Annotated in this window: 46 protein-coding genes and 1 riboswitch; of the genes, 41 read left to right on the top strand and 5 right to left on the bottom strand. The window is 34.2% G+C overall.

Going from position 1 to position 41,007, the window contains the following annotated elements; all coding sequences use genetic code 11:
* Positions 1-291: 291 nt before the first annotated feature.
* Complete coding sequence (locus tag CD155_RS13290; protein ID WP_103212942.1) at positions 292-1,671, top strand: hypothetical protein; 1,380 nt, start codon at positions 292-294, stop codon at positions 1,669-1,671.
* 13 nt (positions 1,672-1,684) lie between these two features.
* Complete coding sequence (locus CD155_RS07170) at positions 1,685-1,984, top strand: hypothetical protein (protein WP_103212943.1); 300 nt, start codon at positions 1,685-1,687, stop codon at positions 1,982-1,984.
* A 115-nt stretch (positions 1,985-2,099) separates the two neighbouring features.
* On the opposite strand, the gene CD155_RS07175 is transcribed toward CD155_RS07170, so the two are convergent.
* Entirely contained in the window at positions 2,100-2,621 is a 522-nt protein-coding gene (locus CD155_RS07175) for a DUF2529 domain-containing protein (protein ID WP_103212944.1), read from the bottom strand.
* A gap of 220 nt (positions 2,622-2,841) precedes the next feature.
* Here CD155_RS07175 and fdaB point away from each other — a divergent pair, with 220 nt between their 5' ends.
* From fdaB to fabZ, 27 genes are all read left to right on the top strand, one after another.
* Positions 2,842-3,702 (top strand): class IIb fructose-bisphosphate aldolase FdaB, encoded by an 861-nt coding sequence (gene fdaB, locus CD155_RS07180; protein WP_037541862.1) that lies wholly within the window; start codon positions 2,842-2,844, stop codon positions 3,700-3,702.
* 375 nt (positions 3,703-4,077) lie between these two features.
* Positions 4,078-5,337 carry a UDP-N-acetylglucosamine 1-carboxyvinyltransferase gene (gene murA / locus CD155_RS07185; protein ID WP_070872395.1) on the top strand — a complete coding sequence of 420 codons (1,260 nt, stop codon included), beginning with the start codon at positions 4,078-4,080 and terminating at the stop codon, positions 5,335-5,337.
* An 89-nt stretch (positions 5,338-5,426) separates the two neighbouring features.
* Complete coding sequence (locus CD155_RS07190) at positions 5,427-5,759, top strand: winged helix-turn-helix transcriptional regulator (RefSeq protein ID WP_002445593.1); 333 nt, start codon at positions 5,427-5,429, stop codon at positions 5,757-5,759.
* A 203-nt stretch (positions 5,760-5,962) separates the two neighbouring features.
* Positions 5,963-7,390, top strand: a complete 1,428-nt coding sequence (locus CD155_RS07195; RefSeq protein ID WP_103212945.1) for an aldehyde dehydrogenase family protein — start codon at positions 5,963-5,965, stop codon at positions 7,388-7,390.
* 308 nt (positions 7,391-7,698) lie between these two features.
* Positions 7,699-9,015, top strand: a complete 1,317-nt coding sequence (gene rho / locus CD155_RS07200) for a transcription termination factor Rho (protein ID WP_002445589.1) — start codon at positions 7,699-7,701, stop codon at positions 9,013-9,015.
* A 117-nt stretch (positions 9,016-9,132) separates the two neighbouring features.
* Positions 9,133-9,390: a type B 50S ribosomal protein L31 gene (locus tag CD155_RS07205; RefSeq protein ID WP_002435494.1), complete on the top strand. Its 258-nt coding sequence runs from the start codon at positions 9,133-9,135 to the stop codon at positions 9,388-9,390.
* Positions 9,391-9,618: 228 nt separating this feature from the next.
* Positions 9,619-10,218 (top strand): thymidine kinase, encoded by a 600-nt coding sequence (locus CD155_RS07210; RefSeq protein ID WP_103212946.1) that lies wholly within the window; start codon positions 9,619-9,621, stop codon positions 10,216-10,218.
* Entirely contained in the window at positions 10,218-11,294 is a 1,077-nt protein-coding gene (gene prfA, locus CD155_RS07215; RefSeq protein ID WP_070872397.1) for a peptide chain release factor 1, read from the top strand. Before CD155_RS07210 ends, prfA begins: the two co-directional genes overlap by 1 nt.
* Positions 11,281-12,117 (top strand): peptide chain release factor N(5)-glutamine methyltransferase, encoded by an 837-nt coding sequence (gene prmC / locus CD155_RS07220; protein ID WP_103212947.1) that lies wholly within the window; start codon positions 11,281-11,283, stop codon positions 12,115-12,117. The genes prfA and prmC overlap by 14 nt, the downstream gene beginning before the upstream one ends.
* A gap of 193 nt (positions 12,118-12,310) precedes the next feature.
* On the top strand, positions 12,311-13,354 hold the full coding sequence (locus tag CD155_RS07225) for an L-threonylcarbamoyladenylate synthase (protein WP_103212948.1): 1,044 nt from the start codon (positions 12,311-12,313) through the stop codon (positions 13,352-13,354).
* Positions 13,351-13,770 (top strand): low molecular weight protein arginine phosphatase, encoded by a 420-nt coding sequence (locus CD155_RS07230; RefSeq protein ID WP_002445583.1) that lies wholly within the window; start codon positions 13,351-13,353, stop codon positions 13,768-13,770. The genes CD155_RS07225 and CD155_RS07230 overlap by 4 nt, the downstream gene beginning before the upstream one ends.
* Positions 13,771-13,873: 103 nt before the next feature.
* Positions 13,874-14,398 (top strand): TIGR01440 family protein, encoded by a 525-nt coding sequence (locus CD155_RS07235; RefSeq protein ID WP_002445581.1) that lies wholly within the window; start codon positions 13,874-13,876, stop codon positions 14,396-14,398.
* A 24-nt stretch (positions 14,399-14,422) separates the two neighbouring features.
* Positions 14,423-15,661 (top strand): serine hydroxymethyltransferase, encoded by a 1,239-nt coding sequence (gene glyA, locus CD155_RS07240; protein ID WP_070830004.1) that lies wholly within the window; start codon positions 14,423-14,425, stop codon positions 15,659-15,661.
* Between the two features lie 28 nt (positions 15,662-15,689).
* Positions 15,690-16,319, top strand: a complete 630-nt coding sequence (gene upp / locus CD155_RS07245; RefSeq protein WP_037541861.1) for a uracil phosphoribosyltransferase — start codon at positions 15,690-15,692, stop codon at positions 16,317-16,319.
* 36 nt (positions 16,320-16,355) lie between these two features.
* Positions 16,356-17,474 (top strand): non-hydrolyzing UDP-N-acetylglucosamine 2-epimerase, encoded by a 1,119-nt coding sequence (wecB, locus tag CD155_RS07250; protein ID WP_172605866.1) that lies wholly within the window; start codon positions 16,356-16,358, stop codon positions 17,472-17,474.
* Positions 17,475-17,641: 167 nt separating this feature from the next.
* The gene (locus CD155_RS07255) at positions 17,642-17,992 is read left to right on the top strand and encodes an ATP synthase subunit I (RefSeq protein ID WP_037541860.1); all 351 of its coding nucleotides are present in this window, start codon (positions 17,642-17,644) and stop codon (positions 17,990-17,992) included.
* Positions 17,993-18,018: 26 nt separating this feature from the next.
* On the top strand, positions 18,019-18,747 hold the full coding sequence (gene atpB / locus CD155_RS07260) for a F0F1 ATP synthase subunit A (RefSeq protein ID WP_103212950.1): 729 nt from the start codon (positions 18,019-18,021) through the stop codon (positions 18,745-18,747).
* 44 nt (positions 18,748-18,791) lie between these two features.
* Positions 18,792-19,004, top strand: a complete 213-nt coding sequence (atpE, locus tag CD155_RS07265) for a F0F1 ATP synthase subunit C (RefSeq protein ID WP_001048816.1) — start codon at positions 18,792-18,794, stop codon at positions 19,002-19,004.
* A gap of 96 nt (positions 19,005-19,100) precedes the next feature.
* A complete protein-coding gene (locus CD155_RS07270; protein ID WP_002445575.1) occupies positions 19,101-19,616 on the top strand; it encodes a F0F1 ATP synthase subunit B in 516 nt (171 codons plus the stop codon).
* A complete protein-coding gene (locus CD155_RS07275) occupies positions 19,616-20,155 on the top strand; it encodes a F0F1 ATP synthase subunit delta (RefSeq protein WP_103212951.1) in 540 nt (179 codons plus the stop codon). The genes CD155_RS07270 and CD155_RS07275 overlap by 1 nt, the downstream gene beginning before the upstream one ends.
* A 22-nt stretch (positions 20,156-20,177) precedes the next feature.
* Entirely contained in the window at positions 20,178-21,689 is a 1,512-nt protein-coding gene (gene atpA / locus CD155_RS07280) for a F0F1 ATP synthase subunit alpha (RefSeq protein WP_002445571.1), read from the top strand.
* Between the two features lie 111 nt (positions 21,690-21,800).
* Complete coding sequence (gene atpG, locus CD155_RS07285; RefSeq protein WP_070830008.1) at positions 21,801-22,667, top strand: ATP synthase F1 subunit gamma; 867 nt, start codon at positions 21,801-21,803, stop codon at positions 22,665-22,667.
* A 21-nt stretch (positions 22,668-22,688) separates the two neighbouring features.
* Positions 22,689-24,101: a F0F1 ATP synthase subunit beta gene (gene atpD / locus CD155_RS07290; RefSeq protein WP_002445568.1), complete on the top strand. Its 1,413-nt coding sequence runs from the start codon at positions 22,689-22,691 to the stop codon at positions 24,099-24,101.
* Positions 24,102-24,120: 19 nt separating this feature from the next.
* A complete protein-coding gene (locus CD155_RS07295; RefSeq protein WP_002445567.1) occupies positions 24,121-24,525 on the top strand; it encodes a F0F1 ATP synthase subunit epsilon in 405 nt (134 codons plus the stop codon).
* 150 nt (positions 24,526-24,675) lie between these two features.
* On the top strand, positions 24,676-24,909 hold the full coding sequence (locus tag CD155_RS07300) for a DUF1146 family protein (protein ID WP_037541859.1): 234 nt from the start codon (positions 24,676-24,678) through the stop codon (positions 24,907-24,909).
* A gap of 109 nt (positions 24,910-25,018) precedes the next feature.
* A complete protein-coding gene (murA, locus tag CD155_RS07305) occupies positions 25,019-26,284 on the top strand; it encodes a UDP-N-acetylglucosamine 1-carboxyvinyltransferase (protein WP_103212952.1) in 1,266 nt (421 codons plus the stop codon).
* A 41-nt stretch (positions 26,285-26,325) separates the two neighbouring features.
* Positions 26,326-26,763, top strand: a complete 438-nt coding sequence (gene fabZ, locus CD155_RS07310; protein WP_002445561.1) for a 3-hydroxyacyl-ACP dehydratase FabZ — start codon at positions 26,326-26,328, stop codon at positions 26,761-26,763.
* Between the two features lie 56 nt (positions 26,764-26,819).
* Here the strand turns inward: fabZ and CD155_RS07315 are convergent, their stop codons facing one another.
* Positions 26,820-27,263: a YwpF-like family protein gene (locus CD155_RS07315; protein WP_037541858.1), complete on the bottom strand. Its 444-nt coding sequence runs from the start codon at positions 27,261-27,263 to the stop codon at positions 26,820-26,822.
* A 192-nt stretch (positions 27,264-27,455) separates the two neighbouring features.
* On the opposite strand from CD155_RS07315, the gene CD155_RS07320 reads away from it, so the two are divergent.
* From CD155_RS07320 to yidC, 7 genes are all read left to right on the top strand, one after another.
* Positions 27,456-27,851, top strand: coding sequence for a single-stranded DNA-binding protein (locus CD155_RS07320; protein ID WP_070872415.1), 396 nt, complete (start codon positions 27,456-27,458; stop codon positions 27,849-27,851).
* 391 nt (positions 27,852-28,242) lie between these two features.
* On the top strand, positions 28,243-28,965 hold the full coding sequence (locus tag CD155_RS07325; protein WP_103212953.1) for a transglycosylase family protein: 723 nt from the start codon (positions 28,243-28,245) through the stop codon (positions 28,963-28,965).
* 124 nt (positions 28,966-29,089) lie between these two features.
* Positions 29,090-29,188, top strand: a riboswitch (TPP riboswitch).
* Positions 29,189-29,264: 76 nt separating this feature from the next.
* The gene (tenA, locus tag CD155_RS07330; RefSeq protein ID WP_103212954.1) at positions 29,265-29,954 is read left to right on the top strand and encodes a thiaminase II; all 690 of its coding nucleotides are present in this window, start codon (positions 29,265-29,267) and stop codon (positions 29,952-29,954) included.
* Complete coding sequence (gene thiD / locus CD155_RS07335) at positions 29,947-30,768, top strand: bifunctional hydroxymethylpyrimidine kinase/phosphomethylpyrimidine kinase (protein ID WP_070830010.1); 822 nt, start codon at positions 29,947-29,949, stop codon at positions 30,766-30,768. Before tenA ends, thiD begins: the two co-directional genes overlap by 8 nt.
* Positions 30,761-31,555 carry a hydroxyethylthiazole kinase gene (thiM, locus tag CD155_RS07340; protein WP_103212955.1) on the top strand — a complete coding sequence of 265 codons (795 nt, stop codon included), beginning with the start codon at positions 30,761-30,763 and terminating at the stop codon, positions 31,553-31,555. Before thiD ends, thiM begins: the two co-directional genes overlap by 8 nt.
* On the top strand, positions 31,556-32,194 hold the full coding sequence (gene thiE, locus CD155_RS07345) for a thiamine phosphate synthase (protein ID WP_070830012.1): 639 nt from the start codon (positions 31,556-31,558) through the stop codon (positions 32,192-32,194).
* A gap of 88 nt (positions 32,195-32,282) precedes the next feature.
* Positions 32,283-33,152: a membrane protein insertase YidC gene (gene yidC / locus CD155_RS07350; RefSeq protein ID WP_044466357.1), complete on the top strand. Its 870-nt coding sequence runs from the start codon at positions 32,283-32,285 to the stop codon at positions 33,150-33,152.
* A 66-nt stretch (positions 33,153-33,218) separates the two neighbouring features.
* Here yidC and CD155_RS07355 read toward each other — a convergent pair whose 3' ends face one another.
* Positions 33,219-33,869: an HD domain-containing protein gene (locus CD155_RS07355; RefSeq protein WP_103212956.1), complete on the bottom strand. Its 651-nt coding sequence runs from the start codon at positions 33,867-33,869 to the stop codon at positions 33,219-33,221.
* A gap of 59 nt (positions 33,870-33,928) precedes the next feature.
* Positions 33,929-35,413 (bottom strand): cardiolipin synthase, encoded by a 1,485-nt coding sequence (gene cls, locus CD155_RS07360; protein ID WP_103212957.1) that lies wholly within the window; start codon positions 35,411-35,413, stop codon positions 33,929-33,931.
* 171 nt (positions 35,414-35,584) lie between these two features.
* On the opposite strand from cls, the gene csoR reads away from it, so the two are divergent.
* The 3 genes from csoR (at position 35,585) to CD155_RS07375 (ending at position 36,371) form a co-directional block, all read left to right on the top strand.
* The gene (gene csoR / locus CD155_RS07365) at positions 35,585-35,878 is read left to right on the top strand and encodes a copper-sensing transcriptional repressor CsoR (RefSeq protein WP_037541856.1); all 294 of its coding nucleotides are present in this window, start codon (positions 35,585-35,587) and stop codon (positions 35,876-35,878) included.
* A gap of 13 nt (positions 35,879-35,891) precedes the next feature.
* Positions 35,892-36,098 (top strand): putative copper chaperone CsoZ, encoded by a 207-nt coding sequence (csoZ, locus tag CD155_RS07370; protein ID WP_002445544.1) that lies wholly within the window; start codon positions 35,892-35,894, stop codon positions 36,096-36,098.
* Positions 36,099-36,233: 135 nt separating this feature from the next.
* The gene (locus tag CD155_RS07375; protein WP_002445543.1) at positions 36,234-36,371 is read left to right on the top strand and encodes an Lmo0850 family protein; all 138 of its coding nucleotides are present in this window, start codon (positions 36,234-36,236) and stop codon (positions 36,369-36,371) included.
* A gap of 56 nt (positions 36,372-36,427) precedes the next feature.
* Here CD155_RS07375 and CD155_RS07380 read toward each other — a convergent pair whose 3' ends face one another.
* Positions 36,428-37,639 (bottom strand): FtsW/RodA/SpoVE family cell cycle protein, encoded by a 1,212-nt coding sequence (locus CD155_RS07380; RefSeq protein ID WP_002445542.1) that lies wholly within the window; start codon positions 37,637-37,639, stop codon positions 36,428-36,430.
* Between the two features lie 646 nt (positions 37,640-38,285).
* Here CD155_RS07380 and CD155_RS07385 point away from each other — a divergent pair.
* Both CD155_RS07385 and CD155_RS07390 read left to right on the top strand, forming a co-directional pair.
* On the top strand, positions 38,286-39,356 hold the full coding sequence (locus CD155_RS07385) for a D-alanine--D-alanine ligase (protein WP_037541855.1): 1,071 nt from the start codon (positions 38,286-38,288) through the stop codon (positions 39,354-39,356).
* Between the two features lie 15 nt (positions 39,357-39,371).
* On the top strand, positions 39,372-40,727 hold the full coding sequence (locus tag CD155_RS07390; protein WP_103212958.1) for a UDP-N-acetylmuramoyl-tripeptide--D-alanyl-D-alanine ligase: 1,356 nt from the start codon (positions 39,372-39,374) through the stop codon (positions 40,725-40,727).
* Positions 40,728-41,007: the final 280 nt, after the last annotated feature.

Below are 41,007 nucleotides of genomic sequence, written 5' to 3' on the forward strand. Positions count from 1 at the left end.
TTGAACTTTGATATAGTGCTCTCTCTTAATTTCATGAGATATGTAGAAAGATAATATTATTAATGCTAAAATTAATATTATTAAAATGTTGACTTTTTTCATTTAATTCACTTCCGATAGAAAAGGTTGGTTTATATGAATAATACAGATAAAACTTCATAAAAATTCGCTGATTACTCATACAAAGATGGAGAAATTGGTGATAAATTATTTGCTTCGAAACAAAAATACAAAATTATCGAAAAACGAGACGATAAACAAAATGGTTTCCGTGCTTATGCTTTTGCTCCAGTGAAAAATGGTAAAACTGATACAAATCATATAGTTATTGGTTATGCTGGTACCGATCCTTTAAGTATTCATGATATATTTACAGACGCTCAACTTCGAATTCATCATAACACAAAAAAACCTAAAATTAATAATTATTATAAAAATTTAAATCATACTACAATCAATAAAAGCTACAATGACTTTTCTGATGATAATGATATTGTTAATAGTACCTATAATGTGACTAAAGAAGCTTTAAAAAATAGTTTTAGTTTGCAGAATACTTTAAATTCACCAAATTTATTAAAACGTAAGTTTCCAATTACAAATGCATATGATTCCTCAATAATGGTACCTACTCAAATGGCAGAAGGTGTTGCTTTTACTAAAGCGGTAAAAGAGAAATATCCTAATAGTCATATAACCGGTGCTGCACATAGTTTAGGCTCAGTACATGCTCAAATCAATACAGTATTTGGCAATATAGAAGGAGCCACTACGTTTGGTGCTCCAAATGTAAATGAAACGTTTTCTAAGAATTATCAAAATAAAATTGATTCCCGTCAATTTGAACAAACCGTTAGAAATATAGGTCATCCAGATGACATGATTAATAATTTGACATTTGGAAGGGACCGAATCGGCTCAAATATCATCGCCTTTCCTCATATCAATAAAGGATTATTTATACCATTTTTAGATCAACATTCTATTGCTAATTATGATGATTTTGTTAAAGGTGGTAACATTCATGAAATGACAAAATCTGAGTTAGCTCAATACAGAAAAGCACAAAAATTAAGTTTAACGTATAAAACGTTTGGCATCCCCATGAGTTACAATGATTATATCCAAATTATGAATAAGAAAGTCAAAGATGACAAAGACTCTACTACTAAGAGTAAAAATAAATCGAAAAGTTCCTTTTCTAAAAGCGTCAGTGCCTTTTCTGATAGTATGGTTAGGATTGGACTCGGCGGTATCGGTGGTAATGGTAAAAAAATAAAAATCCACTCTGATAAGGTAAGGAATATTGCTAATCAACTTAGAGAAAAAATCAATATATATGATAAGTTACTAAGTAAATTAGAAGAATATCAAAGAGATACAACACGTGAAGCGCGACAAATTTTAAATAGGTATGAAAGGGAATTATTAGCAGGTTCTCACGAATTTATTAGTCCTAGTGAGTTAGAAGATTATATGGAGATGCTCGCTAAAGGCGGTTCTGCTGCGAACTTAAGATTTTATGATAATGGATTAATGGAAGATGTGATGCAAGACATCAAACAAAATCAAAAAAGCTTAATGCAATTTGCCGAAAAACTCGATGAAGCTACAGATCAATTTGAAGATAAAGATAAAGAAGAGAGTGATATATTCGGTTTATTTAGTTAAAGGAGATGAAAAAATGAGTTCTGATAAATCTAAAAAAATGTTCAAAGAAAAAGAAAGACTTAGAGAATTAAAGGAAAGAATGCGTGCCGAAACACAAGATATGGTACTTGATGCTAAGTCACGCGTCAAAAGAGAAGAAAGGCTTATTGAGGAAATGCTTCATGAGATTAATCAAGCAGGTCAAGGTATTGAAGAAGCTTTTGAGGGTGAAGCTAGCGAAGCTGCAATTAAAAGTATTGATAAAATCAAACAAAAAAATAAGACGTTAGACACAAACTTTCACTCGCTTTTGAACACATTTAAAATCTATTGATTATTTTTAAATGTTTCTGATATTAAAACAAAAAAATACTAGAAAAGTAGGGAAGGAGACATACTACTATGTATCTATAGCCCACTATCTTAGTTATTATGTTTTAAATTGCAATTTATAATTCTAAATCTCGTGTCATTTCTATCATTTGCGTATAGATTTCATAATATATGTAATTGAATGCCATTGGATGAGGTTGAACAATTTTATCGTAATCCTCAGTATAAACAATAGGTCTAGGTGTAGATAAATTCACATAATGCATCAGATGCTCCGGAAAATCATCACGCTTAGGATTGTTACATACCAATACGAAATCAACATCTAAGTCAATTAAACGTTGAACATCTTTTTCTACTTCTTCAGTATAAAATGGCGAAAATAAGAATACTCGATCAGTCGAATCTATCTCTTCAAATGAATTTAAGTGCTCAAGAGAACGGCTTGAATCAAGCTTTTCCTCACTATCTAACACAAATGCTTCATAAAATTTTAAATCGCCATATCCTTTTATGTATACATAGCCTTCGCCTCCGATAGCTTGTATTAAACATTGTGCTGCCATTTGAATATCTAATGCTTGTTTTTCGAGTCTATTAAATATGCCTGTCAATTGTGTATTAAGAATTTTTGACATGATGTTCCTCCATTCTTTTCATTAAAATATTGTAAATAATACGAGTAGGTTATGCAATATATGAGTAATTGTAATCTTGTATGCGTTTGCAATTGTTGAAAGGTTAAGGATTGTGAAAATTATTAATTTTAAATAAAGTATTCGCATGCATTCACTATGTATTTTTGATATAATGATGTTGAAAAAATACGTGCACAGATGCACTCAAGGAGGAACTTTCATGCCTTTAGTTTCAATGAAAGAAATGTTAATTGATGCGAAAGAAAATGGTTATGCAGTTGGTCAATACAACTTAAATAACCTTGAGTTTACACAAGCTATTTTAGAAGCGTCACAAGAAGAAAATGCACCAGTAATCTTAGGTGTTTCTGAAGGTGCTGCTCGTTATATGAGTGGTTTCTATACAGTAGTTAAAATGGTTGAGGGATTAATTCATGATTTAAATATTACTGTTCCAGTGGCGATTCATTTAGATCATGGTTCAAGTTTCGAAAAATGTAAAGAAGCAATTGACGCTGGATTCACTTCAGTTATGATTGATGCTTCTCACAGCCCATTCGAAGAAAATGTTGAAATCACATCTAAAGTAGTTGAATACGCACATGAAAGAGGCGTTTCTGTAGAAGCTGAATTAGGTACAGTTGGGGGACAAGAAGATGACGTTGTTGCTGACGGCGTAATCTATGCAGATCCTAAAGAATGTCAAGAATTAGTTGAAAAAACTGGTATCGATACTTTAGCACCTGCATTAGGTTCAGTTCATGGACCATACAAAGGTGAACCTAAATTAGGCTTCAAAGAAATGGAAGAAATTGGTGCTTCTACTGGATTACCATTAGTATTACACGGTGGTACAGGTATCCCAACTAAAGACATTCAAAAAGCAATTCCTTACGGTACTGCGAAAATTAATGTAAACACTGAAAACCAAATTGCTTCAGCTAAGGCTGTTCGTGATGTATTAAATAACGATAAAGATGTTTACGACCCACGTAAATATTTAGGACCAGCACGTGAAGCAATTAAAGAAACTGTAAAAGGTAAAATTAAAGAATTCGGTACATCTAACCGCGCTAAATAATTTTATATCATATCGCTCTAAGGCCATTGAAACGATGCTTTCAATGGTCTTTTTTATGCTATACTAAAATCAGAAATTCAATTATAAATATACACTTCACACGTTTAAACAGATATTAATTAAAATGAAACAATATTTATTTCATACATATACACAATTTTAACGATTAAATTATTGTAGAAGAGGTAATAATTTAATATCGATGTAAACTTGAATTAAGTAGAACACGAATTAATGACGTTAAGTATAATAATTTTTCAAATAAATCATTTTCTGTAGCTAAGAATTGAAGTATTTTACAAACAAAGTAAAATTATTTTATAATGCTAATAATGTGAAATTTTAAAAAAGAAGGAAACAAAGGAGACAAATCGTATGGTTCAAGAGGTAATAAAAATAAGAGGTGGACAAACACTAAAAGGAGAAGTAGAAATTAGTGGTGCGAAAAATAGCGCTGTTGCTATTATCCCCGCAACTTTATTAGCTCAAGGACATGTAAAGTTGGATGGTCTTCCTCAAATCTCTGATGTCAAAACTTTAGTGAGTTTGTTAGAAGATTTGAATATTAAAACGAAATTAAATGGTAAAGAATTAGAAGTAGATACTACTGAAATAGAAAATGCACCTTTACCTAACAATAAAGTTGAGTCGCTTCGTGCTTCATACTATATGATGGGCGCAATGCTTGGACGCTTCAAAAAGTGTGTAATTGGTTTACCAGGAGGATGTCCATTAGGGCCTCGTCCAATAGACCAACATATTAAAGGGTTTAAAGCATTAGGCGCAGAAATAGATGAATCGAGTGACACATCTATGAAGATAGAAGCTAAAGAATTAAAGGGAGCTAATATTTTCTTAGATATGGTCAGTGTAGGTGCTACGATTAATATTATGCTTGCAGCAGTTCATGCTAAAGGTCAAACTATCATTGAAAATGCCGCTAAAGAACCTGAAGTTGTAGATGTTGCAAATTTCTTAATGAGTATGGGAGCTAATATTAAAGGTGCAGGTACTACTACAATAAAAATTACAGGCGTTGAAACATTGAATGGTACAGAATACCAAATCATCCCTGATAGAATTGAAGCGGGTTCATATATGTGTATGGCTGCTGCAATGGGTGAAGAAGTGACATTAAATAACATCGTACCTAAGCATGTAGAAGCTTTAACGGTAAAATTAAGAGAACTTGGTGTCGACATTCAAATTGAAGACGAGAAAGCAATTATTCGCAAACAAGCGCCATATAAGAATGTAGATATTAAAACTTTAGTTTATCCAGGTTTTGCAACGGATCTTCAACAACCAATTACACCTCTATTATTTATGACGAACGGTCCTTCTTTTGTAACGGATACGATTTATCCAGCAAGATTTAAACATGTGGAAGAACTCAAACATATGGGTGCTAATATTTATTCTGATGAAGGCACTGCAACAATTAAACCATCTCACTTAAAGGGTGCAGAAGTTTATGCAAGTGACCTTCGTGCAGGCGCATGCTTAATTACTGCTGGTTTAATTGCTGAAGGTGTAACTACTATTTTCAACGTAAAACATATTTATAGAGGGTATACAAATATCGTTGAACACTTGAAATCACTCGGTGCAGATATTTGGACTGAAGAAATTTAAGATTTTGTGATATACTATTTATACTAATAATTGGGAGACAAAAGATACATGCCTACAATTATGAGCATATTTAATATGAGGTGAGGCAAATGGAAATCTGTCCATATCTTGAAGAAACCTTCAAAATTGTCGGTCGGAGTTGGAATGGACTTATTATAAACTATTTATCTAGATGTGAAAGTCATTCTGCTCACTTTTCCGATATGAAAAGAGATTTAAAAACAATTACTCCTAGAGCTTTAAGTTTAAAATTAACTGACTTAGGAGAATGGAATCTTGTTGAAAAGAAAATTATTTCTTCAAGTCCTATAGAAATTGTGTATGAATTGACTGATAAAGGACATGCATTAGCAGAAGCATTGAAGCCTATGGAAGAATGGGCACAAAAATATGTCGAATTAGAAACAAATGCTTCAAAATAAATCTAAGTAAATATTTAGTCAGAAATTGCTTACAGAGTTCAACTTTGTAGGCAATTTTTTTGTGCAATAAAGGGCATTTCGTTTATAGTTACTAAACGGAAAATAAATAACGCTCAATTTATTTCCAATTATATTGATGTTTAAAGTAGGCTTTCAAAGGATATTTAATATATATAACTATTTCGAAGGAGTGAATATTGAATATGAGAAATTTCACTAAACAATATATTAACGGCGAATGGGTTGATAGTGCGAGTGGCGAAACAATAGACGTAATCAATCCTGCAACTGAAGAAGTGATGGGTTCTGTAGCAAAAGGTAATGCAGATGACGTCAATAAAGCAGTAGAAGCTGCTGATAGCGTTTATGTACAATTCCGTCATAGCTCTGTTGAAGAGAGAAGAGATTTACTAGATAGAATTGTAAAAGAGTATGAAAATAGAAAAGAAGATATCATTGAAGCAATTACTGATGAACTTGGTTCACCATTATCCGTTTCTGAAAATGTACATTACCAAATGGGATTAGATCATTTTACAGCTGCAAGAGATGCGCTAGATAACTTTGAATTTGAAGAACAACGTGGTGATGACTTAGTAGTTAAAGAAGCAATCGGGGTAGCTGGATTAGTAACACCATGGAACTTCCCAACTAACCAAACATCATTGAAATTAGCTGCAGCATTTGCGGCAGGTAGTCCAGTCGTGTTAAAACCTTCTGAAGAAACACCATTTGCGGCAATTATCTTAGCTGAAATCTTCGACAAAGTTGGTGTGCCTAAAGGTGTATTCAACTTAGTAAATGGTGATGGTGAAGGTGTAGGTAATCCATTAAGTGAACATCCTAAAGTAAGAATGATGTCATTTACTGGTTCTGGCCCTACAGGTTCTAAAATTATGGAAAAAGCAGCAAAAGATTTCAAAAAAGTATCTCTTGAATTAGGTGGTAAATCACCTTACATCGTATTAGATGATGTTGATATTCAAGAAGCTGCTAAAGCGACAACTGGCAAGGTTGTCAACAATACTGGACAAGTTTGTACTGCAGGTACACGTGTACTAGTTCCTGAAAGCATTAAAGAAGATTTCTTAACTGCAGTGAAAGAACAATTTAGTCAAGTTAAAGTTGGTAATCCTAGAGAAGAAGGCACACAAGTTGGTCCAATTATTAGTAAAAAACAATTCGACCAAGTTCAAGATTATATTGATAAAGGTGTTAACGAAGGTGCTGAACTCTTCTACGGTGGTCCTGGCAAACCAGAAGGATTAGATCAAGGTTACTTCGCTCGTCCAACTATTTTCACCAATGTGGACAATCAAATGACTATTGCTCAAGAAGAAATCTTTGGTCCTGTAATGTCTGTAATCACTTATAATGATTTAGATGAAGCCATTGAAATTGCGAATGATACTAAATATGGTTTAGCCGGATACGTTATCGGTAAAGATCAAGACACATTACGCAAAGTAGCACGCTCAGTAGAAGCAGGTACAATTGAAATCAATGAAGCTGGCAGAAAACCAGACCTACCATTTGGTGGCTATAAACAATCAGGTTTAGGTCGCGAATGGGGCGATTATGGTATTGAAGAATTCTTAGAAGTTAAATCAATTGCTGGATATTTTAAATAATTGAATAAATAGATTAAATCTTGCAATTAAACGATGCACGGAACTATTTTAGTTCCGTGTTTTGTTTTTATTGTTATATTTTCTAAATTCATTTTGTAATTAAAATGAAAATTTGCTATAGTTATTCTAGTATTTAGAAGGTTAAGACACATATGAACGTGAAAAAGTAGTTAACTTTGCTTTGTTTTTATAAAAGTTAAAAAAGTTTTCGCAAGGTTATATTTTGAAACTTTTCATCAAAACCTACTAAAAACGTTTAATATGTCAGAGCCTCGCAACATAAAAAATAACGAAATGGGTGCAAGTCTATGCCTGAAAGAGAACGAACGTCTCCTCAGTATGAATCTTTCCACGAACTTTACAAGAACAATACTACTAAAGAGCTCACTCAAAAAGCCAAATCTTTAAAATTGACGAATTATAGTAAATTAAATAAAAAAGAATTAGTTTTAGCCATCATGGAAGCTCAAATGGAGAAAGATGGCAATTACTACATGGAAGGTATCTTGGATGATATACAACAAGATGGATATGGTTTCCTTAGAACAGTCAACTATTCTAAAGGTGAGAAAGATATTTATATTTCTGCCAGCCAAATTCGACGTTTTGAAATTAAACGTGGCGATAAAGTAACTGGTAAAGTCCGTAAGCCTAAAGACAATGAGAAATATTATGGATTACTCCAAGTTGACTTTGTTAATGATCAGAATGCAGAAGAAGTAAAAAAACGTCCTCACTTCCAAGCGTTAACACCTCTATATCCTGAAGAAAGAATCTTATTAGAAACAGCTCCAACTAATTATTCTACTCGTATTATGGATTTAGTGACGCCGATTGGTTTAGGTCAACGTGGGTTAATCGTAGCTCCGCCTAAAGCTGGTAAAACAAGTTTATTAAAAGAAATTGCAAATGCGATTGCAGCGAATAAACCAGAAGCAAAACTCTTTATTTTACTTGTAGGCGAGCGTCCAGAAGAAGTGACAGATATTGAAAGATCTGTTGAATCTGCGGAAGTTGTACATTCTACATTCGATGAGCCGCCAGAACATCACGTTAAAGTAGCTGAATTATTACTAGAGCGTGCCAAGCGTTTGGTTGAAATTGGTGAAGATGTCATCATCTTAATGGATTCAATTACACGTTTAGCTCGTGCATACAACCTTGTTATACCACCAAGTGGTCGAACGTTATCTGGTGGTTTAGATCCAGCGTCTCTTCATAAACCGAAAGCCTTTTTCGGTGCAGCGAGAAATATTGAAGCAGGGGGAAGCTTAACTATTTTAGCTACAGCACTTGTTGAAACTGGATCAAGAATGGATGATATGATTTACGAAGAATTCAAAGGTACAGGAAACATGGAACTTCATCTTGATCGTAAATTATCAGAACGTAGAATATTCCCAGCCATTGATATTGGTAGAAGTTCTACGCGTAAAGAAGAATTACTTATTTCGAAAGCCGAACTCGATTCATTATGGCAATTACGTAATTTATTTACAGACTCTACTGATTTTACAGAACGCTTCATCCGAAAATTAAAACGCTCGAAAAATAATAAAGAATTTTTCACTCAATTACAAAAATCAGCCGAAGAAAGCACGAAAACAGGTAAGCCAATTATCTAACGAATATTGATAAAGGGTTGCGTTTTAAATTGATTCCTATTATAATTACACAGTATTGGGTAAAAAACTCACAAATAACTCTGTTCCAGATGGTTCAGGGCAAAGGAGCTGAAAGAAATGAAACAAGGAATTCATCCTGAATACCACAAAGTTATCTTTTTAGATACAACTACAAACTTTAAATTCTTAAGTGGTTCTACTAAAACATCTTCAGAAACTATGGAATGGGAAGATGGAAATGAATACCCAGTTATTCGTTTAGACGTATCTTCTGATTCACATCCATTCTATACTGGCCGTCAAAAATTCGCTGCTGCGGATGGTCGTGTGGAACGCTTCAACAAAAAGTTTGGTTTCAAATCAAACAACAACTAATTTTGAATTTCAACTGTCTACGTATCCATTATTATGGGATTGTAGACAGTTTTTTTATTTTGGATAATTTCGTTACAATAAATGAGGGTTGAGAGTTAAGTTCCTAAATTGTTTGTAATAAGTGAGTATCATTGCTTAATTTAGAATAATACTTTGAAAATGCATTTAACTACATAAAAAATATGATATAATTAAGCGATTATGTTTTGAAAAAAGGTGGAACTCTCAATGTATGAAACGTACCATTCCGGATGGATTGAAACTATTACTGGAAGTATGTTTAGTGGTAAATCCGAGGAGTTAATACGTCGATTAAGACGTGGGATTTATGCGAAACAGAAAGTAGTCGTGTTCAAACCGGCAATTGATGATCGTTACCATAAAGAAAAGGTCGTCTCCCATGATGGTAATGAGATTGAAGCGATAAATATTTCTACGGCTAGAGAAATTTTAAATCAAGATTTAAACAATGTAGATGTTATCGGTATAGATGAAGTGCAATTCTTTGATGATGAGATTGTCAATATAGCAGAACAACTTGCTGAAAATGGTCATAGAGTTGTTGTAGCAGGTCTTGATATGGATTTTAGGGGAGAACCATTTGAACCTATGCCAAAGTTATTAGCGGTAAGTGAACAGGTAACTAAACTGCAAGCGGTATGTGCCGTTTGTGGCTCACCATCAAGCCGTACGCAACGATTAATCAATGGTGAACCAGCTAAAATTGATGATCCTATTATATTAGTTGGTGCGAATGAAAGTTACGAACCACGTTGTAGAGCGCATCATATTGTGGCTCCAAGTGAAAATGAGAAGGAGGAAATGTAGTGTTTGATCAATTAGATATAGTTGAAGAGCGATATGAACAATTAAATGAAATGTTAAGTGACCCTGATGTTGTCAATGATTCAGATAAATTAAGAAAGTATTCTAAAGAACAAGCAGATTTACAGAAAACGGTAGATGTTTATCGTAGTTATAAATCGAAAAAAGAAGAATTAGAAGATATCGAAGAAATGTTAAGAGAAACTTCTGATAAAGAAGAAGTAGAGATGCTTAAAGAAGAAAGTGCTGCATTAAAAAATGAATTACCAGAAATGGAAGAAGAACTGAAAATTTTATTAATACCTAAAGATCCAAATGATGAAAAAGACGTTATCGTTGAGATTCGTGCTGCTGCTGGAGGAGATGAGGCAGCCATTTTTGCCGGAGATTTAATGAGAATGTACTCTAAATATGCCGAAGCAAATGGCTTTAAGACTGAAATAGTCGAAGCATCAGAAAGTGATCATGGTGGTTATAAAGAAATCAGTTTTTCAGTATCTGGTAGTGGTGCATATAGTAAATTGAAATTTGAAAATGGGGCACATCGTGTGCAACGTGTACCAGAAACAGAATCAGGTGGTCGTATTCATACATCTACTGCTACAGTAGCAGTTCTACCTGAAGTAGAGGATGTTGAAATTGAAATACGCAATGAAGACTTGAAAATTGATACGTATCGTTCAAGTGGTGCGGGTGGTCAGCACGTCAATACAACTGACTCAGCTGTCCGTATTACTCACTTACCAACGGGTGTAATTGCGACATCTTCTGAGAAATCTCAAATTCAAAACCGTGAAAAAGCAATGAAAGTGTTGAAAGCACGTTTATATGATATGAAATTACAAGAAGAGCAACAAAAATATGCATCTCAAAGAAAGTCGGCAGTAGGGACAGGGGACCGTTCTGAACGTATTAGAACTTATAATTACCCACAAAGTCGTGTGACTGACCACCGTATTGGTTTAACACTGCAAAAGCTCGGCCAAATCATGGAAGGACATTTAGATGAGATTATCGACGCGCTCACACTTTCTGAACAAACTGAGAAATTGAAAGAATTAAATAATGGTGAATTATAGAGAAAAGCTTGAAGAAGCTATCCAACTCACTTTAGATAAAGGATATGAACAAAGTAGAGCAGAATGGTTATTCTTAGATGTTTTTCAATGGTCTAGGACAGATTATCTTATTCATAGTCAAGAATTAATGTCACAGGCTGATATTTCGAAATTTGATTTAGCGCTACATAGAATGTTGAAAGGAGAACCGATTCAATATATTGTAGGTTTTCAATCATTTTATGGATATAAGTATAAAGTTGATGCCAACTGTCTTATCCCACGTCCGGAAACTGAAGAAGTAATGCTTCATTTTCTTAAATTATGTCGTAATAAAGATGGTGTAGTAGATATAGGAACAGGTAGTGGTGCAATTGCTATCACTCTGAAATTGCTTCGCCCTGATTTAGATGTCTACGCTACAGATTTATATGAAGATACTTTAAATGTGGCTAGAAACAATGCGGACACCCATCAACAAGATATTCACTTTCTTCAAGGAAATGCGTTAAAGCCATTAATTGAGAAGGGGATTAAAGTGGATGGCTTAATTTCGAATCCTCCTTATATTGATGAAGCGGAATCTAAAGACATGGATGATACGGTACTTCAATTTGAACCTCACCATGCACTTTTTGCTGAAAATAAAGGCTATGCTATTTACGAGGACATCTTAAAAGATTTACCACAAGTAATGAATGAAAATGGACATGTTGTTTTTGAAATTGGTTATAATCAAGGTGAAAAATTGAAGTCAATCGTGACAACAATGTATCCAAACAAAAACGTAGAAGTGATACGAGACATTAATGGGCACCAGCGTATCGTATCTATTAAATGGTAGTTCAACTTTCAATTGTTAAGTGTATATTTAATCGTGGTTTCAATAAATAAAAAATGTTTAACCATATGTTGTGTTACTAATATAATGATTATAAATATAAGATGGGTGGGACTTTAAATTCAACAAACGACTAACTGAATTAAGTTCCACTCTTTTTTCCGTACATGATATAAATTAGAAAGAGGTGAAGAAAATGGAAACTCACATTTGGGATGTTCGGGCCTTTAAAGATAACTTACATCAATATCCATATATAAATGATATTAAAGATACCGTGATTAAAGGTGGATTAGTAGCGATTCCAACGGAGACGGTATATGGGTTAGGTGCAAATGCAAAAGATGAAGAAGCAGTGAAAAAGATTTATGAAGCTAAGGGTCGACCTTCTGACAATCCTTTAATTGTTCATGTGCATCATAGAAAACAACTGGATAAATTTGTTGAACATATTGATGAACGTGTTTCAAAACTAATGGAAGCATTTTGGCCTGGGCCTATTTCCTTTATTTTACCGCTTAAATCAGGTTATTTATGTGAAACAGTAACGGGGGGATTGAATTCCATTGCTGTTCGTATGCCTAGTCATAAAATAGGAAGAGCGTTACTTCAAGTTATAGATGAACCCATTGCTGCACCAAGTGCTAACTTAAGTGGTCGCCCATCACCTACGACATTTGACCATGTGTTTCATGACTTAAATCATAAAATTGACGGTATTGTAAACGGTGATCAAAGTGAAGAAGGACTCGAAAGTACAGTTCTTGATTGCACGCAGTTTCCATTTCGCATTGCACGTCCAGGCTCAGTAACGAAAGAGATGATTGAGAAAGTCTTACCAGAAAGTGTGCAAGATATTCATTTTACTGAAAATGAAAAGCCTATTGCGCCAGGTATGAAATATAAACATTATTCGCCAGATACTCCTCTTACAATTATTGAAAATTTAAATCATAAAATTGATAATAATGAGAAATGGAAAGATACTGCTTTTATTTTTCCTGAAAGTATGAAATCTTTACTACCGGAAAGTGCACAGTTCATTTCTTTATGTAAGAATGCTCAAGATATTAAAACTGCTAACCACAATTTATATAGCATCTTGCATTCAATAGATCGCTCTAGTGACATTCAACGTGCTTTTATTTTCGGATTTGAAAAAAAGGATCAATCTGAGGCAATTATGAATAGAATGCTCAAAGCAGCAGGTAATGAAATAATTAAAGGTGATACGCTATGAAAATCATATTTGTATGTACAGGAAATACATGTCGTAGTCCATTGGCAGAAAGTATTGCTAAAAAGTTATTGCCAAATGATGATATTCAATCACGTGGATTATTTGCGATGGATGGACAAGCTATTTCAGAAGCATCGTTACAACTTATTCATGATCATCATTTGCCTGAACCTACGAATGCCCAACAGTTAGGCATAGATGATTTAGAAGCGGATTTAATTTTAACGATGTCTAAATCTCATAAAGAATTGATTATGGCACAATATGGTCAGCATTCAAATGTTTATACACTCAATGAATACGTCAATGTTAATGGTGAAATTGCAGATCCTTATGGGGCTCCTGCAGAAGTATATGAACAAACGTATCACAAGATTTACGATTTAGTTAAGAAAATGAAAACCACTCGGGATTAAATTATATATAATTAGTATATGTTAGGCTTTAAATAAGTTATAATTAGGGAGTATAGCAAGTTTGCTATGTTCCTTTTTATTTTATACAAAGGGGTGGGTTCAAATGCGTGATTTACAAAAACTGCTTGACGAACTAAAAGATATGTCGTTCTTTAAGAAAGGCGAATTGTGTATCATTGGATGTTCAACTTCAGAAGTGATTGGCGAAAAAATTGGTTCAGTGGGATCAATGGATATTGCTAAAGAAATTTTTGAAGCATTGAAACAAATTGAAAAGGATACAGGCGTGTCGTTTGTCTTTCAAGGATGTGAACATATCAATAGGGCGATTACAATGGAAAGCACAAATTTCAACCCACTGACTATGGAAGAAGTTACTGTTGTTCCAGATGTACATGCAGGTGGAAGTTTATCCACTTATGCTTATCAACATATGAAAGATCCAATTGTAGTAGAACATATTACTGTTCCAAAAGGTATAGATATTGGTCAAACATTAATTGGTATGCATATTAAACATGTTTGTGTTCCAGTTAGAACAAGTGTTAAACAAGTTGGAGAAGCTATCGTTACCATAGCAACATCAAGACCTAAGAAAATTGGTGGCGAACGTGCTAAATATCATTAATATTAAGGAAGAAGGGGATTTTTTATGTCTTATATCGAAAAACAGGATAAAGTTATTTTTGAAGCAATTCAAAAGGAGTACAACCGTCAAAACGGAAATATTGAATTAATTGCATCTGAGAATTTTGTATCTGAAGCTGTTATGGAAGCACAAGGCTCAGTTTTAACAAATAAATATGCAGAAGGATATCCTGGTCGCCGTTACTATGGTGGTTGTGAGTATGTAGATGTAACTGAAACTGTTGCAATCGACCGTGCTAAAGCATTATTTGGTGCTGAACATGTAAATGTGCAACCTCATTCAGGTTCTCAAGCCAATATGGCTGTATATCTAGTAGCCATTGAAATGGGAGATACTGTTTTAGGAATGAACTTAAGTCATGGAGGTCATTTAACACATGGCTCACCAGTGAATTTCAGTGGTAAATTCTATAATTTCGTTGAATATGGTGTAGATAAAGAAACTGAACGTATTAATTATGACGAAGTACGTCGATTAGCTTTAGAACATAAACCAAAATTAATTGTCGCTGGAGCTTCTGCATATTCAAGAACGATTGACTTCAAAAAGTTTAAAGAGATTGCGGACGAAGTTGGCGCTAAATTAATGGTAGATATGGCACATATTGCTGGATTAGTAGCAGCTGGTTTACATCCTAACCCTGTGGAATATGCTGATTTTGTTACGACTACGACACATAAAACTTTACGTGGACCTCGTGGGGGTATGATTTTATGTAAAGAAGAGTATAAGAAAGACATAGATAAGACAATCTTCCCTGGCATTCAAGGTGGACCTTTAGAACACGTAATTGCTGCTAAAGCCGTAGCATTTGGAGAAGCATTGCATAGCGACTTTAAAGTTTATCAACAACAAGTCATTAAAAATGCTCAAGCTTTGTCTAAAACTTTAATAGATGAAGGGTTTAGAGTTGTCTCAGGTGGCACAGATAACCATTTAGTAGCTGTTGATGTTAAAGGTTCTATTAATATTACTGGTAAAGTAGCAGAAGAAACACTTGATAAAGTAGGCATTACTTGTAATAAGAATACGATTCCATTTGATCAAGAAAAGCCATTTGTTACAAGTGGTATTAGACTTGGAACACCTGCAGCAACAACACGTGGTTTCGATGAATCAGCATTTGAGGAAGTAGCAAGAATCATTAGCTTAGCTTTAAAACATACAGATGATGAAGCTAAACTCAATGAAGCTAAAGAAAGAGTACACGCCCTTACTTCAAAATATCCACTATATGAATAATAGATAAACACATTGGAGGAATATGAAAATGAGTAAAGTACATGTTTTTGATCATCCGTTAATTCAACACAAATTAAGCTATATTAGAGACGCTCATACTGGTACGAAAGAATTCAGAGAGCTTGTAGATGAAGTAGGCATGTTGATGGCTTATGAAGTAACTAGAGATTTAGAGTTACAAGATGTTGAAATTCAAACACCTGTAACCAAAATGACAGCTAAGCGCTTAGCAGGTAAAAAATTGGCTGTTGTACCTATTTTGAGAGCAGGTTTAGGAATGACTGATGGCGTATTAAGCTTAGTTCCTGCTGCAAGAGTAGGGCATATTGGCTTGTACAGAGACCCAGAAACACTTAAAGCTGTAGAGTACTTTGCCAAATTACCTCAAGATATCGATGAGAGACAAATTATTGTTGTTGATCCAATGTTAGCAACAGGCGCTTCAGCTATAGAAGCCATTTCATCATTAAAACAACGTGGTGCGAAAAGTATTCGTTTTATGTGCTTAATCGCTGCACCCGAAGGTGTTGAAAAGATGCAAGAAGCACATCCTGATGTTGACATTTATATCGCAGCACTTGATGAAAAGCTAAATGATAAAGCATACATTACACCTGGTTTAGGTGATGCTGGTGATAGATTGTTTGGTACTAAATAATAGATTCGGAGATAGATATTTTTGAAGAAAAAAATTATGACCATTTTCGGAACAAGACCTGAAGCTATTAAGATGGCACCACTTGTAAAAGCATTAGAAAAAGATCCTGAGTTGGAGCCTATAGTTGTTGTTACAGCACAACATAGAGCAATGCTTGATTCAGTTTTGAAGACGTTTAATATCGTTCCTCATTATGATTTAAATATCATGAAAACAGGGCAAACATTGTCTGGTATTACATCGAAATCGATGGTTCAACTTGAGGACATAATTAAATCTGAAGTGCCAGATATGGTTCTTGTACACGGTGATACAGTCACTACATTCTCAGGAGCACTTGCTGCATTTTATAATCAAACACCAATCGCTCATGTTGAAGCTGGTTTAAGAAGTTACGATAAGTATTCTCCATTTCCTGAGGAGATGAACAGACAAATGGTTGGGGTAATGGCAGACTTGCATTTTGCCCCAACTCTTAATGCAGCAACGAATTTAATTAATGAAGGTAAGGCTTCTGACAAAGTAGTTGTCACAGGTAATACAGCTATTGATGCAATGGATTATACAATTGATGATCAGTATACATCTCAAATTATTGATAAACATAGAAATAAAAAGTTTATTCTACTTACTGCACACAGAAGAGAAAATATTGGTCAACCAATGAAAAATGTGTTTAAAGCAGTGAAAAGGTTAATTGAAGATTACGATGATTTAGCTTTAGTATATCCAGTACACATGAATCCTAAAGTAAGAGAATTAGCTGAAACATACTTAGGCAATCATGAACGTATAGAACTCATTGAACCGTTAGATGTTGTTGATTTTCATAATTTTGCGAAACATGCATATCTTATTATGACAGATTCAGGTGGTATTCAAGAAGAAGCGCCATCATTGCATAAACCAGTCCTTGTGCTTAGAGAGACGACTGAACGACCTGAGGGGGTAGAGGCAGGCACCTTGAAAGTTGTGGGTACCGATGAGCAACAAGTTTATAACACAACGAAACAATTATTAGATAATGATATTGTTTATAACAAAATGAGCCATGCAATGAATCCATATGGAGACGGCAAAGCTAGTTTAAGAATTGTGGAGCATATCAAATTCTACTTTGGCTTATTAGATAAAAAACCTAATCATTTTAAATAACGAAAAAATTGCATTGATATATTTTGTGAATATTTTGTGACGAAAATGTCTTAAAATTTAACAAGACTTTGAATGGAATTGACACCGTACAATAGCCTGTATTATCATTTAGATTGTATGAGTGGAACGGTTTACATGATTGGTATAAGACACTCGGAGGCATATAAATGAGTCGATTCTACATCATTTTCAAACAATATATCCAATATTATCTCTATCTCTTGATAATACTTGGGATATTGTATCTAATTGTACCCCACCCTTTTATTTTAGGTTTATTGATAGGTGCATGTGGTTCTTTGGTTAATACATACATCTTTGAAAGCTATTTGGCAAAGGCTAAAGAGAAAGATGCTATACATATATCAACGGGCAATATTTGGAGATATTTAGTAGCAATCATTGCGTGTTTGTTATGGTTTTTCTTTAAGGATCACATCAATATCATAGGTGTATTAATTGGTTTAATGATTTCTTATATTGTAATCATATTGCGCCCTCTACTTAAAAGGGAGTAAAAATTTAATATGAAAGAGGTGAGTTTATGGATCACAAATCCCCACTCGTCAGTTGGAACGTGTTTGGATTCGATATCGTCTTTGACATGGCCAGTGTTATGATGGTAGTTATTACAGCGATTTTGGTTTTCATCATAGCTATAATATGTACACGTAATCTTAAAAAACGACCAACTGGAAAGCAAAACTTCATTGAATGGGTATTTGATTTTGTAAGAGGTATCATTGAAAGTAACATGGCTTGGAAAAAAGGTGGCCACTTCCACTTCTTAGCAGTGACATTAATTCTGTTCATCTTTGTAGCCAATATGCTTGGTTTACCATTCGCTATTGTTACTAACAATCATTATCTGTGGTGGAAATCACCGACAGCTGATGCAACGGTAACTCTTACTTTATCTACAACTATGATTTTACTAACGCATTTTTATGGTATTAAAATGCGTGGACCTAAAGCATATGCAGCTGGATACTTTAAACCTTTCTGGCCACTTGCAATCATTAATGTATTTGAAGAATTTACATCTACATTAACGTTAGGTTTACGACTTTATGGGAATATCTTTGCTGGTGAATTACTACTAAGTTTACTAGCAGGATTAATTTTCGAACAACCAGCATGGGGTTGGATTATTAGTATTCCAGGTTTAATCGTTTGGCAAGCTTTCTCAATCTTTGTTGGCACAATCCAAGCGTATATCTTCATTATGCTTTCAATGGTTTACATGTCACATAAAGTGGCAGATGGACACTAAATTAATTTAATAATTATATACAATTCTTAGGAGGAAAATTTATTATGAATTTAATCGCAGCGGCAATCGCAATTGGTTTATCAGCATTAGGTGCAGGTATCGGTAACGGTCTTATCGTATCTAGAACAGTTGAAGGTGTAGCACGTCAACCAGAAGCACGTGGTCAATTAATGGGTATCATGTTCATTGGTGTTGGTTTAGTTGAGGCTTTACCTATCATCGGTGTTGTAATTGCGTTCATGACATTTGCTGGATAAGACATATTAAGGCGAAGTCTGTTACAAGACTATCGCCGTTCGTTTTGTTTTTTTATAGCTTAGTGATTATATCGACGAAAGGAGTGTCATGAGCCCGTGACTGCAACAGCTAATACATTCGTTCTAGGTGCAGGTGTACAATGGGGAACAATGCTTGTAACTATAGCCACATTCGTAGTACTACTTGCACTATTAAAGAAATTTGCTTGGGGTCCATTAAAAGAAGTAATGGACAAACGTGAGCGTGATATCAATAAAGATATCGACGATGCTGAACAAGCTAAAGTTAACGCTCAAAAACTTGAAGAAGAAAATAGAAAGACACTTAAAGAGACTCAAGATGAAGTTCAAAAAATCTTAGACGATGCTAAGATTCAAGCTCGTAAGCAACATGAAGAAATTATTCATGAAGCAAACGTAAGAGCTAACGGCATGATTGAAACTGCTCAAAGTGAAATTAACAGTCAAAAAGAACGTGCGCTTGCTGATATCAACAATCAAGTATCTGAACTATCAGTATTAATCGCATCTAAAGTTCTTAGAAAAGAAATTTCAGAGCAAGATCAAAAAGCATTAGTTGAAAAGTATTTAAAAGAGGCAGGGGATAAATAATGGTAAAGGTAGCAAAAAAATATGCCAAAGCATTATTTGATGTCTCTAACGATACAAATCAATTATATGTAGTATATGAAGATTTAGAAACGATTAGTCATTCATCTTTTGACTACATTAAAAGTTTAAAAGCGATTGATAGTAACCCTTCATTAACAGCAAATGAACGTAAAACGTTCGTTAATGAGGTTTATAGCGGTGCAAATGAATATGTTGTTAACACGCTAAAAGTTTTAGCAGATAACCGTCATTTATCATGTATTGAAGATGTATTTAGAGCTTTTCAAAGCTTATATAATGCACACTACAATCAAGACTTTGCAATTGTAGAGTCAACTTATGAATTAAGTGAAGATGAATTATCAAGAATCGAACAATTAATTAAGAATCAAACACATTTATCTAGAGTAATTGTAAGCACTAAAATCAATCCAGATTTAATCGGTGGATTTAGAGTGAAGGTCGGTACAACTGTGATGGACGGTAGTGTTAAAAATGACCTTGTTCAATTACAAAGAAAATTTGAAAGAGCTAACTAATATTTAAAGAGGAGTGACATAGATGGCCATAAAAGCTGAAGAAATCAGTGCATTACTTCGCTCACAGATTGAAAATTATGAGTCTGAAATGTCCGTAACTGATGTCGGTACTGTACTTCAAATTGGTGATGGTATTGCATTAATTCACGGATTAAACGACGTTATGGCTGGTGAGCTAGTAGAATTCCACAACGGCGTGCTAGGTTTAGCGCAAAACCTTGAAGAGTCTAATGTTGGTGTGGTTATTTTAGGACCATACAACGAAATTAGTGAAGGTGACGAAGTTAAACGTACAGGTCGTATTATGGAAGTACCAGTAGGAGACGAATTAATCGGAAGAGTCGTTAATCCACTTGGTCAACCTATTGATGGGCAAGGTCCTATTAATTCAACTAAAACACGTCCAGTTGAGAAAAAAGCAACTGGTGTTATGGATCGTAAATCAGTTGATCAACCATTACAAACTGGTATTAAAGCAATCGATGCATTAGTACCAATTGGTCGCGGTCAACGTGAGTTAATTATCGGTGACCGTCAAACTGGTAAAACAACTGTTGCTATCGACTCAATTCTTAACCAAAAAGACCAAGATACGATTTGTATCTATGTTGCAATTGGTCAAAAAGATTCAACAGTTCGTGCAAATGTAGAAAAATTAAGACAAGCCGGAGCTTTAGATTACACAATCGTTGTATCAGCTTCAGCAGCTGATCCAGCTCCATTACTATATATTGCACCTTATGCTGGTGTAACTATGGGTGAAGAGTTCATGTTTAATGGTAAACATGTTCTTATCGTATATGATGATTTAACTAAACAAGCAGCAGCTTACCGTGAATTATCATTACTATTACGTAGACCTCCAGGTCGTGAAGCGTACCCAGGTGATGTATTCTACTTACATAGTAGATTATTAGAAAGAGCAGCTAAACTTAATGATGAGTTAGGTGGCGGTTCAATTACAGCATTACCAATTATCGAAACGCAAGCTGGTGACATTTCAGCGTATGTACCAACTAACGTTATTTCAATTACTGATGGACAAATCTTCTTACAATCAGACCTGTTCTTCTCTGGTGTAAGACCAGCTATTAACGCTGGACAATCAGTATCTCGTGTTGGTGGTTCAGCTCAAATCAAAGCTATGAAAAAAGTAGCCGGAACGTTACGTTTAGATTTAGCTTCTTACCGTGAGTTAGAATCATTCGCACAATTTGGTTCTGATTTAGATGAATTTACTGCACAAAAATTAGAACGTGGTAAACGTACTGTAGAAGTCTTAAAACAAGACCAAAACCATCCTCTACCTGTTGAATATCAAGTGTTAATTATTTATGCATTAACAAAAGGTTATTTAGACGATATTCCTGTGGAAGATATCACTCGATTTGAAGATGAATTAAACCACTGGGCAGATGCGAATGCAACTGAATTATTAAGTGAAATCAGAGAAACTGGTGCTTTACCAGATGCTGATAAATTTGATTCTGCTATTACAGAATTCAAAAAAAGTTTTAATAAATCAGAACAATAATTCTACCTAAATAGAATGTAACTGCGAAATTGAGAGTACATTTAAAACGTCACTTCATTTTGAAAGTTTAAAGTGAAGCGTTAATACTCTAAATAATAAGGTGGTGAGATAATGGGCTCTCTAAAAGAGATAGATAATCGAATAAAATCGACAAAAAAGATGAAACAAATTACTAAGGCCATGAACATGGTATCTAGTTCTAAATTACGTAGAGCTGAGAAAAATACTAAACAGTTCAGACCTTACATGGAGAAAATGCAAGATGCTATTACAGCAGTAGCAGGTGCAAATAGTTCTTCAAATCATCCTATGCTTAAACCAAGAGATGTTAAACGTAGTGGTTATTTAATTATTACGAGTGATAAAGGTTTAGCAGGAGCATATAGTACGAACGTATTAAAAAGCTTAGTGAATGATATTAAATCTAAACACAAAGATAATAGTGAATACAGTATTATTGTTTTAGGTCAACAAGGTGTAGATTTCTTTAACAATAGAGGTTATGAAATCGAAAGTTCTTTAGTAGATTTACCAGATCAACCTTCATTTAAATCAGTTCAAGCGATTGCGAAACATGCGATTGATTTATATAGTGAAGAAAATATTGACGAATTAACTATTTACTATAGTCACTATGTGAGTGTTTTAGAAAATAAACCAACAACAAAACAAGTTTTACCATTATCTCAAGAAGATTCTAGCCAAGGTCATGGTCAAATGTCATCTTATGAATTTGAACCAGATAAAGAATCTATTTTAAGCGTTATTCTACCGCAATACGTTGAAAGCTTAATCTACGGTACTATCCTAGATGCTAAAGCTAGTGAGCATGCTTCTCGTATGACTGCAATGAAAAATGCTTCTGATAATGCGACTGAACTTATTGATGATCTATCATTAGAATACAATAGAGCGAGACAAGCAGCGATCACTCAACAAATTACTGAAATTGTTGGTGGTTCAGCAGCTCTTGAATAATATTAAAAGGAGGAAATCAACATGGGAATTGGCCGTGTAACTCAAGTTATGGGTCCAGTAATCGATGTTCGTTTTGAACATAATGAAGTTCCTGATATTAACAATGCCCTACACATCGAAGTTCCTAAAGAAGATGGCACGCTTCATTTAACTCTTGAAGTTGCTCTTCAATTAGGTGATGATGTTGTACGTACAATCGCTATGGACTCAACTGACGGCGTTCAAAGAGGTATGGAAGTTAAAAATACAGGTAAAGATATCAGTGTACCTGTTGGTGATGCAACTTTAGGAAGAGTATTTAACGTATTAGGAGAAACAATCGATTTAGACGAAAAAATTGATGATTCAGTACGTCGCGATCCTATTCATAGACAAGCACCTGGCTTCGATGAATTATCTACTAAAGTAGAAATCTTAGAAACTGGTATTAAAGTAGTAGACTTATTAGCACCTTACATCAAAGGTGGTAAAATTGGATTATTCGGTGGTGCCGGAGTTGGTAAAACAGTTTTAATCCAAGAATTAATCAATAACATCGCTCAAGAACACGGTGGTATTTCTGTATTCGCCGGTGTAGGTGAACGTACACGTGAAGGTAACGACCTTTATTATGAAATGAGCGACAGTGGTGTAATTAAGAAAACAGCGATGGTATTCGGTCAAATGAACGAGCCACCAGGTGCACGTATGCGTGTAGCATTATCAGGTTTAACAATGGCAGAATACTTCCGTGATGAAGAAGGTCAAGACGTGTTATTATTCATTGATAACATCTTCAGATTTACTCAAGCTGGTTCTGAGGTGTCTGCATTATTAGGACGTATGCCTTCAGCCGTTGGTTACCAACCAACACTTGCTACTGAAATGGGTCAATTACAAGAACGTATTAGTTCAACTAATAAAGGTTCTGTAACGTCTATCCAAGCAGTATTCGTACCTGCCGATGACTACACTGACCCTGCGCCAGCTACAACTTTCGCTCACTTAGATGCAACAACTAACTTAGAGCGTAAATTAACTGAGATGGGTATCTATCCAGCGGTAGATCCATTGGCTTCAACTTCAAGAGCTTTAGAACCATCAATCGTTGGTCAAGAACATTACGATGTAGCGCGTGAAGTTCAATCTACATTACAAAAATACAGAGAATTACAAGATATCATTGCTATTCTTGGTATGGATGAATTATCTGATGAAGATAAACAAACTGTAGAACGTGCACGTAGAATTCAATTCTTCTTATCACAAAACTTCCACGTAGCTGAACAATTCACTGGTCAAAAAGGTTCTTATGTACCTGTAAAAACGACAGTATCTGATTTCAGAGATATTTTAGATGGTAAATATGACCATATTCCAGAAGATGCTTTCCGTTTATTAGGTAGTATGGAAGACGTAATTGAAAAAGCCAAAGATATGGGTGTTGAAGTCTAATAATTAGGAGGTATGGATAATGAATACATTAAGCCTAAATATTGTCACTCCTAATGGTTCTGTCTACGATCGTGAAGATGTAGAACTAGCTGTATTACAAACGACAGCTGGTGAAATGGGTATCATGAGTGGACACATTCCAACAGTTGCCGCATTAAAAACTGGCTATGTTAAAGTTAACTTTCACAATGGTAATGAATATGTAGCAGTTAGTGATGGTTTTGTTGAAGTTAGACAACATAAATTATCAATTATCGTCCAAACAGCAGAAGCTGCTAACGAAATCGATGTTGAGAGAGCTAAATTAGCTAAGTCGAGAGCAGAATCACATTTAGAAAATGATGATGATAATAGTGACATTAATAGAGCCAAAAGAGCGTTAGAACGTGCTAACAACCGTTTACGTGTGGCTGAGTTTAAATAATAATCAAAAAGGTTCGATGGCGTGAGCAACGCTTTCGAACCTTTTTTAAATTCTAAATACCATTCATCTTTATTTACTCATTTATTAAAGTATCTTTATCACGTTATTTCGTGTACAATGTTATACAGTAATCTTGCGAAGGAGTTTAATATGGATTATCTGAGTCAATTTGCAATTGTACATCTTTTCTTACACGTCATATGTATTTGCATAGCTTATTGGGCTTTAAACTCTATTAGATTAGACCAATTTTTCAAAAAAGGTTATGCATTACAAGTGCAAGTCTGTATGATATTCGTAGCGATTTTATTAGGAACTTCAGTAAGTAATTTTATTGTTGATTTATTACAATATTCAACTCAAGTTAAATATTTATTAAAGTAATTCTAAAACTGTTATTTATATTGAATAATGGATATAATTATAGAATGAATATTAAATAAATAATCAGGGAAATGAAGAAGTAATAGGAGTTATAAGTGGAGGATTAAAGATGGATAAAATAGTAATCAAAGGTGGAAATCGATTAACAGGTGAAGTAAAAGTTGAAGGAGCAAAAAATGCGGTATTACCAGTTTTAACAGCTTCTTTACTAGCTTCAGAGGGTGAAAGTAAACTTGTTAATGTTCCAGCTTTAAGCGATGTAGAAACGATTAATAATGTTCTATCAACACTTAACGCAGATGTTTCTTATCATAAAGAAGAAAATGCTGTGACTGTTGATGCAACTAAAAAGCTAAATGAGGAAGCGCCATATGAATACGTGAGTAAAATGAGAGCGAGTATTCTAGTAATGGGACCATTGTTAGCAAGACTTGGTCATGCAATTGTAGCACTACCAGGAGGATGCGCAATTGGAAGTAGACCGATTGAACAACATATTAAAGGGTTCGAAGCACTAGGTGCTGAGATTCACTTAGAAAATGGTAATATCTATGCAAACGCCAAATACGGATTAAAAGGTACACAAATTCATTTAGATTTCCCAAGTGTAGGTGCTACTCAGAATATTATTATGGCAGCGTCATTAGCATCTGGAAAGTCCATTATAGAGAATGCAGCTAAAGAACCTGAAATTGTCGATTTAGCTAACTACATTAATGAAATGGGCGGTAAAATTACAGGCGCAGGAACAGATACCATTACGATTCATGGTGTTGAAAAGTTACATGGTGTCGAACATTCAATTATTCCTGACAGAATTGAAGCAGGTACACTTTTAATTGCAGGTGCTATTACAAGAGGAGACATCTTTGTACGTGGCGCTATTAAAGAACATATGGCGAGCCTAGTTTATAAATTAGAAGAAATGGGCGTCAATTTAGATTATAAAGAAGATGGCATTCGTGTTTCTGCAGAAGGTGATTTAAATCCTGTTGACGTTAAAACATTACCTCATCCAGGGTTCCCAACAGATATGCAATCACAAATGATGGCTTTATTACTTACTGCAAATGGCCATAAAGTTATTACTGAAACAGTCTTCGAAAATAGATTCATGCATGTAGCTGAATTTAGAAGAATGAATGCAAATATTAATGTTGAAGGAAGAAGTGCCAAAATTGAAGGCAAAAGTCAATTACAAGGGGCACAAGTTAAAGCAACTGATTTAAGAGCTGCAGCAGCGTTAATCTTAGCTGGCTTAGTAGCAGATGGTACGACACAAGTGACTGAACTTAAACATCTAGACAGAGGCTATGTCAATTTACATGGTAAATTAAAAGATCTTGGTGCAGATATCCAACGTGTCAATGATTAAAATGAATACAACAAAGTTTCAAGTTTCGGAGGTTTAACATAATGGAAACAATTTTTGACTATAATCAAATTAAACAAATTATCCCACATAGACAGCCATTCTTATTGATTGATAGAGTAGTTGAATACGAAGAAGGTAAGAGATGTGTAGGGTTAAAACAAGTTTCTGGTAACGAACCATTTTTCCAAGGGCATTTTCCTGATTATGCAGTAATGCCAGGAGTACTAATTACTGAAGCATTAGCTCAAACTGGTGCTGTAGCAATGTTAAATAATGAAGAGAATAAAGGTAAGATCGCACTATTCGCTGGAATAGACAAATGTCGCTTTAAGAAGCAAGTCACACCTGGTGACACATTAATGTTAGAAGTAGAAATTACTAAGATTAAAGGTCCTATTGGTAAAGGTACTGCCAAAGCTACAGTAGATGGTCAATTAGCATGTAGTTGTGAACTTACATTTGCTATTCAAGACGCATAATTAATTCAATATATAACGAAACGGGTTCCTATTATTTTGCGATAGGAACCCGTATTTTAATTTCTTTCAAATTTTTCATCTTTTAATTTTGGTTTAGATTGCATCATTCGGTTAAAGGTTTTTTTAAGTTCTTCTCCTGTTAATCCTTCGTCAACTAACTCTTCTAATAGGCTTTCTGCGTACACCTGTCTTAAAGTATAAATATGACATTCAAACACAACTGACATTGTTTTCTTAAATTTCGCAACGTTTTTGACAGTGGCATCAAAGAGTGCAGGATCATTAGCCGGTCTTGTTATAACTACTCTAATATCTAATAACTTTTGGTCTTTCATATAAGTTTGAAATGTTTCATAGTGTTCATTTGAAATAACGATTTCAAGTAGCCAGCCTGTGCCACTTCCTTCTTTATTTATAATAACGCCATCCTCGATTTCATATTCTGAAACGCCACCATTTTCATTTACAATCTGAAATCGTACTGCCTTAAATGTCTTCATTATTTCACATCCCATTTGTTTTTTAAAAATATACAATAAATTAAATTACAAGCAGTGTTGAACTTATTTAATCATTATTTTCTTTAAATATATCAAAAATATACTACAAATAGCTAACGTTTTAGGGATATTTGTCACTTTGACCAAATGATCCCTCCTCAATTAAGATGTATTACAAGAAGGAGGTGACACATGTTAAATAAAATAGTAATTGTTGGTAGGTTAACTAAAGACGCCCAAATATATGAAAAGGAGGATAGTAGAGTTGCTACGTTTTGTGTAGCAACAGAAAGAAATTACAAAGACGAAAATAATGAAGTTTCGAGCGACTATTTACTGTGTAAGGCATTTGGTAAAACAGCTACGAATATTGAAAAATATACCAGTCAAGGTACTTTAGTAGGGATAACTGGACAAATGCGTTCAAGAAAATATGAAAAAGAAGGGCAAACACATTTTGTAACCGAACTATATGTAGAAACGATTAAATTCATGTCTCCCAAAACAAAAAGTAACGAAATTCTCTCTCAAAATCAATTTGACGAAGACACTTATCACTCAGACGAATTTGAAACTATCAATATATAATAATTAACTCCCCCTAAACTCCATCTTATTTTAATAAAACTTAAATTATCCTTTTCTTTCAATTATACTCAAGCGACCTACTTTAATCGGCCAATATTAAAGAATAGGTCGCTTTTATAAATCCTTATTTTTAGCTCCAACATACATACAATTATCTGACAGATTTCATTTATATTACAGATATATTTTGCAACCGAGACAAATTCAAAACTGTCATGACAGTTTTGAGTAGAATTTTAATTCTATTTATAATTAATTTTTAGTGTAATTCGAGTGTAAAAAAGTAACGGTTTTTTTTATTTCACTGTAACCTACACCGTATTTTCAGATGTTAGAGTGGTATTTGTAAATTAGTTAAGAAAACAAATCACTTTTAGGAGGATTTTTAATAATGAAAAAAACATTAATTGCATCATCATTAGCAGTAGGATTAGGCGTAGTAGCAGGTAACGCTGGTCATGACGCTCATGCAAGCGAAGCTACTAACGTAGATAAAGCAGAATTAGCACAAAAAGCACAATCAAATGATCAATCATTAAACGAAAGCCCTATCCAAGAAGGTGCTTATAACGTAACATTCGATTATAATGGCTTCACTTACTACTTCGAATCAGATGGTAATAACTGGAGCTGGAACTATGCACAAACTGGTCAAGCAACTCCACAACAAGATGTAAGCGAACAAGCTTCAGCTTCAAATAACCAAACTTCAGCTGAACAAGTAAGTGCACAACAACAATCTAACCAAGCTCAACCTGAGCAAACAGCTGCTCCACAAACTGAGCAAACTCAACAACCACAAGCTAAAGCAACTACTTCTTACAGTGCACCATCTAACAACACTTCAAGTAGTAAAGCATCAAGTGGTTCATCAGTAAATGTAAATTCTCATTTACAACAAATTGCTCAACGTGAATCAGGTGGCGACATTCATGCAATCAACCCATCTTCAGGCGCAGCTGGTAAATATCAATTCTTACAATCAACCTGGGATTCAGTAGCTCCAAGTCAATATAAAGGTCAATCACCAGCTAACGCTCCAGAAAGCGTACAAGATGCTGCAGCAGTTAAATTATACAACACTGCAGGCGCTAACCAATGGGTAACTGCATAATTTAAGTTTATGAGTCCAATTAACCATCTTCTCTCAATGAGAAGGTGGTTTTTTTCATGTTTTACAACCCATTTGATTGATTTACGGGTATTCGTTTGATAATGTGATAAATGAAATACACCAATATAACTACTAGGGGAGCCATTTGGCTGAGATGAAGTGATTCAGACCCTTATAACCTGATTTGGTTAGTACCAACGTAGGAAAGTAGTCATAATCAAATAAGCATCTTTTTGCCTTGATCATGCTACTTTTCATTGTTGGAAAGTAGTTTTTTTATTATCCAAGGAGGCATACGAATGACATTTTCAAAAGAATTAAGGGAAGCAGCACAACCAATTATTGAAGATATTTATAATGATGGTTTTATTCAAGATTTACTCGCAGGAACACTATCTAAACAGGCAGTCCGTCAATACTTAAGAGCAGATGCGTCTTATTTGAAGGAATTTAGTAATCTTTACGCTTTACTTGTACCTAAAGTGCCTACAATGGAGGATGTTAAATTTTTAGTAGAGCAAATAGAATTTATGCTAGAAGGTGAAGTTGAAGCACATAAAGTATTAGCAGACTATATCAATGAACCTTACAATGAAATTGTTAAAGAAAAGGTTTGGCCACCTAGTGGAGACCATTATATAAAACACATGTACTACAATGCTTACGCACATGAAAATGCAGCATATACAATAGCAGCGATGGCGCCTTGTCCATACGTATATGCAGTGGTAGCAAAACGTGCAATCAAAGATCCAGCCCTCAATAGAGACTCAATTACAGCAAAATGGTTCGATTTCTACAGTAATGAAATGGATCCACTTGTAGAAGTATTCGACCAATTAATGGATCGTTTAACAGAAGAATGCACAAAAGCACAAAAAGAAGAAATTAAAGAAAATTTCTTACAAAGTACCATTCATGAACGTAACTTCTTTAATATGGCTTATATTGATGAAAAATGGAATTTCGGAGGAGAAAAACATGAATAAACCTAAAATTGCATTAACCATCGCAGGAACAGATCCTACAGGTGGCGCGGGTGTTATGGCTGATTTAAAATCATTTCATTCATGTGGTGTGTACGGAATGGCAGCGATTACAAGTATCGTCGCTCAAAACACACTAGGCGTCCAACATATTCACAATCTCGAAACAAGCTGGGTGAAAGAACAATTAGAAAGCGTATTTGATGATGAGTTACCTCATGCAATTAAAACAGGAATGATTGCGACCAAGGAAACGATGGAACTTATTCAAACTTATTTGGAAAGATATTCTGACATTCCATATGTTATAGACCCTGTGATGTTAGCTAAAAGTGGAGATTCACTGATGGATGATGACACAAAATCACATTTACAATCTACGCTTTTACCTTTAGCAGATGTGGTAACACCTAATATCCCTGAAGCTGAAGAAATCACTGGTTTAAAGATTGATACTGAAGAAAGCATACGTAAAGCTGGCGACATTTTTATTAATGAAATTGGTAGTAAAGGTGTCGTGATTAAAGGTGGACACTCTGCAGACTTGAATAATGCGAAAGATTTCTTATTTACTAAAGACGATGTGTATACGTTTGAAAATAAACGTTTCGATACGAAACACACGCACGGAACAGGGTGTACATTTTCAGCAGTGATAACAGCAGAACTTGCTAAAGGTCGCTCGATTTACGAAGCAGTGAAAAAAGCTAAAGCATTTATTTCCATGAGTATTGAGCACACACCAGAAATTGGTAAAGGAAGAGGTCCTGTTAATCACTTTGCATATTTAAAGAAAGTAGGTTTGGATGATGAATAATTTAGAGCGTTTACGTTCCGAAAATCCACTTATCGTATGTTATACGAATGATGTGGTTAAAAATTTCACGGCGAACGGTTTACTTAGTTTGGGCGCAAGTCCTGCGATGAGTGAAGCACCTGAAGAGGCAGAGGAATTCTATCAAGTTGCAAGTGCACTTGTGATTAATATTGGAACGCTTACTCATGAAAATGAAGAAGATATCATGAGTATTGGTAAAATTGCTAACGATCAAGGAACACCTATTGTCTTTGACCCAGTTGCAGTAGGTGCATCTACATATCGTAAGCAATTTTGTAAGCGATTCTTGGAACAAATAGATGTCACGGTGATTAAAGGTAACGCGTCTGAAATTTTAACACTGATAGATTCGCAAACGACTATGAAAGGCACAGACAGCGATAATTCGCTTGATCCAATTGATATTGCTAAGAAGGCATCTGAAAGTTTGGATGCAGCAGTTGTCATTACTGGTAAAGAAGACGTGATTGTTCAAGATCATCAGATAGTGAAGCTTTCTAATGGCTCACCTCTATTAGCTAATATTACTGGGGCGGGCTGTCTATTAGGTGGCATTGTCGCTAGTTTCTTATTTAGAAATACGCAACCATCAATAGAGGCTTTAATTGAAGCGGTAAGTATTTATAATATCGCAGCTGAACTTGCTGAAAATGAAAAGCATGTACGTGGACCAGGTTCATTCTTACCTGAGCTATTGGATCAATTATACAATTTAGATTATGCAACATTTGAAAAATATGTAAATAAAGAAGAGGTTCAGTCATAAATGTTTAATCCAAAACAATTACAAGTATATTTTATTTGTGGTACACAAGATATACCTGAAGGTAGAACAATTGAACAAGTGTTAGAAGAGGCATTACAAGCTGGCATCACTTTGTATCAGTTTCGAGAAAAAGGCCCTACTGCTCTAAAAGGCGAGGATAAAAAGCAACTAGCCTTAAAATTAAAATCACTTTGCCAAACATACCAAGTCCCATTTATTGTTAACGACGATGTGGCGTTAGCTAAGGAGATTGATGCTGATGGTATTCATGTGGGACAAGACGATGAAGCGGTAAAAGCATTTGCCACAGAATTTGAAAATAAAATCATTGGATTAAGTGTTGGTAACCTAGATGAGTACCAACATTCAGATCTATCTCAAGTTAATTATATTGGTGTGGGGCCTATGTATGCGACGCCTTCTAAAGATGACGCTAGCGAACCTGTTGGACCATCAATGATTAAAAAACTAAGAGAATATCTGGATGACTTTCCAATTGTAGCTATCGGAGGCATTAATGAATCAAATGTTGCTTCGATAGCTGAAGCTGATGCAGATGGTATTTCAGTGATTTCTGCTATTTCTAGAAGTGATAATATTGACAAGACTGTTAAGCATTTTCTGAGTTACTTTAAATAATCTAGTTAAATTTCCACTTTTTGTTTTCTACTACAGTACGAGTATGATAAAATGAATCCTATGTGAATATTACAATAGAGGTGGAAAAATGAAGAAAAAAGCGTTACTACCTTTGTTTTTAGGGATAATGGTTTTTCTAGCTGGGTGTGACTACTCCAAACCTGAAAAGCAGGACGGATTCTTCTTTAATACATTCGTTCAACCAATGAAACATCTCTTACAATGGTTAGGAAATGATGTATTTAATAATGACTATGGACTAGCAATTATTATCTTAGTTCTAGTAATTCGTTTAATCTTGTTACCATTCATGTTATCAAACTATAAAAATAGTCACATGATGCGTGAAAAAATGAAAGTCGCTAAACCTGAAGTTGATGGCATTCAAGAAAAGGTTAAACGTGCACGTACACAAGAAGAAAAAATGGCCGCAAACCAAGAATTAATGGAAGTTTATAAAAAATATGATATGAACCCTATGAAGAGCATGCTAGGTTGTTTACCTATGTTGATTCAAATGCCAATCATTATGGGATTATACTTCGTATTGAAAGATAAACTTGTGAGTGGTCTTTCTGCACATCCTCATTTCTTATGGTTTAATTTAACTAAACCAGATATTTGGATTACAATTATTGCCGGTGTTCTTTACTTTATTCAAGCATATGTTTCAAGTAAAACAATGCCTCAAGAACAACGTCAAATGGGATACATGATGATGATTGTTTCTCCAATCATGATCATTTGGATTTCATTACAAGCATCATCAGCACTTGGCTTATATTGGTCAGTCAGTGCCTTATTCTTAGTAATACAAACGCACTTTGCAAACGTGTATTACTCTAAACTTGCTAAAAAAGAAGTTCAACCTTTCATTGAACAATATGAAAAAGAACATAACCCTTCTAAAAAGAAAGGTAAAAATACGCAAGTAGTCTCTAAAAATAATAAAAAATAAAGTATAAAAACCAGCAAATCGCGATAGGATTTGCTGGTTTTTTAGTTTTGAAAATGATATTCCAAATCACTCTTTGAAATTCCATTCATTTAAAAATTGTTTTAAGAATTGAATCATAAATGTATGACGTTCTTCTGCAAGTTGCTTTCCAGTAGATGTATGCATTAAATCTTTAAGTTTTAATAATTTTTCGTAAAAATGTTTAATAGCTGAAGCATCATATTTATCAATTTCATTCATTTGAATTGATTCGAAAGGCATATTCGTTTCAGTCCACATAGGTTCTCCAAAATGTCCTGCAAATTGAAATGTTCGTGCAATACCAATGGCACCTAATGCGTCGAGACGATCTGCATCTCTTACAATTTTTCCATCGATAGACATCTCTATGTTATTATTCTTTCCGCCTCTATAACTCATATGTTGAATGATATGGAGGATATGTTTAATTTCTTCGTCAGTAAGCTCTATAGATTTCAAGAATGATACTAATTTCGAGTAGGCTAGCTTTTCATCAGTAATTTTATTATCTACCGTATCATGAAGAAGTGCAGCAAGCTCGATGATAAGCGTGTCTGTATATCCCTCATTGTGTGCAATATGTAATGCTAGCGCATATACACGCTCCACATGCGCTACATCATGCCCCGTGTAGTCATCTTTGTGTGCGTTTTTCATATAATCACGTGCGTATTTAATTTTTAATTCATTTTCCATAAAATGGCTCCTTAATAGAATGAGAGGTTCAGGACATTCCCGAACCTCACAGTTGAAAGTTATAAAATTGGTGAAAGTAATTGAGAAATACCTTCTTTAAATTTGACCCAAGTACTACGTTGTTCGTAATTCTCTTTTGTAAGTCTATAAGAGACTTTCATATCGTTAATAAATGCTTGTTTAAGAGAACGTGCCACGCCTTCATCATATATAAAGGCATTGACTTCGAAATTGAGTGTAAAGCTTCGATTATCCATGTTAGCGGTACCCACACTCGCAAGTTCGTCGTCAATGACTAACGTCTTAGAATGTAGGAAGCCGTTGTCATAATGATACACTTTAACACCAGCTTCTAGTAATGACGCAACATTTTTCAATGTGGCCCAATACACAAACGGGTGATCAGGTATACTAGGTATCATAATATTGACTTCTACGCCGCCTAAAGCAGCAATTTTAATGGAATCCAGAAAGGCTTGGTCTGGAATAAAATATGGCGATTGAATATAAATAGATTCTTTGGCTGAAGAGATCATTTTTAGATAACCGTATTTGATTTGTTCCCAGTCTTCATCAGGTCCGCTAGAGGCAATTTGAATACCGATTGTACCTCCAGAATCTACATCAGGGAAATAACGCTCTTCATAAGTTAAATTGTCACGCGTGGATTGAGAGTTCCAATCTAGAATAAAGCGTAATTGTAATGCGTTGACAGCTTCGCCTTCAATACGTAAATGCGTATCTCTCCAGTAACCAAATTTCTTCGATTTACCTAAGTATTCATCACCAACATTGAAGCCACCGACGTAGCCAATTTTACCGTCTATAACCACAATCTTTCTATGATTTCTATTGTTCATTCTTAAATTAATAAGCGGTAATTTAGAAGGGAAGAAGGATTCGGCATGTCCGCCTTTAGCACGGAAACGTTTCAAATCTTTTTTACGTAAGTCTCTTGAACCCATATCGTCAAAGAGCATTTTGACCTCAATACCTTCTTCAGCTTTCTTCTCTAGTTCGAAAAGGATCTGCTTTCCAAGACCATCACTATGAAAGATATAATACTGAATATGTATATAGTCTTGAGCATGACGTATATCTTGAATTAAATCATCAAATTTTTGTTGACCATCTGTATAAACCGTCAAATCATTATCCGTAGTTAAAAAGGCTGCGTTGTTATATAACAACATTTGAACCATTTCTTTGAATTTAACAATTTGATGGTTGCCTTTAGAGAAATCTTGTTTTTTAAGCGCCTCTAGTTGTTCATCCACAATCATTTCCAATCCGATTTTATCTTCTTTATTCAATTTGAAAATTTGGTCTCGTTGAATTTGACGACCTAACAATAAATATAAAATAAAGCCGATTAATGGGAGAAATACGAGTACAAGTAACCAAGCCCATATGGAATTTGCTGTTCGTCTCTCCATGAAAATGATAATAAATGCGAAAATTAAATTCAGCAAGAAAGCGCCAATCAATATAACATTCATAATAATGTTTGAATGGTGAAGCGCCATAGTAAAGACTTCTAACATGGGGTGCCTCCTTTGCAATTGCCATACATTATTTATTTTTTAACTATTCAATTATAGCATGAAGAATGTTGAATATCATAGTCGGTTTTTATTTTGAAAAGGAATTAAACAATTGACTTCATCAATATCGAATAATACCATGATGAAGAGTAGAGAAACGAGGTGACGCTTGTGACTGAAAATGAAAAAGCACATCATTCAGATCAAACAAAAGCAAATTTAAAATCACGTTTAAACCGAATAGAAGGGCAAGTTAGAGCAATTAATCGCATGATTGAAGACGACGTTTATTGTGATGATGTTTTAACTCAAATAAGAGCAACACGTTCAGCACTCAATAGTGTAGCAACCAAGTTACTCGATCATCATATGAAAAGTTGTATCATGAACAAAGTGAACAATGGTGCACAAGAAGAAGCAATGGAAGAATTATTAGTTACCTTTCAAAAATTAATTAAAGATTAACGAGGGATATACAGTGAAAAATGAAATCATCTATGTTTCAGGTGTCGAAACGACTGAACAAGAAAATATGCTAATGGAACGTTTACAAAACATGATTGGCGTTTATAATGTGGCAATTGATAGTAAAGTAGGAGAAATAAAAGTCGAGTTTGATACGCCTGCGAATTTAAATAGTATCGAAAAAGAGGTATATGATTCAGGTTATCGAATATTATATTAAAATGTTGTCCAACTTATTTCTGAATGATATTTTTCTTTATTTAGAAATATTTTTAAAAATTTTACAAATGATGTAGTAAAGTAGTCAGAATTAGGGTATGATAACCTTGAAGTCAATCCAAACGAGGTGATTATAGTGAAGAATCCAGATAAGATTCAAAACGTAGTCAAATTATTATCATCATTAGGTGTAAATATTAAAAAAACTAAATCTCGTTTAGATATTATTAATACCTTACCTACATCTAATAAAGTAAGTCATGAGTTAAAATAATTTGTTGATATAAAAAGCACTCACAATTCGTGAGTGCTTTTTATGTGCTCAAATGTTTATGCTGCTTTAGTTGTATCTGGTATTTCAGGCTCCTGATAGCGTTGAGGTTCATGGTAATAAATAGAGAGTACAACACCAATACCAGTCATTAAACTCCATAATGAACTACCACCGTAACTAATAAATGGTAAAGGAATACCAGTAATCGGAAGTAATTGAACAGTCATACCAATATTTTGTAATACATGGAAGACAATGAGTGACACATAGCCAATAATAAATACTTTATTATATTGACTATTAATTTTACTAGCCAGTCTAATTAAATGGAAAACTAAAAATAAGAAAATAAGAATAAGTACCACAGAACCAATGAATCCCATTTCCTCACCAACTACTGAGAATATAAAGTCAGTATGATTTTCAGGAATGTAAACTTCACCGTGATTGTAGCCTTTTCCTAATAGTTGCCCAGAACCAATTGCCTTGAGAGATTCAGTTAAATGGTAACCATCACCACTACTATATGAGTAAGGATCTAACCATGAATTGATACGACCCATTTGATACATCTTAATGCCTAATATACTCTCGATTAATGTTGGTTTGAAAATGATAGCCAAAATAATACTAGCGCCACCGACAAATGCAGCAATAAATAATGGTGCAAGAATTCTCCAAGTAATACCACTGACTAACAACACACCTGCAATAATTGCACAAATCACAAGGGTAGTACCTAAGTCATTTTGTAATAAAATTAAAGCGGTAGGAAAGATAGACACACCAATAATTTTTAAGAATAACATCAAATCTGATTGGAAAGATTTGTTGAAAGTGAATTGATTATGTTTAGAAATCGTTTTGGCTAATGCTAGAATTAAAATAATTTTCATAAATTCTGAAGGTTGGATACTAATTGGACCAAAACTATACCAACTTTTTGCACCATTAATTACTGGCGTAATGGCTGTTTCGGGTAAGATAAGTAATCCAATCAATAGAATACAGAAAATAAAATATAATAGATATGTATTGTTTTTAATCTTTTTTGGAGAAATAATCATGATTAAGAAAGCCATGATGGCTCCAAAAATGTAGTAAATAACTTGTCTAATACTGAAGTTTGCACTGTATTGTCCGCCACCCATCGCAGAACTAATCAGTGTAACGCTAATCATTGCTAACACTGTGATAATCAGTACTAATACCCAGTCGACTTTACGAAACCAATGTTTGCTTGGTTGTTGACGAGATGAATAATTCATTGCTTACTCCTTTATAATCATGTGTGTATTAATATTTTCTAAAAATGATCAATGTTGTATGTCATTCATTCGTTAGTCAAATCAGAATGTAGATTTATCGTCTAAATAAATATTCTATATTGATTTTACATGACTTTTTTTAAATTTGCTAGAATATCAAGACGTCAAGAACCAATGGTCATTTTTAAGAAGTATTGCGACTACTTGAAAAGAAATTCAGACTGTAGATGGCCTTTTTAAAGAAACGACTGATATTACAATACTTCGTATTGCTTTAGCTCCCTTGCCGCGGGCATGGCTTGAGCCTGTAGTCTCAAGACGCATGCTATTCCTGCAGGCGTGTCGCTATCAATACTCAGTTATGCAAGTGTGAATATTCGATAGAAAAGACTTTCTAACACACTGCTTCGTTTATTTTATTTTTTGTCGATAGGATTTACTACTTGAAAAGTATTGATGATGTAAAGAAGTCATTAAAAATTAAATTTATGGGTGGATTATCAAATGCAATTAATTTTAGAAATATGATAATATTAAGTTTCAGAGATCGTTATGTACATTGAGTGATACATAAGAAATAAAAAACAACAATTATTAAACAGATAAATGGTATTCAAGCCAGGTAATTGTAATGGAGGAAAACGAAATGACAAAAGAGAATATTTGTATCGTTTTTGGAGGAAAAAGTGCTGAGCATGATGTGTCTATTTTAACTGCACAAAATGTATTAAATGCAATCAATAAAGATCAATATCAAATCGATATTATTTATATTACTAATGAAGGTGAATGGAAGAAAAAAGAAAACATCACTGAAGAAATTAAGAATACAGATGAACTCGTATTAAATGACGTAGAAGCGGGAGAAATCTCACAACTATTAAGTAAAGGCAGCACAGGTCGTTCATATGATGCAGTATTCCCATTATTACATGGTCCTAACGGTGAAGATGGTACGATTCAAGGATTATTTGAAGTATTAGATATTCCATATGTTGGAAATGGTGTATTAGCCGCTTCAAGTTCTATGGATAAATTAGTAATGAAACAGTTATTTGAACATAGAGGATTACCACAATTGCCATATATTAGTTTCCTAAGAAGTGAATATGAAAAATATGAAAATAACATCATTAAACTTGTAAATGACAAATTAACTTATCCAGTTTTTGTTAAACCAGCGAATCTAGGTTCAAGTGTTGGTATCAGCAAATGTAATAATGAAAAAGAACTAAAATCAGGTATTGAAGAAGCATTTCAATTCGACCGTAAACTTGTCATTGAACAAGGAATAGAAGCAAGAGAAATTGAAGTTGCTGTACTAGGTAACGATTATCCAGAAACAACATGGCCTGGGGAAGTCGTTAAAGATGTTGCATTCTATGACTATAAATCGAAATATAAAGATGGTAAGGTTCGATTACAGATTCCAGCAGAGTTAGATCAAGATGTTCAAATGACGCTACGCAATATGGCGCTTGAAGCATTTAAAGCTACTGATTGTTCAGGACTCGTACGTGCAGATTTCTTCGTTACAGAGGACAATCAAATCTATATTAATGAAACGAATGCAATGCCAGGATTTACATCATTTAGTATGTATCCAAGTCTTTGGGAAAATATGGGATTATCCTACCCAGACCTTATCGCAAAACTTATCGATTTAGCTAAAGAACGTCATGCAGATAAAAAGAAAAATAAATACAAAATTGATTAATAAAGGAATATTAATATGATTAATGTTACATTACAACAAATACAAAATTGGATATCTTGCGAAATTGATGAACAATATTTAACTCGTTCAATTAAAGGTGTCACGATTGATTCTCGCGCTATTGAAAAGGATATGCTATTTATTCCGTTTAAAGGTGAGAATGTAGATGGCCATCGTTTTATTGCCCAAGCGCTAAAGGACGGTGCTGGTGCTTCATTTTCAGAAAGGGGAACTGAGTTAAGCGAAGATGTTGAAGGCCCAATCATATGGGTCGAAGATACACTTCAAGCATTGCAAGACTTGGCTAAGGCATATCTTAAACATGTCAATCCTAAAGTGATAGCAGTCACAGGGTCAAACGGTAAAACGACGACGAAAGATATGATTGAAAGTGTGTTAACTACAGAATTTAAAGTTAAGAAGACACAAGGTAATTATAATAATGAAATTGGCATGCCTTTAACAATATTAGATTTGGATGAAGATACAGAAATTTCTATTCTAGAAATGGGCATGTCCGGTTTCCACGAAATTGAATTGTTATCAACGATTGCTGAACCAGATATTGCAGTCATTACGAATATTGGTGAATCACATATGCAAGATTTAGGTTCCAGAGAAGGCATTGCTAAAGCTAAATCTGAAATAACAATCGGTTTAAAAGACAATGGAACATTTATTTATGATGGCGACGAGCCATTATTAACCCCACATGTCAAACAGATTCAGCAAGCGAAGCTCATTAGTGTCGGTTTAGGCGATGCAAATTCACTTGTATGTCATGTTGATGATGTTGAAACTGAAGGCATTGGATTTACAATTAATAATGACGAAAGTTATGTTTTACCTATTTTAGGTATACACAATATGAAGAACGCTGCGATTGCCATTGCAGTAGGGCATGAATTGGGATCACCTTACGCAACAATTAAAGAAAACATTCGTCATGTTCAATTGACAGGGATGCGTATGGAACGCCACCAAACTGATGATAATGTCACAGTGATTAATGATGCTTACAATGCCAGTCCTACAAGTATGAAGGCAGCTATTGATACACTAAGTAGTATGGAAGGTCGCAAGATACTTATTTTAGCTGACGTCTTAGAATTAGGTACAAATAGTCAACAGATGCACGAAGAGGTAGGCACTTATTTAGATGGTAAGTCTATTGATATTTTGTTCACTTATGGTACGGAAGCAGAATATATTTTCAATACAGGTCAAAGCTATGTTGAAACAGCTAAACACTTTGATGATAAATCTGAATTGATTAAAGAATTAAAAGCTATTGTGAAAGAAAATGATAAAATTTTAGTTAAAGGTTCACGAGGAATGAAACTCGAAGAAGTTGTTGAGGCACTTATTTAATTATTGAGAGTAAACTAAGCATGCACATGATTAATATAAAATCGGCTAAGTAATGTATAGAAGATTTTATCATGTGTATGCTTTTTTTCGTGAAAAAATTCATCCAGTAAAATGAAACGCTTACATCATATCATGTGCTATATTTTCCGGGTAGAATAATTTTAAAAAATTAAAGTAAAAGGTTAAAAGTAAGTTACTGCTTTATTGCTATAATATTTTTAAGGTGGTACTATATAGAAGTTGATAAAACATAAGTGAACATATATGCCTGTCTCTTATA

It is taken from the genome of Staphylococcus caprae (genome assembly GCF_002902725.1).
GTDB lineage: Bacteria > Bacillota > Bacilli > Staphylococcales > Staphylococcaceae > Staphylococcus > Staphylococcus caprae.

Excerpts from the sequence above, each read along its gene's own strand:
- fabZ (WP_002445561.1), top strand. The coding sequence starts at position 26,326 with ATGGAAACAATTTTTGACTATAATCAAATTAAACAAATTATCCCACAT.
- CD155_RS07325 (WP_103212953.1), top strand. The coding sequence starts at position 28,243 with ATGAAAAAAACATTAATTGCATCATCATTAGCAGTAGGATTAGGCGTA.
- CD155_RS07190 (WP_002445593.1), top strand. The coding sequence starts at position 5,427 with ATGGAAATCTGTCCATATCTTGAAGAAACCTTCAAAATTGTCGGTCGG.
- CD155_RS07210 (WP_103212946.1), top strand. The coding sequence starts at position 9,619 with ATGTATGAAACGTACCATTCCGGATGGATTGAAACTATTACTGGAAGT.
- glyA (WP_070830004.1), top strand. The coding sequence starts at position 14,423 with ATGTCTTATATCGAAAAACAGGATAAAGTTATTTTTGAAGCAATTCAA.
- thiM (WP_103212955.1), top strand. The coding sequence starts at position 30,761 with ATGAATAATTTAGAGCGTTTACGTTCCGAAAATCCACTTATCGTATGT.
- atpA (WP_002445571.1), top strand. The coding sequence starts at position 20,178 with ATGGCCATAAAAGCTGAAGAAATCAGTGCATTACTTCGCTCACAGATT.
- tenA (WP_103212954.1), top strand. The coding sequence starts at position 29,265 with ATGACATTTTCAAAAGAATTAAGGGAAGCAGCACAACCAATTATTGAA.
- rho (WP_002445589.1), top strand. The coding sequence starts at position 7,699 with ATGCCTGAAAGAGAACGAACGTCTCCTCAGTATGAATCTTTCCACGAA.
- CD155_RS07385 (WP_037541855.1), top strand. The coding sequence starts at position 38,286 with ATGACAAAAGAGAATATTTGTATCGTTTTTGGAGGAAAAAGTGCTGAG.
- thiE (WP_070830012.1), top strand. The coding sequence starts at position 31,556 with ATGTTTAATCCAAAACAATTACAAGTATATTTTATTTGTGGTACACAA.
- atpB (WP_103212950.1), top strand. The coding sequence starts at position 18,019 with ATGGATCACAAATCCCCACTCGTCAGTTGGAACGTGTTTGGATTCGAT.
- CD155_RS07315 (WP_037541858.1), bottom strand. The coding sequence starts at position 27,263 with ATGAAGACATTTAAGGCAGTACGATTTCAGATTGTAAATGAAAATGGT.
- CD155_RS07295 (WP_002445567.1), top strand. The coding sequence starts at position 24,121 with ATGAATACATTAAGCCTAAATATTGTCACTCCTAATGGTTCTGTCTAC.
- murA (WP_070872395.1), top strand. The coding sequence starts at position 4,078 with ATGGTTCAAGAGGTAATAAAAATAAGAGGTGGACAAACACTAAAAGGA.
- atpD (WP_002445568.1), top strand. The coding sequence starts at position 22,689 with ATGGGAATTGGCCGTGTAACTCAAGTTATGGGTCCAGTAATCGATGTT.
- upp (WP_037541861.1), top strand. The coding sequence starts at position 15,690 with ATGAGTAAAGTACATGTTTTTGATCATCCGTTAATTCAACACAAATTA.
- cls (WP_103212957.1), bottom strand. The coding sequence starts at position 35,413 with ATGTTAGAAGTCTTTACTATGGCGCTTCACCATTCAAACATTATTATG.
- thiD (WP_070830010.1), top strand. The coding sequence starts at position 29,947 with ATGAATAAACCTAAAATTGCATTAACCATCGCAGGAACAGATCCTACA.
- CD155_RS07255 (WP_037541860.1), top strand. The coding sequence starts at position 17,642 with ATGAGTCGATTCTACATCATTTTCAAACAATATATCCAATATTATCTC.
- CD155_RS07170 (WP_103212943.1), top strand. The coding sequence starts at position 1,685 with ATGAGTTCTGATAAATCTAAAAAAATGTTCAAAGAAAAAGAAAGACTT.
- CD155_RS07390 (WP_103212958.1), top strand. The coding sequence starts at position 39,372 with ATGATTAATGTTACATTACAACAAATACAAAATTGGATATCTTGCGAA.
- atpG (WP_070830008.1), top strand. The coding sequence starts at position 21,801 with ATGGGCTCTCTAAAAGAGATAGATAATCGAATAAAATCGACAAAAAAG.
- fdaB (WP_037541862.1), top strand. The coding sequence starts at position 2,842 with ATGCCTTTAGTTTCAATGAAAGAAATGTTAATTGATGCGAAAGAAAAT.
- CD155_RS07205 (WP_002435494.1), top strand. The coding sequence starts at position 9,133 with ATGAAACAAGGAATTCATCCTGAATACCACAAAGTTATCTTTTTAGAT.
- CD155_RS07175 (WP_103212944.1), bottom strand. The coding sequence starts at position 2,621 with ATGTCAAAAATTCTTAATACACAATTGACAGGCATATTTAATAGACTC.
- CD155_RS07195 (WP_103212945.1), top strand. The coding sequence starts at position 5,963 with ATGAGAAATTTCACTAAACAATATATTAACGGCGAATGGGTTGATAGT.
- CD155_RS07225 (WP_103212948.1), top strand. The coding sequence starts at position 12,311 with ATGGAAACTCACATTTGGGATGTTCGGGCCTTTAAAGATAACTTACAT.
- CD155_RS07235 (WP_002445581.1), top strand. The coding sequence starts at position 13,874 with ATGCGTGATTTACAAAAACTGCTTGACGAACTAAAAGATATGTCGTTC.
- wecB (WP_172605866.1), top strand. The coding sequence starts at position 16,356 with ATGACCATTTTCGGAACAAGACCTGAAGCTATTAAGATGGCACCACTT.
- yidC (WP_044466357.1), top strand. The coding sequence starts at position 32,283 with ATGAAGAAAAAAGCGTTACTACCTTTGTTTTTAGGGATAATGGTTTTT.
- atpE (WP_001048816.1), top strand. The coding sequence starts at position 18,792 with ATGAATTTAATCGCAGCGGCAATCGCAATTGGTTTATCAGCATTAGGT.
- CD155_RS07275 (WP_103212951.1), top strand. The coding sequence starts at position 19,616 with ATGGTAAAGGTAGCAAAAAAATATGCCAAAGCATTATTTGATGTCTCT.
- CD155_RS07300 (WP_037541859.1), top strand. The coding sequence starts at position 24,676 with ATGGATTATCTGAGTCAATTTGCAATTGTACATCTTTTCTTACACGTC.
- CD155_RS07380 (WP_002445542.1), bottom strand. The coding sequence starts at position 37,639 with ATGAATTATTCATCTCGTCAACAACCAAGCAAACATTGGTTTCGTAAA.
- CD155_RS07320 (WP_070872415.1), top strand. The coding sequence starts at position 27,456 with ATGTTAAATAAAATAGTAATTGTTGGTAGGTTAACTAAAGACGCCCAA.
- murA (WP_103212952.1), top strand. The coding sequence starts at position 25,019 with ATGGATAAAATAGTAATCAAAGGTGGAAATCGATTAACAGGTGAAGTA.
- CD155_RS07355 (WP_103212956.1), bottom strand. The coding sequence starts at position 33,869 with ATGGAAAATGAATTAAAAATTAAATACGCACGTGATTATATGAAAAAC.
- CD155_RS07230 (WP_002445583.1), top strand. The coding sequence starts at position 13,351 with ATGAAAATCATATTTGTATGTACAGGAAATACATGTCGTAGTCCATTG.
- prmC (WP_103212947.1), top strand. The coding sequence starts at position 11,281 with ATGGTGAATTATAGAGAAAAGCTTGAAGAAGCTATCCAACTCACTTTA.